The sequence below is a fragment of the Leyella stercorea genome, from assembly GCF_019052365.1.
Classification (GTDB): domain Bacteria; phylum Bacteroidota; class Bacteroidia; order Bacteroidales; family Bacteroidaceae; genus Prevotella.
Genome location: NZ_JAHQUY010000024.1, coordinates 1 through 41,962, shown reverse-complemented (window position 1 = coordinate 41,962; position 41,962 = coordinate 1). Strand labels below are relative to the sequence as shown.

The following is a 41,962-nucleotide window of genomic DNA, read 5'->3' as shown; positions in this document are numbered from 1 at the left end:
TAAATGGAAACAAAAAAATATCGCTCAAGAATAAAAACTTGAGCGATATTTTTTTGACGTGTATATACTAGCATCGCGGATACGCTTACTTTGATACATGGGCGGAAGAACTACTACTTCGGCTCAATATCGGCGATTTATACGGTTTTGACAGAGGATGAGGTGGGTATAAAGAAAAGCTCGCTGCTACACGCCGGACTGGCTGACGGAGGCGTAATACTCAATAAAAAGGCGATGATCCGGCAGGGAGAGTTGATAAGAGGACCCAGAGCGGACAAAGAGCAGGAATAAGGATGGCTTAAACGGCTAAAACGTTGATATAAAGGCATTTGAACGGCTTGAACACTGATTTGAACAGTGGTCAAGCCGTTTTTGTGTTTTGGAGGCTATTGAGATTGGTGAAAATGGGCGTTTTTCGGGTTTGGGGTGACACTTGGGGTGACGTTTGGTGTGACAAGGAAAAACGAAATGTTATACTTGGTGTGACATTTGGAGTGACAGTTTTAACATTGAAAACAAGTGATTGACCCCCTATATAACTCCGAATAAATTGTGATTGATGTCATTTTCGGGCGTTTAGTGGGTGGGGATAATCCCACGTTTTGACATGTTATAAACCTTTACGGAATGTCGGGAACGCCCTGTTTATTGGGGTTTTGGCTGCTTTGCTACCCTATTATACCTATGTATGTGCGTGCGCGACACGTTTTGCGGTGTGGAGCGTGTGCGTGATGCGTGTGGTGTGTGTCTCAAAAGATGGGGCACCACTCCAAACGGGGGGCTAATGGCATTGGAGGGGTATACGTATGGTGTTACGGCTTACCACCTATGATAACATGAAATGGGTTTACCCTGCACTTGCAATATTTGAAGTGTCGGCATCCGATACATGCTTTTCTTTTTCGATAGACAGTTGCTTTATGGTTTCTTTGAGACGTCCAATTTCCTCTGCTTGTTGTATGATTTTAGCATCTTTGCTTTGTATGTATGGTTCTAATTGACCAAAGAATGTGGCAATGCTTGTCTCTGTCGTTGCAAGAATAGGATTTCCTGGTTCAGAATTAGGTAAGGTGTCACTCCCTAAGCCAGTGAGAAGCCACATTGCGTTTACATCGTAAGAAATCACGATTTTTTCTAAAACGTCAGCTTTGGGTATGACTCCCTTTATATAACCTCTTATATTAGCTTCACTAACGCCTAATTTCTGGGCGAATACTGTATTTTTTCCACCTGCTTTAATATCAACGAGGTGCTTGATTCTTTCGTGAATTGTCCCGTTATGTGCCATAATTCTAAATTTAATCGAAATAAATCCCGATTTTTCTTTTGTAATTCGTGAGAAATCACTATCTTTGCAGCGTGTTTAAGATTAAACGCGCGGCCAAAGATAGTGAAAAAGGCCGAGAATTACAAATTTTAGCAATTAAAGAATATGAACGATAAGGAATTTGCATTGAATGCGGCGATGAACAGAATGCGCAAGAAGTTGAACCACCTGACGGGTGACATTGAAAGTTGGAAAGAGGACATGGTGAATGACTATGCAGAGTTTTTCCGCTGGCATGCGGACGATCTGTATGAAGCAATGGCCGCAAAGGCGATACTGGAGCCTGTGTATGAGACGGCCAAGGAGCTTGGTCTTGCGGCACTTGAGGAGTCTTTGCGCCACAATATAGAACACCTGACAGACGACCTGGTGTATGGTGATTTAGAGCGTCAGAGCACAGGCAAGATGAGCAACATGGCATACGGACTGGAGCTGAAGGCGAAACAGAAGATGATACAGTTCTTCAGTGCAGTTCAGACGGTAATAGCCGAGGGTAAGAAGATTGAAGGATAACACGGAAGTCCCAAAGGCTGCACTGGATAGTCAGCCGCCGCACTGGATAGTCGGCAGGGGCGGCCTCGGATGACGGCGGGAAAGACCGCGGGAGTGGCAGGTTTGCCATGCGCTGGATAGCCATGTGGGGTTCGACTCCCCTACACTCCACGAACAAAAGTAATAACGAACTAAAAACAGAGGACAATGAAAAGAGTGATAACAGTAACCCGCTCCCAGCGGGAGTTTTTGGCAAAGGCCTTCGGCGTGACGAAGGAGATGGTGAGCTACGCATTGAACTTTCACCCGGTGAAGGGTCAGAGCGACCTGGCAAAGAAGATACGCTGCCTTGCCATTCAGCGTGGCGGTTTTGAGCTTGTTACGGCTCCTGCGAGCGAGGTGGTGCATGACGCAGACAACATGATGCGCCAGCACTTCGAGAACGGCTGGATGTGGGAAGGCGACAAGAACACGGGCGTACTGGAGTTGAAGGACGAGAAAGGCGACGTGGTGGAACGCATCGAGCACGCCCTGCTGACAGACATCAAGACCGTGCAGGAGAAGGTGGAAGCCATGTGCTGCGCCACTATGTAAGGAGAGAACCGCAAGAAGGAAAACAAAGATAAAAGGAAATGGAGTACTACAACAAGATATTGTGCGTGACGTTTGCCGAGCTGACCGGTGGTGTTGAGCCGGTGATGAAGGCGAGCACCTTGCGTCAGAACGTATGCAGGAGCAACATTGCTTGTGCGAGGCGTGGCGGCGGCGAGGGGACTCAGGCACTGTATGTGTGGAGCAGTATTCCGGAGAAGTACAGACGGCGGTTTGTGGCGACATACGGCGACCCAGAAGAAAAGATGCGAGAGGCTATGACGAAGGCAAGCATAAAGATAGATGCGAAGGCGCGTGAGTATTACGAATCCTACACCTATATGGACAAGGACGGGCAGGAACGCCACCTGACGGAGAAGATGATAGAGGAATATACCATCAACGCCTCGGTGCTTGGCGAGTTGGAGAAGATGGCGGCAAGACGCCAGGCCATCCGCAGCAGTCTGAATGCTCCGATGTCGGGTGCGTGGGACTTGATACTTGACAGTTCGGAACGTATGCGCGAGAGCTACGGCCACACGCTCCCTGGCACATTGGCGCGACTGAAGACGCGACTGAAGGCTTGGAAGTCCGATGGCTACCAGAGCGTGGTGAGCGGCAAGCTGGGCAACTCTTCGGCACTGAAGATAACCGGTGACTTTCTGAAACTGATTGTGGCTTTGAAGCGCAGCAAGGTGCCGGTGTACACCGACGCGCAGCTGTTTGAGAAGGCAAACGAGATAGCCGAGGAAAGAGGCTGGAAGCCGATAAGAAGCCTAAGCGGTATGAAGAAATGGCTGAACAGCCCGTCGGTTGAGCCTTTATGGTATGATGCCGTATATGGCGAGCAGGCAGCCCGTCAGCGTTACGGCAGAAAGCACAAGACGGCACTTCCGACACGCAGGGACACGCTATGGTATGGTGACGGCACGAAGCTGAACCTTTACTATAGGGACGAGCAGGGCAAGGTGCGGACGACCCAGGTGTATGAAGTGATCGACGCAATGAGCGAGGTGCTTCTGGGCTACTGCATCAGCGACACAGAGGACTATGAGGCCCAATACCACGCCTACCGCATGGCAATCCAGAAGAGCGGACACAAGCCTTATGAGATTGTTTATGACAACCAGGGCGGCCACAAGAAGCTGGACTCGGACGGCTTTATCGGGAAGATCTGCCGCGTACACAGACCGACACAGCCCTACAACGGCGAGTCGAAGACGATAGAGAGCGTGTTCGGACGGTTTCAGGCTCAGGTGCTGCACAAGGACTGGCGTTTCACGGGTCAGAACGTGACGGCGAAGAAGGCGTCGAGCCGCCCGAACGTGGAGTTTATCGAAGCCAACAAGGACAGTCTGTACACTCTGGAGGAGCTGAAAGATGCCTATGCCGCAGCCCGTAAGGAATGGAACGAGGGTGTGCACCCTGCCACCGGCGAGCGTAGGATAGACATGTATGAGAAGAGCGTGAACGAGGAAACCCAGGAAGTGACGCTGCACGACATGGTGGACATGTTCTGGGTGTTTACGAAACGCATGGCGACGTTCACGGACCAGGGCCTGCAGGTGACGGTGAAGGGCGAGAAGCGGCAGTACGAAGTGTGCTCATCGCCTGGCGTACCCGACCACGAGTGGCGAAGGAAGCACACCTACGAGCGTTTCATCGTGGCTTACGACCCTTACGACTTTGCAAGCATCAGACTCTATACAAAAGGAACAGACGGCTCGCTGCGCTTTGAGCGGACGGCAGAACCCTACATACTGATACACCGCGCCCTGCAAGACCAGCAGGGGACGGACGATGCGAAGTTTATCCGCCAGGAGCAGGAAGCCAACCTTCAGGACCGCATAGAGCGGACGGTAGCCGGCCGGACGATAGCCGCCGAGCATGGCACGGACGCGGAGCAGCAGGGTCTGCACAGTCCGAAGCTGAAGGGCACGACGGCAGCCGTGCAGCGGCAGATAGACCACCGCATGGAGCGTTACTCGCAGCCGCCTGAGCAGTACCAGCTCGGAAGACACACGAAATCGCTGAGCCTTGATGACTGGCTGGACGTGATGGAGGGCGGTGATGATGGCGACACGCCGAGAATACCGCTTCCGATGGAGAAGAAGATAGCATCAAAACTGTAGAATCAATAAAAACAAACGATATGAACGAGAAACAGAAAGAACAGATACGCGAGGCCCTGCGCCTCTATGTGATGAAATATCCGAGCCAAAACAAGGCAGCAGCCAGTCTGGACGGTACGAGTGCGGGCACGGTAAGCTCGGTGCTGAGCGGCAAGTGGGAGAACATCAGCGACGACATGTGGCGAAAGATAGCCTCTCAGGTGGGAACCGCCACCCCAGGTGCCTGGCAGATGGTGGAGACCACGGCAGCAAAGGAGATGGCCTATGCGATGACTGACGCCCAGGAATGGAAGAACGTGACCTGGGTGGTGGGCGAAGCCGGATGCGGCAAGACCACGGCAGCGCGGCTTTACGAGCGTGAGCACAGCGGTGCCTACTACGTTCTGTGCTCGGAAGACATGAAGCGCAGCGACTTTATCCGCGACATTGCGAAGAAGATAGGCTTGAGGACTGACGGCATGACGATAAGAGACATGCTTGACGCGATCATCGGCGCGCTGATACAGACGGCGCACCCGGTGCTGCTGTTCGATGAAGCTGACAAGCTGACGGAAAGGGTGTTCCACTACTTCATAGACCTGTATAACAGGCTTGAGGACAAATGCGGCATCGTGTTTTTCTCGACCTCTTATATCAAGCGCAGGATGAAGATGGGACTGCGTTATGACAAGAAAGGCTATAACGAGATACACTCCAGGATAGGACGCAAGTTCTTCGAGCTGGAGCAGACAAGTCCGAACGACGTTTATGCGATCTGCGTGGCGAACGGACTGACCGACCGCAAGAAGATAGCTGAGGTGGTGAAGGACGCTGAGCAGTATGACTTCGACCTGCGGAGGGTGAAGAAAGGTGTACACAGAGTGAAGCAGATGGACGCTTGAACGGTGTTCAAATAACATTCAAACGATATGAAAAGAGCGATAAGCGTGAGCGAGCTGCTTGCGATGAAGAAGCAGACCTACAAACTGAGCGACGAGTGGCGCGAGGCGTTTGGCGAGCCTGAGCGGAACGGTGTGTGGTTCGTGTGGGGTCGAAGCGGAAGCGGCAAGACGAGTTTCGTGCTGAAGCTGTGCAAGGAACTATGCCGATTCGGGAGAGTGGCTTATGACAGTCTGGAGGAAGGTTCGAGCCTGACGATGAAGAATGCCTTTATACGAGCCGGGATGCAGGACGTGGCACGCCGAATGGTGCTGTTGGATGCCGAGAGCATGGAGGACCTTGACAAGCGGCTGTCGAAAAGGAAAAGCCCCAACACGGTGGTGATAGACTCCTACCAATATACGGGCATGAGCTTTGAGGACTATCGGGCTTTCAAGGCTCGGCATCCCAACAAGCTGCTCGTCATCATCAGCCAGGCCGAGGGCACACGCCCGAAGGGGCGTACAGCGTCGAGCGTGATGTTTGATGCCTCGCTGAAGATATGGGTGGAGGGATATAGAGCCATATCGAAGGGGCGATATTTCGGGGACAAGGGCTACTACACCATCTGGGCGGAGCGAGCTGAAGAATATTGGACCAATAACGACAAGAAGCAATGAGTAAGGACATGAACGACTACCGGCAGGGTGACACGATATATATCCTGCTGAAGAAGAGCCAGGCGGAGAGCGTGATGGACGAATGGCTGGAGGGTAACTGGCAATGTGACCTGACGGCACACCGCAGCCAAAAGAACAAAGGGTGTGTGGTGCTGGAAACTACCGACCTGATGTTTGCGACACGGATTATCCAGTGGCACACTTATGAGAGAGTAACATATAAACGCGAGAAACAATGAGCAGTAAGCATCGAATGATATGGCTGACGCCACCAGTTTACGGCAGCAAGGAAGAACGGATCGAGAGCCGAGGATATACTTGCGAATACTGTCATGGCAACGGAGGCTTTGCTGGTGACCGGAGCAGCCCGAACGACAGCGAATGGAAGATTTGCCCCGTATGTGAGGGCAGCGGCAAGATGGACGCCGAAGTGACCATCAAGTGGAAACCCAACAAACGAGAAAATGACAAACAAAGAACCCATAAATATTGACACAATGAAAGTTTTAGATGAGTTGAAAGCGTGGCTGAATGCAGAGCGCAAGGCCCGCAACGAGAAAAAGGCTGCGAAGAAAGCAGCAGCTTTGGTTAGAGAGAGCGAAGCGATAGTTCAGGCTCGCGAGTTCAGCGGTGAGGTGTACGTGTGTTTCAACAACGTGCCTATACTGCCAGCCGACGGGCTGACCTGGGACGTGCCGACGACACTTGCCGTGGCGAGGGAGGCGTGGCTGAAATGGAAAGAAAAGGAGGCAGAGCATGAACCACATCGATAACTACGGGAAGTTCTACAAGCTGCTGAAGCTGCTTCCCGGCGCAGACAAGGAGACCTTGGTGCGTCAGTTTACCAACGAGAGAACCGAGCACCTGCGGCAGATGACCCAGACGGAGTATGAACTGATGTGCAAGGAAATGGAACGTGTGGCGGGCTACGACGAACGGCGTGCCGCCCAGCTGAAGGAGAAGCGCAAGGCGCGTAGCGGCGTGCTGCACCAGATGCAGCTGTGGGGTGTGAACACGGCAGACTGGAAAGCCGTGGACCGCTTCTGCAAGGACAAACGGATAGCGGGCAAGGCTTTCCGCTTCCTGGACAGCGTGGAACTGTCAGACCTGAACACGAAACTGCGTGCCATGAACCGCAAGAAGAAAGAAAACGAGTAATGAACCCATAAAAAGAAAAGACAATGGAAACAAAGAACGAGACAGTGGACCCCTTGAAGGGTATGACAAAGGAGCAGCGTGCCGAACTGTTAGCACGGCTGCAGACCGAGGCCAAGAACGACCGCATGGCGAAGCGCGAGAGCTACGAGGCGCTGCGTGGGCAGTTTATGCATGACGTTCTGGGCAGAGTGGAGAACTTGGAGAGCGAGGTTTCGGGCTTCAAGAAATGGCTTGACGACGAGGTGACGGCTTTCACGAAACTCATGCGCGAGTATGGCGCTGTGAAGAACGAGAGCCAGCAGAGCTACACGATCACTGACGGAGACTTCAAACTTGAGGTGAAGTTTAACAAGGTGAAGGGCTTTGACGAGCGTGCAGACCTTGCAGCCGAGCGCCTTGTAGACTACCTGAAACGCTACATGGAGGCGAGCGAGAAGGGCGTGGAGGACCCGATGTATCAGATGGCGATGACGCTTCTGGAGCGCAACAAGACGGGCGACCTGGACTACAAGAGCATCTCGAAGCTTTATGAGCTGGAGGACCGCTTTGACGAGGAGTATGCAGAAATCATGCGTCTGTTCAAGGAAGCCAATGTGGTGCAGGCCACGGCGACGAACTACTACTTCTCTAAGCGCAATCCGGAGAACGGTGTGTGGAGCCGCATAGAGCCGAGCTTCTGCCGATTGTGATGATGTGCTGGGTCTTTTTGAGCCTTTCTGAGCCTTTGGAGGGCGCAAGATGAATAAAGCCACCTAAATATGAGCGATTTAGGTGGCTTTTTGCTTGCGGTTTAAGGGAAAATGTTTATTTTTGCAGACTATGAAAAAAGGAAGGAATAAAGAGCTGATAAAGCTGAGGGACGAGGCTCTGTACCGCCGTTACTATTACTGGACGGAGGTGCAGCGCCTACGTTTTGATGATGCCCTGAAGCTTCTTTCAGAACGTGAGTTCTTTATTTCGGAAGAGCGCATCATGAGCATCATCAGACGCAAATGCAGGGAGGGCAGTATGGTAAACGTGAAACCCCTGCCGAAGGTGAAAGTTCCTCGGCTTACCGCGAGCCAGCTGGAGCTATTCCCGACGCTGTGAGAGAAGAGCAGACTCGTCGTGGATGGTGAACGAAAAGATGTACTCATAGACCTTTATGCCACCGGGCATAGAATAGAAACGCGACTTGGTGCGTATCATCGGCGACATATATCCGAATGGGCGGAAACACTGCAATGCGGTGTAGAGGCTGTTTGCCATTTGCAAACGCTCTGCCACCTTTGACTCGGTTCCCGATCCGTAGTGCGTGTCGTCATAGCAATCGACGGCGAGACGTACAGAGAACTGCACCTGCCCCTTCTGGGCTCCCATGCCGACATTAGTCCAATCGGCTTCGAGATTGCCTATGAGGACGCACGGAAAGGTGACCGGGTAGGCATCTTCCTCAATGCCAGCCTCCAACTGACCACAGTCTTCGTCAACGAGTGAGAGACCGGTCATTTTGTTAGTGATGAGTTCGATAATGAGTTTGAACAATTCTTCCATAATGATTTTATTTTTCTGAGTTTAATATCTTGATAATTTCCTGTTTTGTGCGTTCGTGTATCATGTCCTGCAGCTCGCGGCTATCTCCGAGGAACTGTCGCTGTGGGATATGTACGGAGAGTTTCTTCTTTTTTGTGAGAGCGAGGGCACGCCACTTCTGTGCACGTGGATTTGCAGCAGCCTCGTCGGTACGCTTCTTTTTGCTTTTCTTGGAGGCGTTTCGCTTGATGCCCGCCTCGCGATAGAACATGGCCCATGCAAAGCGTCGCATCTTAGGTGTGACAGAGGGGTGGAGTGTTCCTCCCCAGTTGTGTATGGGAGCATATAGCAGGTCGTTTGCCACCCTAACGCGATAGTCTGACGGCGTATACTTTATGGATGCGAACAGATGGTTGCGTGAGGAAAGGAGCGGTCCATAGCGCGACGCTGCCGTCTTGCCCCCTGCGAGCTGTCTCCCGGTAGTTTGCCAATGGTGCACCCCACCATTGACAAAGGCACTGATGCGGAAACTGTTCTGAAAGAAGTCCTTTGCCATGCGCCCTGCAATGACGGGCAAGCGCCTACGCATAAGATGGTCGATTTGCTTGCTATGCGATTTTAGTTGTTTTGAGAAATCCTTTAGTTCCATACCATTGGGAATAAGACGTAAAACATGAGTGCTGCGATGCTGCCGCCGAGAACGGTGCAGAGCCAGTCTGTCCAGTCCCAGAGGTTGCCATTTAGGCGGTCTTTTAGCTCAAGGCACGATGCAGCGACGGCTGCGGCATATATGGCAGCATAGAAAGAACCGGCAAGTGTGGCGACGATGAAGCCGCCGATGAGATGCTTGTATCGGTTTGACGCTGCGAAAAAAGAGAAAAATTTGTTCATAACGCTTGTTTATTAAATTATTATTGTTATCTTTGCGGTGACTTAGAAATAAGTTATGTGTGTTTCGGCACGCATCCAGCGCCGGGGTGTTCCTTGAGAGACCCGGCTTTTTTCATATTTCATAGTGAAGCAACTCGTTTCTACCCTTTATGACACAATAGATATGCTTCAAATCCTTATCAAGCAGATTCCCGTCAAAATTCCGATAGAACTTGAAATAGTTGATGGATTTTTTCATTTTTGTCTCATCAAACAGGTTTGGATCATGGAAATACAGACAAAGAGCATCCGCTTTCTCCTCGACGTCGCTTCTGCTGTTGTATCGGCGTAACTGATCATTCTTTTTAACAAATATATTTGAGTACCATCCACGTCCAGTAACCGAGCGTATGTCCATATATTTGTCATCCATAACCATATCGAGAGCCGCTAATTGCTGTCCATTTTTCTTTTTTGTCTCATTACAGAAGATAGCTTTGTGTCCCATTGAGAACAGTTGATTTTGACATTCATTTTCCAGGTCGGAAGAAGTAAGTCCGCCAAAGAACCTTTGTGCGTGTTCGCCCTCATGAGTTATATGACCAATATGTGCGGCTTTGAGTCCACCAGTACGTTTGTCGAAAACAACATCTTTGTATTCTGGGTCGTGAAGCAAGCGTTTGTATTCAACCCTATTAGCTTTTAATTTCTCCTTATCTGGCTTATCTGATTTGCATAACGAGTCTAAACAGTTGTTGATGTACGGGCAGTTGTAGCAGTCTTTAGCCTTGTTGTTGAACAAATGGCTCAGCTTGTCCCTGAAGCCCGGTTTATAGAAACTGCATGAGCTGCATGACTTGGGGAAATACGGATGCGACTGTGCGAACACAGCCCCGTCAGTTCCTGAATTGGAATCGAGTCCTGGTTGCGGATTGCTCAGCGCGTCGTTTAGTGGCGTGGCTGTACATGGTTCGTCGGTGGATGTAAGCGAGCATTTGCAGTTCCATCGGTCGCCCGGTCGGTGTTCGTTCCAGAACGGGTCGTTGATGGGTCGGACCGTGTTCCAAAAGAGCTGATGGTCGGCGCCCGGATTGGGCGATGTGGATGGTATCCATTTGAGGTTGGGCAGTACGTCTGCCTCCCGTAGGAACTGTTGCCAGTCGGCTGCCTGGTGTGCCCGAATAACCGCCGTGTCGTATTCGGTGCGCAGCCATGCCCCACACTGATGCGAGGCGATGGGCAGAACATCGTTTGCCCACTGATTGAACGGCTTTAAATCGCCGTTTGAATCGGTGAGAAGTCTTGCCATATCAGACTGCATACGGTGGACCTTGAAGGCAGAGAAGACCTCGTTGGAATGGCGGAGCGCCTGTCGGAAGTCGTCATCCAGGTCGGGTACATCGGCTGCAGCCATGCCCTGGGCTGTAGCCTGATTGAAACTGCGTAGGATGGCACGGAACAGTTCGGGCGAAAGGTCGGTGGGAGACTGCGCCTTGCCCCGACGGTAAATGTCGTGGAGAATCTGCGCGATGAAGTCGTCTGAGAATTCCATGGACGCAGCCACATCATCGGCCTTGACCTGGTAGAGATTGTTGACTACCACTCTAAATCCGCCCCGCCCGGTTGCGGGGCTTTTGCGAAAAAAGAGCGCAGCCAGTTTTTGAAAGACTTTTTTTGTTTGGGCGACGGTTCGGAGTTCTTTTTGTCGTCGCTGTTTTCGGGTTCGTCATCATCATCGGCAGGCAACTGCTGATTGGCAATGGAGGCAAGCGCCTCCTTTTTTTGTTGCTGTTCGGCTTTCAGTTTGTCGTAATCGGCAGGTTTTTCGACACCGAACTCCTCATAGAGATAGTCGTCGGAGACAGGCAGCTGAAAGTTGGTGCGCAGCTGCGTGAGTATGTTCATCTTTGTGGAAGGGTCGATGTCCTTCTGCTCGGGGAAACAGAACTCTCCGCCAAAGGTGTTGATGCCCATGCGCTGGAATATGTCCGTCATGTCGTAATTGAGCACATCGAGGATGTATCGTCGGTCGGCCTGCGCCACTCGGTCCTCCACCTTCTTATGTACCGTGCCGAGCGCCTGCGTTCCGTTTTCTGAGGACTCGGTGGTGAGCGTGTTTCCGAGTATGAGCTTTGAAATCTCGTTGTTGCAGCGCTCGCAGAATCTCTCGTAGACATCTGCCGACCCCGTCTTGTTGCCCGCCTCAACGAGGTTTAGCGTGGTGTCCTTGCCATGCACGAAAACTGCGAGCGAGCCGGCATTGTATGCATCGTCGATGGCTCGCTGTCGTGAGTCCTCGTCATCGGTCTCGTAAGTGTACTCCTGAATGGGCATGCCAAAGACCTCGGAGAACTGTGACCAGTCGCCCGTGGTGTTGCGCTTGTATATGACCCATGGTGCAGCCTTGGCGAGGAGTCCGAGGTCAGAAGGCGATCCGATGAAAAGCAGGTCGGGGTATTCGTCCCATGAGGTGCCGGTGATGTCGGTCTGGTGTCGCAGTATGAGTCGGCGCACAGGGTCGGCGTGCTTTCTTGGGATGAGGTCGTAATCGACCCATTCGCCCTGGCGATAGAACTGGCAGAGGGAAAAGCCCCACATCTTGGCATCTATAATGTCGGTGACGAGTCGTGAGAACCATGGTGACTTAATCTGCTCGTTGACCGCCTCGTCGGGCTTGCCGTCTCTCCAGAACTCGATGTCGGCACATAGTACGGCATTGCGTCGCTTCTCGATGACGCAGGAGAGGTGTGTGTCCATGAGTATGTCAGAGTAAAGGTCGTAGAGTTTGTATCGTCGCGAGAAATCGACATCCTCTGCCGCCCGGACAGCCGAAGTGAAGTCGGCTATGTCGATGCCGAAGCGCTTTGGCTGCGTGAGCACAATGACATTGGGGCGCTGCTGTCCCTGCTGCGGAATGTTTCCGCCAATGGTGATTTTGCCCTTTGGGGCTTTGCTATACTTTCGTTTTGTCATAATCAGAATTTTTAATTGTCAGTTACCAGTGATTGACCCGTTTGGGGTTGCTTTTCAAGCGGAATGGCGCATGTGCAGCACGCACCTCCTCGGGCAGTAGCGGTGCCCCCTGGATGGAGATGTCCTCTGCGGCGACCGCCTTCATCCACTCGACTGCCCGGTCGTAGCGGTCCTTGCGCAACTGTGAGAGTTTCTGCGGGTTGTGAATACAGAAGATGTGGTATACGGCGATGTCTATGACCATCATGAGTACGAGCTGGAGTCGATCGGCCCCAGTGGCCGCGAAGATACTGTCGCAGTCGTATCGTTTGGAGAGATAGCACCTCATTTCGGCGATGGCCCGATCCTCACAAATCTCGATGACCGATTCGTCGGCTCTGGTGAGCGCATCGAGAATCTCTCGGTGAATGGAGGCATCGTAGTCGGAAAGTTGTACGAATTGGCTCATATATACATTGTTTAGAATTTATAATCTTCGTTTGTTGCGTGTGCGTATGTCGGCACGCGAGCGTGTGACCGGTGGTTCTGCCCTGTGCTGAATTTCGTCGATGATGCGATTGCCGCCCTCAACGGCATCAGGACCGTCGGCCGGATAGCGTAGGGAGAGAGTGAAGAGCGTGAACTGGTCGAGGAGTTCCTTCATGTGTGGATTGTCGCGTTCCGCCTCGTTGAGTATGAGATTGCCGGCACGATTCATGGGCTCCAGATTGGCCTCGATGCGTGTTGCCTTGTCGGTTTTCTTCTCCTCGTCTCCTCGAATGTAGAGCTGTACGCCCTGCTCGCGTCGCACCTTGGCGACGAGCGGCTTAAATACCTGCTGAAAGAACGGGTCCTGAAGTTTGTTGTTCTCCATGTAGCAATAGACCGGAGCACGACCTCCGACAAATGCGAGCAGCTGCACATACCAGTCGATGAACTCGGCATTGAGCGCCTGAGCCAAAAACGTCTTTATGACGTACAGCTTGCCGGAGAGCTTGCCGAGGAGTGAGACCGTCTTGAACGACTTGCCTTTTTTGCCCTTGCCTTCGCCCGGAGCGGGGTCGCCGTAAGCCACGAGGAACTTGAACTTGGAGAGCGGCGGCACCTTTCCGAAAGCCATCTCGGAGAATATCTCGCCCTCTGAGATGGGGTTGTTGAAGTACTCGCCCTGCGCTGACTTCTTGGAAATCTTGGCGAGAACACGGTCGATGTGCTCCTCAGAGTTTTTCTCGGGCCATGTGGAGTGTCCGTCCTTGTCGCGGATATTAACGATGTCCCAATGGTCGGCCATTGCTCCTGCGCGGACGACACAGCAGTCCTTGGCGATGATGTTGCCGCAGAAGAGCACCAGTGTAGGCTCAGAGACAGAGCGCGTTGGGTAAAGCGCCTTCTCCCACCAGTCCCATCGTTTCTGTATGATGTCGGGATTGAGCGTGTCCTGGTCTGTGTCGAAGTCATCGACAATCAACACATCCGGGCGTACGGCATCCTTTCGGGAGCCACGTGGCGACTGTCCTGCACCGAGTGCCCGGAATGCCACGCCCTGCTTGGTGATGAACTCGTCCTCCGTCCATGAGCCGAGCGACTGCTGCTTTCCGTAGTAGGCGATGATGCGCCCGTTGGCCTCGAGGTTGGCCCGGAACGGGTCGAGCAGGCGGACGGCATTGTCGAATGAATTGGATGTGAGTATGACATTTCGTTTAAGCCCTGTGAGTGTGAGGTACATGATGCAGAACATGGCACAAGTGGACTTGGCGAGCTCTCGGCTCCATGAGATTACCTCGAACCACTCGGGATTGGAGAGAATGCGTCGTATGGCCCTTTTCTGAAAAGGTGCGAACTCATACTGTGCGAAGTTCGGGAAAAAGAATTTTATCCATTCGAGCGGGCGTGCTTCAAGCCATGCACGGTGCTTCTGTATTTCGGCCTGTGACATGGAGCGATCGACGGGCGTTGCGCGCGCGATGTTGTCCTTGAACTTTTCCCAGTTTTGTAGTGCTATACGGTCAGTCTGTTTCATACGCTGTTAGAGTTTGTCCTTGATGTAAGCGTCGAAAAGCGAGGTTAGCTCCTTTGCCTTGTCGAGGTCGGATGGTCGCATCCACTCGATGACATCAGTGAGCACAGCGATGCGGTCGGCGATGCCCACCTCTTGCTCCATGTTTCGTATTGCGGATGTGAGCTTCACGATAGTGTCAGCCTGCTTAGCATCAGGGTATCGTTGTCCCTCTGGTTTGAGCTGTATTGCGTTGTTGACTTCGGCTACCTGACGATAGAGGCTTTGTACCTGCTCACGTCGTGTGAGCGTGAGTCCGACCTTCTGTTCCTCCCATTTGCCGCCGCGGCACCAGTTTGAGACTGTGACGCGTGACACTCCCACACGGTCGGCAATCTCCTGCTGTGTGAGGTTTTCTCGGAGATAAAGCGTGCGAGCCCACTCTTTTTTCTGTGTATTGGTTAAATCTGCCATTGAAAAATCTGTTTATAATGTGAATAAATGCAGTGCAAAATTACCGTGAAAAGGAGTGAATCCGAGCGAGTGAAAAGCATGATGACAAGTTGCGGCGTTATGATGCCGGCATAACGTTTCATGATAAAACAGGGGGTATGGAATGAGGTTGGAAAGCCATTAACTTTGCAACCGCAACATGGGCAAACTGCCCGACAAAGAAGGAGACAATGAGCAAATATTTCAATATCAAGAAAGCGGCGAGCGTGAGCACCATCTACATGTATGGCGACATCGGCTACGAGGTGGCGAGCGGGCAGATAGCCGCCGAGCTGGCAGCCTGCGCCGAGGAGAGTGAGCGTATAGACATCCGCATCAACTCGAACGGCGGCGACGTGTTCAGCGGTATAGCCATCTACAACGCCATCCGCCAGAGCAATGCAGACATACGTCTTTACGTGGACGGTGTGGCGGCGAGCATGGCGAGCGTGATAGCGCTGTGCGGCAAGCCAGTGGAGATGAGCCGGTATGCGCGTCTGATGCTTCACAGCGTGAGCGGTGGCTGCTACGGCAACAAGCAAGAGATGGCGAAGTGCATCGCGGAGATAGAGAGCCTGGAGGACAGTCTGGGCGAGATGTACGCCCAACGCATGGGCATGAGCAAAGAAGAAGTGAAAGCCCAATACTTTGACGGGACAGACCACTGGCTGACGGCGCAGGAGGCCCTGCAGATGGGTCTGATAGACGGCATTTATGATGCGGACCCCGTGGCTGAGGACAGCACTCCAGAGGAGATATACACAACATTCAACAACCGGCTCAGGAACGAGCCACAAAAAGCGAACGATATGACATTAGAAGAACTGAAGAAACAGGCGCAGTTTAAGGACTGCAAGAGTGATGAAGAAGTGGTGGCGAGGGCTCAGCACTATGCGACCCTTGCCGGCAAGGCACAGACCTTGGAGGACGAGAACAAAGCGCTGAAGACGAAGCTGAAGGGCTTTGAGGACAAAGCCGAGGCAGACGCAGAGGCTGAGCGCAAGGAACTGTTGGACGCAGCTGAGCAGGACGGCCGCATCAACGCTGAAAGCCGCCCGACCTTCGAGAACATTCTGAAGGGAAACATGGCCGAGGGCAAGAAGGTGCTTTCCGCACTGACCCCGAAGCGCAAGGTGATGAACGACCTGCATGTGCAGCCCGGCGTGAGCGACGGCCCATGGGAGCAGCGCCAGAAGCAGATCAGAGAAGCGCGCATGAAGCGCCAGTTCCAGTAAAGGACGAGAGACAGAAGAACCATAAAAAGGAAAACAAATGGCAATAGTAGTAAAGAACACGAACTACAACGGCGAGGTGCTGGAGCGCATCCTGACCGTTGCGACCACGGGCAACGAGCTTGTGGACAAGGGACTCATCATGGTGATTCCCGGTGTGGAAAAGAAAATCAGCGTGCCACGCCTAAAGGCGGGCAAGATGCTGCAGAAGCGCAAGGAAGACCCTCAGAAGAGCGATGCCCAGGGCGACTTCAATTACAGCGAGCAGACCTTGGAGCCCCACGACTTTATGGCATTCACGGTGTTTAACCCACGAGCTTTTGAGCAGATATGGAGAAAGTGGCAGCCTAAGGGCAACCTGGTGTTTGCGGAACTTCCTCCCGAGGCCCAGAACGCCCTTCTGGAGGCGCTGTCGAAGCAGGTGCAGTTTGAGCTTGGCAACCTGTTTGTGAACGGCGAGTATGTGAGCGGCGGCACCGACGACCAGCTGATGGACGGTATATTGACGCAAGCAGCCAAGGCAAGCGATGTAATTGTGGTGAACCCTGAGGGCCCCACCTCGATGATAGACCGCTTGTATGCTGTGCGCAACGCCATCCCCAAGGCGATGCGCGAGAACCCGAACCTGCGCATTCTGATGAGCGTTGACGATTTTGACCAGTACGACAAGGAACTGACAGAGCGCGAGCACAAGAACTCTAACGAGAGCGAGGTGAACAGCAAGCGCTTCAAGGGCATCGCCATCGAGACTGTGGCCGCCTGGCCTGACTCGCTCATCATGGCGACGCTGTGCTCGCCCGATGCGGACGGCAACTTCTTCGCTGCGGTGAACCTTCAGGACGACGAGAACGTGATCCAGATAGACAAGCTGAGCAACCCATCGGAGCTGTACTTCTTCAAGCTGCTGATGAAGGCCGACACGAACGTTGGCTTCGGCGAGGAGATTGTGGTGATGGACTGGAGAAAGACCAAGAAGTTCAATTACGTGCCCGAGGGATAGAAACTGGGAACGGCGGAGTGCGTGGAACCGCCTCCGCCCAGGTAACAAATACAACTAAAATAAAAAAAAGATTATGGCAGAGAAAAAGACAGTGAGTGTGAAGGTCGTGGCAAAGTTTCGCGACAAGGAAGACCTGAGCGTGGTGCACGAGGCAGGTGAGGTGCTTGAATTTGAGCTGGATCGTGCCCATGACGTTGTGGAACGCGGTTTGGCAGAGTATGCTGACCCCATCGGCTAGGCTATGGCAAGGATGAAATATCTGGTGCTGCACTGCACAGCCACGCCAGAAGGCCGTGAGGTAAGCTCTAAAGAGATACGCCACTGGCACACTGACCCGGTGAAGAAGGGCGGCAGGGGCTGGAAGCAGGTGGGGTACACCGATTTGTTCCATCTGGACGGAACAGTGGAGCGCCTGGTGAAGAACAACGAGGATGCGGAGGTGGACCCCTGGGAGGTGACGAACGGTGCTGCGGGCTATAACTCGGTGAGCCGCCATGTGGTGTATGCCGGCGGTCTGGCAAAGGACGGCAAGACGGCTAAGGACACGCGCACAGCGGCACAGCTGAAGGCTATGACTGACTACGTGAGGAACTTTCATGAAAGGTTTCCACAGATCAAGATTGTGGGTCACCGTGACCTGCCAGGCGTGACTAAAGCCTGCCCGAGTTTTGACGTGAAGGCATGGTTGGAGAGCATCGGCATCAGGCAGTAAGGAGAGTGTGAAAACAGAGTAAATAACGAATAAAGAGAAAACAAGGATGGCGGACACAGTAATCATGCAAATCCTGCAGTGGGCTATACCCTCGGGCGGCATAGGTGCCGCCATCGCTTGGGTTGCGAACCGCAAGGTGAAGGAGGCCGAGACGGCGAAGAGCGTGCATGACACCTACAAGGTGATGTACGAAGACGTATCGACGCTGCTTGTTGAAACGCAGAAGAAATATGAAGAGACGACAAAGATCACAGAGAAACTGGTGGCTGAGAACAACCTCACGCGACGTGCTGTCAACCGTCTGTCGCGTGCCATTGAGGCTATTCAGCTATGTCCTCACAGGGCTGCTTGTCCTGTCAGCAGCGAGCTGCAGCTCGACGAGACAGACGGTGAGGTCGGAAAACAAAGTGTCGGCAAGCGCAGTGCGAAAGGACAGCGCAAGCGCCGCGACGAGCGTGATGAAGGCGTGGTGGACGGCACCGGTGAAGGCGGACACGGCATTGCTGGAGATAGCGCTTGACTCCGGTCTGTGGCGACTGCCTGAAGGAGCGAGCTATGCTGCGAGCTCGGGCCGTGCGCACGTGAAGGCGAGTGTGAAGCAGAACACGGGCGGCAAACCTCCTACCCTGGTGATAGAGAGCGGCTGCGACAGTTTGGCGCGTCTGTGTGCGTATTATGAGGCGGAGAACGAGCGCCTGAGCGTGAAGAACGCTCATCTTCAGGACAGTGCTCAAACGGCGGTTGAAGAACGTTCGAAAGAGCGAGGGTTGTGGTGGGTGGACTGGTGTGTATTTATTGCAGGCGGAATAGTCTGCACGGTAATAACAATTTTAACAATGAAGATTTATGAACGATTTTATGTACGGCCTGGCGGTCGTTAAGGTAGGCGAAAAAAAGCTTGGCTACATCGAGGAAAACAGCTTCAAGCTGAACGGTGCGAAGGGCGAGGTGACGAAGATCAACGCTGCCCAGAAGCATGGCGGCCCTGTGCTTGTGATTCCGAAGTCGAACGGCACGATTGCCCCGAGCTTTGACTTGATCCAGATGGACTACGAGAACATGGCAGCCCTGATGGGCGGTGAGGTAGTGAAGACGGGTGATTCTGCTGCTACTGGCTGGAAGGCTCCATCGAAGCTTGTTCAGATTACGAGCCCGCTGTCGATTCAGACGGACTCGTCGCACGAGGTGAAGATCAAGAAGGCTTTTGTGTCGGCTTACATTGACGGCGACCTGAACTTGGACAGTGTGTCGAAGGTGAAGGTTGAGGTTGAGGTGATGATTCCGGACGACGGTAGCGAGCCTTACAGCATTGAGGATGTGGCGGGCTAAGCGTTGATGGCTTATGAGCATGAATATTGAGAAGGAGGCAGCGGAGGCACTATTGGACGTTGGTGTCTCCGTTCCTTTTAAGGAGTTGAAGCTGCCGTGGCGCAAGGAGGCGATACGTCTGCGTTTCAGGATGGGCCGTCCGCGTCTTGGCGGTCAGATACGTATAGCTCGTCTGTTTGCCGGCATGAACGTGACTCACGCGGAGCTGGAGGCGATGACAGAGGCTGAGCGTCTGGCTTGGCTTGGGGAGCACGGTCGCACTGTGAGCCGGATTGTCGCGCTGACGATATGCAGGGGGAAGTGGAGCGGTCTGCTGCTGTCGGGCGTGGTGGCTTGGTTGCTACGCTGGTGGGTGGATGACGTTTGGCTTGAGGCTGCTTTCCGACGCTGGACGCTTCTGCTGGGCACGCGGGGTTTCGAGAGTATTATCGCATTGTCGGCGGCGACGAATCCGCTGAAGCCGACGATAGCGAGCCATTAAAGGAAGGGGAGTTAAGAACTAAGTATGAGAGTTCACATAGCCTCTTCGGTATGCTTTGGCAGGTGGCTCAGGCGACAGGCTGGAGTGTGGACTATATGCTGTGGGGTGTGAACTGGGAGACTCTGGTGCTGATGCTTGCGGATGCTCCGCGTTATGTGAAGGTGAAGGGCAAGGAAGATTCTGGGCCGTCGCGTAAAGTGAAAGGGAAGCGTACCGCGCAGGAGATCCTGGAGTGTTTTCAAACAAGACTGAAGAAATGAAAAAGCCCCACTCTACCAAAGTAAAGCGAGGCTGTAATGAAAAGAGTTATAAAGATAGACCGCACAAGTCTTTAAGCAAGGCACGAAGCAAAGAAAGCATGATATAAATGTTATTACTGTCACTATCTGAAACTATAAAATTGCCTTTGTATAGACTTTCGGTGTAATGTTGAATAGAATCGATTAAAGCCGATGGAAGTTCGTTTGAATCAAGAGTTTCGAGCAGCTGTAATGTTGCTTCGAATTGTTTTTGCTTTATCATTTTTCGCCCCCTTTCATGTTATCGGGTGCGAACGGAATGAGAAGCTGCCTGTACTGCTCTGCGGATACACGCTGCGGAGCTTCGAAAACTATGCCTTGCTGACGATTGGAAAAGGCGATGTCGCGAAGGTGCTGAAAAATGGCGAAGGAACGGGAATGGCCAGAAGCAACATTCTGAACGTGGCCGACGGACACCCCGAAAGCTTTTGCTACCTCTCTATAATCAGCCGGAGCGATAAAACGCTTCATAGCAGCAAAGAGCTCCTTGTCTTGGGAAACTGGCTTTTTGATATAGGCACCGCTACGCCTTATGGATGGCAAGACCTCAGATGTGACCCAACGGCGGAAGGCTTTAGCCTGCGGCTTGCGGGAGATGAAGATGAGATGATAGAGTCCGGACTCGGAGATGAAAAGCATCTTCTGCTTGCCTCCAAGGGTGTAAGCATTGTTTATACCCTTTTCGTCCTCGTCGAGCGCTTTAAGAGCCATTGCAGTGTTTTTCATCCCCAAGATGGTGCAAACCTGCTTTGCGTTGAAGACCAGCCCGTCTTTCTGCTGACGGACGGAGAGGAGATTTCCGTTGAAGGAAAAATCGAAAATCTGTTTGTTAGACATATTGTTTTGAATTTGAACATGCGGCACAAAAAGAAAGCGGTGCGCCACTTCCCGCTGTTCAGGTTTCAAAACAAACCTTCTGCAGCCATTACAACTACAGAACGGGGTTGGCGCACCGCTAAGGTCAAAACTGACGCAGCTAGCGTCTATATTTTGCCATTAGATTGGCGTCGCTTGTGCTATGCACGATGTTTTGAATTTGAACACTGCAAAGATACGAAAAAACACCGAGCTGTGCAAGAAAAAGGCTACCAAAGTTTGTCGATATCCTCTGGTAGTGTGAGATTATCGCCTTTGTTGGACAGGACGCGCCAGTGCCCAGGGCGCTCTATCATGTGCCAAACGAGATATACCCGATGTATGAGCCTATCACCAAAGACATAGATGTCGTTCTCGTTGATGTACTTGTGACGAACCTCGAAGAGCCAAGGGCATCGGGGGGGTAAATAGAGCTTTAAGTTCCTTGTAATCCATAGTTATAAAAATGCTTAATGATAAATAATGGCGAAAGGTACGAAAAATAAATTATAAATAAAGGCTTATGGACAAATATTCTCAGAGAAACTGCCGCAAGAACGGCATGACACTTTTGAAAACGAGCGGCAAACGCCTTCTTGTGAAGCGTTATGGCTACAGCCGCTGGAAGGAACTGAAAACTTATGCTAACGCTCTTTACTGCTACCGAGCAGCTATAGAGCTAACAAGAACTAACCCAAAATATGTGAAGCTATGAGAGGGAGCGTGAAGATAGAAGACCTTAAAACGATAGACGATTATGCTGATCGCCTATCAAAACAGAGCACCAAGATAGATGCTGCCAAGGTGCGCATCGTGAAAGCCTTTGAAACACTAAGGCTTGCAACAGACCGCACTACGGAAAGCCTGAATGAGCTGGACTTCAGCCAGATGATGGACACGCTGACGAAACTGGACCTTTCGAGGCCTATAGACGAGCTGGAAAACATGAGCGATGCACTTGATGACCTGGCGGAAAAGCTTGTGGCTTCAGAAGCGATGAGCCAATACTTTGGCACGAGCGACTGGAACTTCTACCGCCAATGGCTGCAGGAGAACGACTTTGCCGACGGCATCGACCCTATTCAGACTCTGAAAACGATGACAGAGAGCTATGAGAGCGTGAAGGACATGGTGGCTATGCTTGAGTTTGCGCTACGAAACTGGAACGACGACATTCTGAAGGACGGGAAGCTGAGCAGCGACCGCTCTGTGATGAACCGCTATATGCGTGATAACGACGGACATCTCGCTGAGAACATTGAAGGAGAGCGTGTTGAGGAGCTGCTGAAAGACTTGAAACGCTGGCAGGAGCGCAGGAACTGGCTTGGCGCTATCATCGGTGTGGATGATGAGCGAAGCAATGTGCAGGTGCAGATAAACAAGAGCCGCCGATACCTGGACAAGGTGAGCGGTGAGGCTGACTTGAAAGAGCAAGCGAAGGTGTACGAGAATTTGCTCGCCAAGTACCAAGACTACGAGGAGCAGCGCAAGAGCATCAGCGAGAAGTTTGCTAAGGATCGTGCTCAGATAGAGAAGGCTGTGGACTCAGACGGGCGTCCTATAGGGGAGGATGTGAAGGATCGTGCGTTGGCAGAGCTGGCGAAGCAGGAGCGTGCTGCGCTGAAGTCTGTGGACGAGGCTCAGCTGACGGAGCTTGGCAAGGAGAACAAGGTGCTTGTGGACTTGTTTGCTGACACTTCGGAGAAGAGTGTGGCTGAGGTGCAGAAGATAATAGACCGTATAAAGGTGCTGATGGACTATCTGCGTGGGACAAAGGACGCTGAGGGCACGGCTGTGATAAAGGACGGGAACGGAAAGACGGAGCGGAGGATCACGCAGAAGGATATGGCGGGGCTTGGTTTTTCGCCGGCTGAGCTGAAGGCTCTGGAGAAGAGTCCTGAGAAGCTGAAGGCTCTGACGGAGCAGTATGAGAAGCTGAAGAAGGAGGTGCTCGGTAAGAATCCGTTCAGGGCTTTGGCAGATGCGGTTGGGGAGCTGTTCAAGCACGGCGAGGATGGTGAGGAGAAGGGCCTTGAGGCCAAGCTGAAGCGCCTTGGTGAGTCTGCTGCAGCTTCTGCTGAGATGGTGGGCGACCTGGCCGGGAGGTTGAGCGAGATGTTTGAGGCGGCGGGTAACGATGGCATGGCTGAGGCAATGGATGCTGTGCAGGGTGTGATGACGAGTGTGAGCAACATAGGCCGTGGCTTTGCTGAGGGCGGCGTCGTTGGCGGCATAGCTGCTGCCGCGGGCGAGGCTATCGGCTGGGTGACGAAGGCTTTTCAGGCGAGTGCTCGTCATAAGGCTGCTTTGGAGAAGATCATGGAGGAGGTGACGGCTCAGCAGCGTGAGTATAACATGCTGCTGATGGAGCAGAACCTGGAGCTGGAGAAGGCTCAGACGATATTCGGCACGGACACTTACGGGAAGGCTGCGAACGCTGTGAGGGTGATGAAGGATGCCTACGCTGGTCTGAAGGCGGAGATTGCGGGCACGGCTGAGCAGCAGAAGAAGTTCGGATACCTTGATACTGGGAATGCCTTCTGGAACAAGATTGTGAACAAGGGCTACTCGGAGCTGAAGGATGCTTACTCGGGACTGGCTGACATTGAGATAAAGACGGGCCATAAGAAGACGGGTCTGTTCGGCTGGGGCAAGGGCAAGGATACGTACAGCAGCATACTGGACGTTTATCCTGAGCTGATAGACAGTGCGGGGAACTTTAACCGCGAGCTGGCTGAAAGCATCATGAACAGCCGTGAATTTGCGAAGAATGACAAGGAGGCCCTGCAGTATATCATAGACCTATATGACCAGGCTGAGGAGGCTTGGGAGTCTGTGAAGGACTACTTTGAGGGTGTGTTCGGCGACCTTGGTCAGACGCTGACGGACGCTCTGGTGGATGCCTTCAAGAACGGTACTGATGCGGGGAAGGCTTTTGCGGACTCGCTGACGGGTATGCTGGAGAAGCTGGCGGAGCAGATGATATATACGGTGACTATAGCCCCACTGCTGGAGAAGGCTCAGGAGGAGATGCTGGACGTGATGAAGCGCGAGGACCTGACAGACGAGGAGAAGTTTGGCAACTATGTGCGGATTCTGGACGACATGACGGACAATGCTCTGAGCCAGCAGGGAACCTTCAACGCGCTGCTGGAGAAGTATCGTCAGATGGCGAAGGAGAAGGGGTTGGACTTGTGGCAGGGGGACAGCACGACGCAGACGGGAAAGAGCGGTGCATACACGACGGCCTCGCAGGAGAGCATAACGAAGCTGGAGGGTCTGTACACGGCGATGCTGGTGCACGAGACGAACATAGACACGAACGTGGAGAATGTGGCGGGATGCATGCAAACGGCTCTGGGACACCTGAAACGAATAGATACGAACACGGGCGAGTGCAGCGAGACGCTGAAACTGATGCGCAAGGATATGCGTGACATGAAGGATGACCTGACCACGCTGCGTAGGGACGGCATTAAAACAAGGTAAGAAAAAAGGAGGAAAGAGCATGGAGATAACGAAAGGTCTGCTGTACATAAACGACAAGGACGCAGCCCAGGAATGGGGCGTGTTCCTGACGGAGAAGAAGGATGGAGAATGGACTAACTATGAGGCTCTGCTGAAGCCGAGCACGACGAAGGAGCTGACGGTGGTGGACAACCCTGACGCGGACGGAGAGGAGCTGCCGGAAGAAATAGAGCTGCACCTTCAGGCGCGTGACGTGGAGCTGTACTTCTGCCTATGGGCTGAGTCGGCGCAGGCGTACTTCGTGAACTACGGCAGGTTCTTCACGATGCTGCGGACGGGCAAGGACGGATGGCTGGAGGTGAGGCTGCCGGAGATAGACCGCACGTTCAGACTGCGGTATCTGGGGGCAACGGAGACGGAGCAACTGACCCCGATAGGCGAAGGCGGCGTGTGCAGCAGGATGCGGCTGAAATTCAGGGAGCCGAAGCCTCTGTACTGAAACGGCGTTTGCAAGGTATTCAAACAACGATAAAACAACGATAAAAAAGACATCAAAGGACATGGAGCTGAAGATATATGACAAACGGAACCGGCTGAGGACAACGCTGGTGCCCGACAGTAGCAGCACTCACCACGAGGAGGTGGGCGGTGACGACTACCTGAGCGTGTCGCTGGACAGCCAGGAGTGCGTGACACTGGAGCTGAACGACTGGACGGTGTGGGAAGGGCGGAAGTTCTGGTGTGTGGAGACGTACACGCCGAAGCAGACGGGTCGCAGGAAATGGACGTACTCGGTGAAACTGTACGGTGCGGCGAGCCTTATCAAACAGGCGCTGATGCTGAACACGGAGGACTCGCCAGTATTCAGCTACACGGCGACGGCGCGTGAGCATGTGGCACTGGTGGTGAAGAACCTGAACCGCTGGATGGGCGGCATAACGGACTGGAAGGTGGGCAAGGTGGAGGCCACGGGCAACATCGTGGTGGACTACTCGGAGGGTCTGTACGGGAACGACGCTCTGAAGAAGATAGCCGACGAGGCCGGGACGGAATGGTGGATAGAGGGCATGACGGTGAACGTGTGCCGCTGCGAGAGGGGCGACGAGGTGACGCTGGGCTACGGCAACGGCTTGTTGAGCATAGAGCGTGACTCGGCTGACAACGTGAAGTTCTTCACCCGACTGTTCCCGATAGGCAGCAGCCGCAACATAGACGCTGAGAAATACGGCAGCAGCCGACTGCTGCTTCCGAGCCGTGCGACGTATGTGGAACGGAACACGGAGCTGGGCATTGTGGAGCACTTCGAGCAGACGGCGTTCCAGGAGATATACCCGCGGCGCACGGGCAAGGTGAGCTCGGTGAGGAAGGAGACGAAAAAGGGCGATGACGGCAAGCCATTCGACATATACTACTTCACGGACGGCGAGATGAACTTCGATCCGAACGAATATGAGATAGGAGGCTTGGTGAAGCGTGTGACGTTCCAGACGGGGCAGTTGGCCGGTCTGGGCAACGACGAGGACGGGGAGCACTACTTTGAGGTGAACTATAACAGTGCGACGCGGGAGTTTGAGCTGATAACGATATGGCCATACGATGACGACACGCAGGTGCCGGGCGGAGTGCTGGAGCCGAAAGCGGAGGACACCTATATACTGTGGAACGTGAGGATGCCGGACGAGTATTACCCGATAGCGGAGGAGGAGTATGCGACGGCGGTGGAAAAATACATGGACGAGCACTGCCTGGACAGAAGCGTGTACAAATGCTCGACGGACTATGTGGCGCTGAAGAAGCGCGGCGTTGTGCCGTGCATGGGGCAAAGGGTGCGGCTGGAGAGTGACCGCTTTTTTGCGAGCGGCTACCGTGAGAGCCGCATAACGGTGGTGGACCAGAAACTGGAGCGCCCGACGGAGGCTGACATCGAGATAAGTGACGTGCTGTCGCAAACGACGCAGAGCCGCATGGCGGACGAGATAGAGAACGTGCGGAGCGAGGTGAAGGCGAACACTGTGGAACTGCCTGACGTGATACGCTCTTGGGACACGACTCTGCCTACGGACAACAATCTGTTTTCGGCAAGAAGGAGCGAGCAGGAATTTCTGAGCAGGAAACGCAACGACCGGACGAAGGGGCGGATAACCTTTGAGCAGGGTGTGGTGTTCGGCGAGGAGGAGAACGGCTTTGTTGACGGCAAGGGCAACGCGGAGCTGCTGACGGCTGTGGTGAAGGAGTTGCTCAGCAGCGGGGACTATAGCGGCGGGGGCTTGACGGACAGGGGCTGGAAACTGGGTATGGATGAGGACCGATTGTCGCACCTGATTGTGGACAAACTGACGGTGCGTCAGGTGATGAACGTGTTTGAGCTGCTGATAAACAAGGTGCGGAGCGTGGGCGGCCAGATATGCGTGAGCGCTGCGAACGGGAAGATAAAGGCTGTGGAGGAACAAGGCGACTACTACCTCATCAGCTTCGAGCAGGAGAACATGTTCGTGCGACACGACCTGGTGCGCTGCCAGACGTTCACTGGCACGTCGCAGAAAGCCTACTGGGTGGAAGTGGCCGGCATCGCGAATAGCGGCATACTTGTGGAGAAATCCGAGTTTGAGACCGCACAGCCCGAAGAGGGCGACGAGTGTGTGCTTATGGGCAACACCGAGACGGCGAACCGCCAGAACCTCGTCCTCATCTCCGCCTCGGAGGACGGTCACCCGAGAGTGGACGTGCTGGACGGAATGAACGCCAAGAACTTTGACCACGCCCTGCGTGCAAGGCTCGGCAACCTTAACGACATCAAGGACGACCGCTTTCCACTGGATAACCAGCCGAAGGGCAACGGCCTGTATGCCGACAACGTGTATCTGCGCGGCACGTTCCTGCTTTCCACCGGCGAGGACATCAAGACCAAGCTGGAGATAACGGAGGGGAAGGTGCAGAGCGCGATAGACAGCGTGCGGAACGACTTCCTGAGCGAGAAAGGCTACCTGAACAACCCCACGTTCACATCGGGGCTGGAGAAATGGAACTCCGAGAACGAGACCGTGTTCTTCCTTGTCGGCAACAAGTGGATATGGGCCAACGGCAACGTGCTCTCCAAGAAAGGCGACGGCGCAAGCGTGGTCACGGACATGGGGCGCACGGTGGTGCGCATACGCAACAAGTACATACTGCAGAAACACGGGAACCTGCGCTATGTGCCCACGTTCCCGACCAATGACGAGGGGCAGAAAGAGGCCCTGCCTGTGTATCTGACATTCTTCTACCGCTGTGCCAAGGTCGGCACGCTGAAGGTCCGCTTCGAGAATGTGGACAAGACAGGCTTCGCCAACTTCAACAGCATGGAGATAAGCGAGGAGATTGCGGAGACCGAAGGCTATGTGCAATATACCGGAAACGGCCTGTGGAACGGAACGGGCGACTTCCGTCTGGAGTTTGACGGTGACATCTACATGTATATGCTGGTGCTCAGCACCGACAAGTACGAGGCGCTGACGCACCGCTACCGCACGTTGTTCGAGCAGAGCGAGCGTCTTGTGAAAATCTCCGCTGCCGTGTTCGACAAGGACGAGAACATGCTGGAGGAGACAGGGCTTATCACCACTTCCAAGGTGTCGGGTCTGTACGCCATCGACGGGGACGGTAATCTGAAATCATTTGTCGGAGCGGGTCAGGACGGTGTGAAGATAAAGGCCGCCAACATACAATTGGAGGGAATCGTCACGGCCAACGGCAACTTCAAGATATTGGAAGATGGCAGCATCGAGGCAAAGAACGGCAAGTTCACGGGAGAAATAAACGCATCGAATGGAAATATTGGAAATTTGGTAATATCATCAGACAATCTACACTATGGTAACATTGATGATTGGACAACCGAAGAACAAAAGACATTGATCAGTGCAAGTCAAATAAGATTGCAAAACTACTTGTATGATGAGAACACTGCTAAATGGACTTTCCATCAGTTGTTTTTAGGAATTAACGCTGACCCAAACGATGATGATGCAGCAACATTTATGTACTTGAACAAAAATATGCAACAAGGAAAAGACATCGCATCTTTGTTCCGTCCTGCTTTTAGGATAGAATCTAAAGTCGCATCCTCACCACGTGTTTCTATATTATCGTCTGGTAGCATCGTAGTTAATGAGGGTGGCGTTCTTCAAGCAGGCAAAATCAAAGATGTATCAGCGGAACTTCCTTTAGTCCAGATATACAGCATAGATTGGATGGACGGACCTTTGCAACTTCTCAAAAACACAAGTGGCTCCAATAGGACAGTATTTTTGGATATAAAAAACGATCTTCTGTATTGGATGTTCGGAAGTAGTACATACGATTACGCCTTTGTACTCACGCTTGTAGGCCATAAATCTAACAATGCAGATATAGATATTGCATCCGGAGGAATCGCACTTATTGGGGCTTCAAAAATTACAATAAAAGCCAATTCCGTTGTAAAGTTACTAATTGTACGCAATGGTAATAGTGCGCCTTATGAGGATAATTTTTACTGTTTATATAATAATAATCTATAACAACGATATGAGCAAGATAGACTTTCAGCATTTCAAAATTTACGCATCCATCAGCCACAAGGCATCGCATACGGTGGACGCAAGAGAGAACTTTGCCGACATGATTTACAACAACGTGAATGGCATCAAGGCTCACGCACTCGCCCTGAAGATATACAATGGCGAGGGTAGTGTCGAATATACCGACGAGGAGGTAAGCCTTATGGGCACGGTGGCAGCACGTCTGTGTGTGCCCGGCTTTATCGACGGGCTTAGAGAACAGTTGAACAATAATCAAAACAACGGATGATATGACAGAAGAAGAGAAAAAGGAACTGGTCCAGGATGTGGTGAATCAGATAAAGACTGACAGCCAGAGTGTGGACGAGCTGGAAGCTGTGAGCACACTGGAGGGTGTGGTGAGCCTCCCTGCCATGAGAGGCGAGACGGTGGTGAGCGCCCCGTTGAAACTGCTGTCGAAACCTGCGGAGGATGCAGCAGCTGTCGCCAAGGCTTCTGCTGCTGTGGCTGACGCATCGGCAAAGAAAGCAGATACGGCAACAGCAACAGCGAAGGCTGCGGCCCAAACCGCCAACGATGCAGCGAGCAAGGCCACTGATGCCGCCCAGAAGACCAACGCCGCTGTGGCAAAGGCAGAGAACGTGGAAGCGGAGTACAAGGGCACGGCACTGGCTGCAAGGAACGGCGCGACAGCGCGGTTTGACGGGCTGGTGGAAGGCGTGGAGATACGACTTGTATCATGCCCCCAGATAGACGGTGTGTACTATGACACGGTGAACAAATCCTTCTGCGGGAAGAATGGTAACATATACTGCAATAACTGGTTTGGCGCAGACATGTACATGAACGATGTGCGCACAGAAGTACTGAAGGACAAGGCGTATGTGTGCGGTGGCGTGGTGTATGTGTGGAGCGATGAGGAAGAGAACCTGGTGGAGATAAGCGGAAGCGGCGGTGGCAACACCTATAACGTGACGGAGCAAGTTCCGCTGGAGAGCGGATACTATACGCTTGAGACTGCCATAGCAGCCGTGGAAGGAAAGGCACGTGCGAAGGGACGCTGCATCACCTACGAGACGGCACAGGGCAAATGGGAGACCAAGCAGTTCAAGGGCACGAACATCGAGAGCTGGGAGCAGGCGGCGAGCTGGGAGGACTTTGGCGGCGACGGCACGGTGAAGAGCGTGACGCTGAACGGCAAGAAGCTGGAGCCAGGCGAGGACGGCAACGTTGCTATCACCATCAGCGAGACTGAGGTGGACGAGAGCCTGAACGTAAGTTCGACGAACCCGGTGCAGAACGCGGCGGTGGCGGCGAAGCTGATGGAGATAGAGGCGAGCACCGTCTTGGGCATGAACGCCGAACTGAGTGACGACGGCAGCAGCGTGCGCCTGGCACTGACCAACAAGAGCGGTGCGGAGATAGCGTCTGCGGACATTCCGGCAGGAAGCGGCGGTGGAGGCGGTGACGCTTCGACCACGAAAATCGTGCTGGATGCAGCCGTCAGCAAGACCATCATCAAGGAAGGTGACAGCGCGATGCTGACATGGACGTATGACCACCAGTACAGCAGCGGTGAGGAGAAAGGCACATCCACGGGTCAGAAGGCAACGGTCAGCATTGAGATGAAGAGGGGCGCGACCGTGATGTATGCAGACACGCAGCATGATGTGAGCAAGGGAACCTATACCCTGGATCTGACGAAATACCTGCTGCTCGGCACGACAGACATATATGTGAGGGCTACCACAACCGACCCGACCACCGGCAAGACACAGACGAGGCAGAGCTATGTGAGCGTGAAGGCTGTGACCCTTGCGCTGAGCAGCAGCTTCAACATAGCCGAGTGTGTCGCCAAGGGCGGCTACGGTGTGAGCGAGGCGGTGAGCATCCCCTTTGCGGTGAGCGGAAGCGGCGACAAAACCGTGACGCTGTATCTGGACGGACACCAGTGGGACTCGCAGACGGTGAAGAGAAGCGGCACGACGAACGGCAGTTTCTCCTTGTCGATGTCGGGAGTGAGCATCGGCCGGCACACGGTGCAGATCGTCGCCGAGATGGAGGCAAGTGCGGAGCTGACGCTGAAGAGTGAGAGCATCTACTTTGACATTCTGAAGGCCGGACATAACGCCCCGTATATCGGCACGAAGCTGACCTTCGGTGACGGACGCATTTTTGCGGACGACCATCTGACCCCGACTATTGAAACCGGCCAGTATGAGCAGGTGAGATTTGACTTTGTGGCGTATGACCCGACAACGACCCCGGCGACGGTGGGTGTGTGGCGAGACGGCATACGGACGCAGACGGTGAGCGTTCCGAGGACTACGCAGGTATATACAAACCGTTTCCTGGAGCAGGGCGACGTGGCGATGGTGCTGAAGTGCGGCACAACGGAATACAAGCTGAACGTGAAGGTGACGGAGAGCGGCATTGACCTGAGCGAGGCGACTGCCGGACTTGTGCTGAAACTGACGGCAGCCGGCAGAAGCAATGCCGAGAGCGAGCCTGCTGAATGGCGTTATAACGACGTTCAAACGGCGTTTGAAGGCTTTGACTGGCAGAGCAACGGCTGGACGGGAGATGCCTTGAAGCTGACGAACGGCGCGAATGTAGAAATCGGGTACAAGCCTTTCGGCAACGACGCGACGACCACGGGCGCAACCTACGAGATGGAGCTGACATGCACGAACGTGACCGACCGCAGGGGTACGGTTGTGGACTGCATGACCGGCGGCGTGGGCTTCAGACTGACGACGCAGGAGGCTCTGATGCGGACGGGCGCAGGTTCGGAAGTAGGCACTAAGTTCGCAAGCGGTATGACACTGAAGATAGCCTTCGTGGTGCAGGAGAAAAAGGCGAGCCGACTGATGACGCTGTATGTGAACGGCATCCTATGCGGTGCGAAGCAGTATGCCTCGACGGATTCGCTGCTCCAGGCAGAACCGACGAACATCAGGATCACGAGCGAGAGCGCGGACGTGGAGGTGCGTAACATGCGTGTTTACAGCCGTGCTTTGGGTGATGACGAGGAGCTTGCCAACTATATGGTGGACCGCCCGACAAGCGACGAGATGGTGGTGCTGTTCGAAAAGAACCAGGTGATGGACGACGAGGGCACAGACGTTGACATCGACAAGCTGAGGGCAATGGGCAAGAGCGTGATGAGAATCGTGGGCGACGTGAACCTGGTGAACCAGACGAACAACAAGAAGTTTGAGGTTCCGGTGGACATCTACTTCTACTCTGCCTACGGTAAGGAGTATGACTTCATCATCTACCAGTGCGGACTGAGAATACAAGGCACCTCATCGACGACATACCCGAGAAAGAACTACCGCATCTACTTCAGCCGCTCGACGAAGTACGGCACGAAGCTGTATGTGAACGGTGTGGAGGTAGCGGACTTCAAATATTCGTTCAAACCAGGTGCAAGACCGATAGACATATTCTGTCTGAAGGCGGACTTTTCAGATTCTTCATCTACGCATAATACGGGCGCGGTGAGAGTGGTGAACGACATCTGGAAGAGATGCGGCTGGCTGACTCCGCCACAAATGGCCTACAAGGGCAACTATGATGTGAGAATCGGCGTGGACGGGTTCCCGATAGATTTGTTCTACGACAACAACGGCACGGGTGAGAACGTGTATCTTGGCAAGTACAACTTCAACAACGAGAAGAGCGGCAGCGGCATCATCTACGGCTTTGAGGGTATCGAGGGCTTCAATGACGAGGCTGCACTGAAGGGCGGGCGCAACAAGTGTATCTGCCTGGAGTTCCTGAACAACTCGGAGACATTGTGCCTGTTCGGTACGAGCAACATGGACACGTTTGACGACGCTCTGGAGTTCCGCTTCAAGGCCGACGACACATGGGCGACGGCGCATGAGGACGACAAGGCGGCAGTGAAGCGCCTTTGGGAGTGGATATACTCTTGCAAGGGCAACCCGACGAAATTCCTGAACGAATATGCGGAATACTTCGGCAACGACTCGCCATTTGCATGGTATCTGATAACGGACTACTTCATGGCTGTGGACAACCGCGCGAAGAACATGATGCTCGTGACGTGGGACGGCAAGATATGGTATTTCATCCCATACGACATGGACACGGTGTTCGGTGAGCGCAACGACTCGGTTCTGAAATACGACTACACGATAACGTGGGAGACGATGGACGAGAGCATCGGCTCGTATGCGTTTGCAGGACACGACTCCGTGCTGTGGGAACTTGTGAGAGGCTGCCCGGACAAACTGAGGGAGGTGGCAGACAAGCTGCGAAGCACGATGTCGCTGGAGTATGTGCTGAAGGTGTTCAATGAGGAGATGATGGGCAACTGGTGTGAGCGCATCTACAACAAGGACGGCATCTACAAGTACATCAAGCCGCTGACGGAGGGTGTGACGACAGCAGACGGCACTACGAGTTACTATGACTATCTCTATGCACTCCAGGGCAGCCGATATGCCCACCGCACCTATACCATCCAGAACCGGTTTGCATTGCTGGACAGCCAGTATGTATGCGGTACATACAGAAAGGACAGTTTCGCGGCCTACTTCGGCTATAAGTTCGGAAGTGACAACCGGAAGATAAGAATCACGGCGAGCGAGCGGTATTTCTTCGGGTACGGCTACACGAGCGGTACTCCGCACGAAAGCGCAGTGCTTGCGGAGGATACGGGAAGTCAGGTGGAACTGACGCTTGACACGGACCTCATCGTGAATGACCCGCAATACATCTACGGTGCGAGCCGCATCATGGGGCTTGACCTGACGGACGTGAGCCATGCCATACTCCAGACTCTGAACTTGAACAACTGTTCCGCCCTGCGGACGCTTGACGTGAGCTGCGGCCAGACACAGACAACGCTGAACGCATTGCTGGTGAACGGTTGCCGAAATTTGCGTACTCTGAATATGACCGGCTTGAAGTCAGGCAGCTTCACTGGCATAGACTTGAGCAACAACACGAAGCTGGAGACACTGAAGGCAGGCAAGACAGCCCTGACCGGCGTGAACTTCGCACAGGGTGCTCCGCTGACGAGCGTAACGCTCCCGGCAACGTTGCAGACACTGGAACTACGCTACCTGAGCAAACTGACGACCGGCGGTCTGACGCTGGAGGGCACAAGCAACATCAACAGGCTTGTGGTTGACAATTGCCCTGGTGTGGACTGGCAGACGCTGCACGCAAGGTGCGGAAACGTGAAGTATCTGCGTGTGACCGGCATCGACATGGAAGGCGACGGCAGCCTGCTGGCCTCACTGATGCAGACGGGCGGTGTGGACGAGAATGGCGGCAATGTGGAGAGCTGCCGACTGGTGGGTACATACCGGCTGACTCGTTACGTTGATGATGAGACCTATGCTACATACATCGAGCACTACCCAGAGTTGAACATCGAGCAGCCTGAATATACAATGCTGGAGAGCGACGAGAGCGTGGCAGACGATGCAAATCTCTCGAACTTGGATAACGGCACGGGCTATAAGTACGGCAACGACTACAAGCCAAGCGGCCATGTGGCTGCGATACTGAAGAACCGCCACAGAGTGCTGGCGAAGGTGACAAAGAAGGCGACCACGAGGAACGTGAACATGGCGAATGTCGATACCGTGGTGAACAATCTGGACGGCGAGATGACTTACTTGGAGCTTGACGATACGGACAGCACGAAGTATGCCGACGGAACCCCTGCCAAACTTGACGGCAGCGAGGGTGACCTGATGATGCACGAGCCTTTCTTCTGGAGCAAGGGTATCAATGACTTCTTGAACAGCAAGGACTACAGCTGCTACAGTTCGAAGGACAAGGATCACATGCCGGCTGTGCCGAATGTGGACGTGTTGACGCTTGATGACATCAAGGCGGTGCAGGGCGGTTACACTAAAGGCAGGAAAGTGATGAGTGGCAGGGACACCATAACAAATGCCATGAGTACGGACAGCTCTTATTCGGTGTGCGTGGTGGATGTGTCGAAGCACAAGCGTGTCCGTTGGCCGAGTGTGCCAGGCACGAACCTTGTGGGCAGCGCATTTGCCGATGTGAACGGCAATGTGGTAAAGAGCGTCGTGGTGCCAACGCTGGGAAACAGATTTGAGGCTGGCATGTATCTTATCAGCGATGTGCCTGAGGGAGCCAAGACTTTGTACTTCTCTATATTGAACACAGCCGAGTTTGACAAGGTTGTACTATCCAACAGCAGCAAGATAGAGGATATGGAGCCTGAATGGTTTGCCAACGAGGAGCATCTGTGTGCTGTTGTGGGCAGTTCTGTAGTGGGCAGCAAGCTGCGTGCCTGCATAACGGGCGGCAGCACTACAGCAAGCATGACATGGACGGACTTCCACTATTACAGCGTGCAGAGGGGTATGCAGCAGATTGACGCTCTGATGCACTTCCGCATTGCGAACCTTGCATACGCGAAGTATGGCAGGAGGAACATGCAGGAGCAGTGCGGCGCTGGCTCGCATACGAATATGCGCACGACTGGCGGCACGATGTCGAGAGGCATGCAGGACACTATAGGCTATGAGGGCGCAAAGGCAATCAACCCGAATGTGACAAACAGTCTGGTGGACGAGAACAGAGTGCACCAATATGCCTGGTATGTGGACAAGGACGAGTATGGTGCTGCAAAGGTGACGCAGGTGAACAATATCTGCTGCCTGGGCTATGAGGACATCTACGGACACAAATATGACATGATGGACGGTGTGGACTTGCCGAACACGAGCGGCAATGAGGGCAAGTGGCGCATTTGGATGCCTGACGGCAGCACGATCATGATAAAGGGTACGACAACCAGCGGTAACTGGATAACGGCAGTGGCTCATGGAAGGCTGATGGCGGTAGTGCCAGTAGGCTCGATGAATGGCTCGTCGAGCACATACTATTCAGACTTGTACTGGATAAGCACAGCCACGGGCCGTGTGGTCTATCGCGGGTGCGACGTTGCGTATGCGTATGGCGGTGTGTCGAGTGCGCATGCGTATAACGGTGCTTCGTATGCGTATACGTATGTCGGCTCGCGTCTGGCCTTCCGCGGCAAACTCGTGAGGGCGCAAAGCGTGGCTGCGTATAAGGCGTTGAGCGAGGCTGCGTAACGCGAAGCGCGCAAAGCGGGAGCGAAGCGACAAAACGAAAGACGTGGTATCACCGGCGTAAGCCGGTCGAAAAATTTTAGAATTTTCGCTGGAACCTGGTGGTGCTGCGGTTTTCGTTGAAATATTGTCGCTTTGCAACTGATTTAGAGTATAATCGCTTGAGTTGGCGGGAATATGAGTAACTTTGCATCTTGGTAGAGTTTCCTAATGGGCCGTGTGGTCTATCGCGGGTACAACAATGCGAATGCGAATGGCGGTGTGTCGAATGCGAATGCGAATAACGATGCTTCGAATGCGAATACGAATGTCGGCTCGCGTCTGGAAATCAAAATATATCGGCGTACAACGATGAGGACGCGCTCCTCGATGTGGTGCCGAGGGAAACGAGCCACAGCAACAGCGTCCATGAAAGGACGGAAAGCTGAAACATCAAGTGTCGGGCAATAGAGTTTGGTAGGCCGGTAACGGTTCGAAGAAGTTTGGCCCGGGGATAGGAAGGCCCATATCTTCCGTAAACGAGAAACAGAGAACCCTATGCGCAGAGAAGGCTACATCATGGAGGAGGTGACGGACTACGGCAACATGTCGGAGGCGTTTGACGCTGTGTTGCGGGGCAAGAAGCGAAAGACGTGCAGGCAAGGTCGCTATCTGCTGGAGCACCGTGACGAGGTGATAGCGGAACTGACGGCAAAGCTGAAGAATGGTACGTTCAAGCTCGGTGGCTATCATGAGCGCATCATCTGTGAATATGGTAAAGAACGGCATCTGCAGATATTGTCGATGAAAGACCGCATAGCGGTGTATGCTGTGATGAATGTGGTGGACGCACATCTGCACAAGCGTTTCATACGAACTACGGGGGCGAGCATCAAGGGACGTGGCACGCACGACTTGATGAAGTGCATACAACGAGATCTGAATGCAGACCCAGAGGGAACGACATACTGCTATAAGTTTGACGTGAGGCGGTTCTATGACAACGTGAAGCCGGATTTTGTAATGTGGTGTTACCGCAGGGTGTTCAAGGACGAGGTGCTGTTAGGACTGCTGGAGCACTTTCTGCACCTTCTGCCTGAGGGCATCAGTTTCGGGCTGCGCAGCTCTCAAGGGTCGGGGAATCTGTTATTGTCTGTTTTCTTAGACCATTATCTGAAGGACAAGTACGGCGTACGTTATTTTTACAGATATTGTGATGACGGCGTGGAACTCGGTAAAACGAAAGCGGAACTATGGATGATTCGTGACATCATACATGAACAGCTGCAGAAAATAGATTTGGTGGTAAAGCCCAATGAGAGGGTGTTCCCGACTGCTGAGGGAATAGACTTTCTGGGCTATGTGATACGGCCAAACAATGTGCGTTTAAGGAAGCGCATCAAGCAGAAGTTCGCAAGAAAGATGTGCGAGGTAAAATCGAGAAAAAGAAGGCGAGAGCTGACAGCATCCTTTTATGGGATGACAAAGCACGCCGACTGTAACAATTTGTTTAATAAATTAACAGGCAAAACAATGAAAAGTTTTAAGGACTTAAATGTGGCTTACAAGCCAGAAGACGGCAAAAAGCGCTTCGCGGGTACAGTAGTAAGTATCCGCGAGTTGGTAAACATTCCTATCATCGTGAAGGACTTTGAGACGGGCATCAAGACGGAGCAGGGTGAAGACCGCTGCATCGTATCGATCGAGATGAACGGCGAAGCCAGGAAATTCTTTACCAACAGTGAGGAAATGAAAAATATCCTCGCCCAGATTAAAGAAGTGCCGGATGGCTTCCCATTTGAGACAACGATCAAGACGGAAGTGTTCGGCAAAGGTCGAACCAAATACGTTTTTAGTTGATGAAAAGAGCACAAGGAAGTTTGGAGGTGAAACTGCTTGAATGCGTGAACCCCATCAAAAACAAGTGGCGCGTTCGTTGGGACGTGCAAGAACATGATGACGGAACTGCTGACTACATGGAGGCAGAACTGACACACAAGCCGACTGACGAGGAAATAAAAGACCTCGTAAGAAAATGGTACAACCAACAAACGGATGCAGCAATATTGTCGGGCTTCAGCTATGAAGGAGCCCCTGTGTGGCTCTCGCAAGAGAACCAGTACAACTATAAGGCTGCATACGATTTGGCCGTCCAGACGGACGGAAAAACGCTACCAGTGACATTTAAGTTCGGCACTGATGAAAGTCCAGTGTATCGTACGTTTGAAACACTGGATGAACTTGCAGACTTCTATACGAAAGCCGTTAAGCATATACAAGAGATGCTGGAAAATGGCTGGAAGAATAAAGATGCAATAGATTTGAGCAAGTACAACGCTTAAAAAAATCCCTTCGGGGGAGGATGTAAAAAAGCCCCCGGCCGTTAATATAGACGCCAATCATTTATTAACACAACACCACGAGAGTGCACAACCGGGGGCTGTATGCCTCCTGCTGCACTCTCGTGGTTTTTTGTGTTATAAATGATTGGCGATACAAAGGTACATAATTTAGTTGAAAATGAAAGTATTTGAGATATTGAATTTTAACCGAGAGCCGTTAAAAAGGCTACAACAGGCAGGGATACGCATCGAAGATGTGGAATATATAGACTTGTACAACGACTATCGCGTGATGCTCGGTGGTGGCGAAAAGGTCTCATACATTGTGGCGACACTTGCAGATCGCTATCATGTGAGCGAGCGCAAGGTGTACACGCTCATCAAGCGATATGGTCGAGAGTGTAGCACTCAGGTGCTCGAGGGATAAAGAACAAGGCTTTTGAAAACGTGCTGCAAAAGGCTTGCAGTGTGATTTGCTCGTGGTGTTACTTTTTGATGCGGAAGCGTGGTAACTTTGCCGTATCGAAAGTAAAATACGATGAACAAATACTATTTATTATTGGGTAAGGTGCTTGCTGAAGGCAAGACCCAACAGAACAAAAAAGGCAAGATAAAATACTTGCTCAACGAGCAGCTGATGCTCACACCGGCTGACCTGCTCGACATATTTGAGAGCCACGGCATAGCGAGAAAGAAACTGAAAGAAGAGCTGAAACTGTTTATGCAAGGAGAGCGCAATGTGGATCGATACCGTGAGGCAGGCATAGCATGGTGGGACTACTGCGGCCAGACATTGGTAAACAGCTACCCGACCTACATGGAGAAACTGCCACCACTTATTGAGCGCATCAACAAGGAGAAACGCAACAGCAAAAACTATGTACTGTTTCTCGGAGCAACGGATGCAGAGAGCAACCAGACACCGTGCCTGAGCCTTGTGCAGTTTCAAATAGAGGACGGTGCATTGGTTGTGTCGGCATATCAGCGCAGCTCCGATGCAAACCTCGGACTTCCTTCAGACATTTACCACCTTTATCTGATGGCTCGACAGATAGACTTGCCACTAAAGTCTATCACGCTGAACCTGGCGAATGTACACATCTATGAAAACAACATAAAGCCCACTGAACGACTTCTCGCTGGTGAGGATAATATAAAATTTGAACTGAACGTATGAGAGGGAAAATGCACATGGCAGCACCTCTGCCTTTTGTCGGACAGAAGCGCATGTTTGCAAAGGAGTATATCAAGATTCTGCCCCAGTTCAACGACAAAACAGTGTTTGTGGATTTGTTCGGTGGCAGCGGTTTGCTGTCCCATATAACGAAGCATTTGCGTCCAGAGGCAACTGTGGTATATAACGACTACGACAACTACCGCGAGCGATTGGCACATATACCTCAGACAAATGCGCTGCTCGCTGATTTGCGAGCGATTGTAGGCAATACGCCAAAGCACAAGCGAATAGATGGTGTGATGCGTGAGAAGATGTTTGAACGCTTGAGGCATGAGGAGCAAACGGTGGGTTATATTGATTTTATAACCATCTCGGCATCGGTGATGTTCTCGATGAAATACGAACTGAGCATCGAGGAGATGGAGAAGCAGACATTGTACAACAATATCCGAAAGAACGACTACCCGACAGGTGAGGATTATCTGGAAGGCTTGACGATTGAATCATGTGACTATCGTGAACTATACGAAAAATATAAAGACGAGCCGAATGTGGTGTTTATAGTGGACCCTCCTTATTTGTCCACAGAGGTTGGAACATACAAAATGTACTGGCATTTGTCTGACTATCTCGATGTGTTGAATGTGCTCAAAGGAAAGCCGTTTGTTTATTTCACATCAGATAAGTCATCTATCATTGAGCTTTGTGAATGGTTAGGCAAGAATAAAACACTCGGCAATCCGTTTGAAGGTTGTAAGCGTTTCGAGTTCAATGCGCATGTGAACTATGATGCAGGTTACAAAGATATGATGCTCGTGAAGTCTAATGCCGCATAATTTGAACCTCGTTTGAACGCCGTTTGTTCGCCGTTCAAAAACTATAAAAGCAGCCCGTTTTGGACTGCTTTTTTGTTGTTTTAAAGTGTCGTGTGTGCGAAATTTTTAGAACGTTTCGTTTTTCCCGATTTTTGCACGTTTCGTTTTTCAAATCGAGCACATTTCGTTTTGCCGGATTAATCACTTAATTTAGTGTTGCAAAAATAATCAAACAAAACCTCATCAGGCATGGCAAAAATACAAATTAAATCTGAGAAACTCACTCCTTTTGGAGGAATATTTTCAATCATGGAGCAATTTGACTCCACATTGTCTTCCGTAATCGACTCTACCCTCGGTCTAAGGTGTAGATCGTTCGGTTATCGGTACAGCGAAATCATCCGTTCTCTCATGAGTATCTACTTCTGTGGTGGCTCATGTATTGAGGACATCACTACTCATTTGATGAACCATCTCTCGCTTCATCCGACACTTCGCACTTGTAGCTCTGACACTATCCTCAGAGCAATAAAGGAACTGACGCAAGAAAACGTCTTATACACATCAGATACAGGTAATAACTACGATTCCAACACGGCTGACACTCTCAATACTTTACTGCTCAATTGTATGTTTGCATCTGGTCAACTGAAAGAGGGTGAGATGTATGATGTTGATTTCGACCATCAGTTCATAGAGACCGAGAAGTATGATGCAAAGCCTACATACAAGTGGAAGTCTCAAGGAATGCAAGAATACTCGCCCTAATGAACCATACTGCATAAGCAATGAACTTAAAACCTCGCTGTGGATCAAACCTTCTTGCGGCAAGTTCAAGTCCCTTGTTACCTGCCTCAATAAGCTCTTCCATCGACTTGCCTCTATTCTGATATTGCTTTGCAACACTTACAACAAAACGAAGGTTAGCTTCATAGAGACGCTTCATTGCATCTTCATCTCCTTGCTGAACACGCTTGGCAAGCATAACTTCTTCCTCGATGGTAAGAAGAGGATGCTTGGAAGCGTCCTGAAGAAATGAATCTACTGACTGGCTCTTGCGGATTGTAATGTTCTTGTTCATATATCGTATAAATTTTAGATGTCTCTATATTATTATACGAATGAAAACGTGTGAAATCGGGTGTTTTAGGGGAGATTTATGCAAAATCTCCGCAGAACGCCATTATATTTCTTTGTTTTTTTTCATATATCTGTCAAGAGAGGCACTTATTTGAGACATTATCTCTTCGCGATATTCCGCAGGTTCCAGCACTTCAACGTTCGAACCAAGTGCTAGTATCTTTGACTTTAGCTCAGGAGTCAAGCATACTCTATAAGTGAACTCTGCAAACTCACCGTATCGTGACTTAACCTCACACTGTGACTTATGGAGTGGCAACATTCTCATGTATTCCATCTGTATACCATACACTCTTATCTTCAAATTAACCACAGGGAGGTTTTCATTCACGTAAATTCCTACTACATTGTCATAGTATTTTTGTGGATTGAAGTCCTTTGGGTACTCAAATTTCTGACTTGTTGTTTGCATGTCAAGAAATC

At 52.3% G+C, this 41,962-nt stretch carries 42 protein-coding genes and 2 pseudogenes; 32 read left to right on the top strand and 12 right to left on the bottom strand.

Going from position 1 to position 41,962, the window contains the following annotated elements:
* Positions 1 to 72 precede the first annotated feature (72 nt).
* On the top strand, positions 73 to 291 hold the full coding sequence (locus KTQ90_RS13715) for a hypothetical protein (protein ID WP_369680849.1): 219 nt from the start codon (positions 73 to 75) through the stop codon (positions 289 to 291).
* Positions 292 to 847: 556 nt separating this feature from the next.
* Here the strand turns inward: KTQ90_RS13715 and KTQ90_RS06175 are convergent.
* Entirely contained in the window at positions 848 to 1,288 is a 441-nt protein-coding gene (locus KTQ90_RS06175; RefSeq protein WP_217317622.1) for a hypothetical protein, read from the bottom strand.
* A 144-nt stretch (positions 1,289 to 1,432) separates the two neighbouring features.
* Between KTQ90_RS06175 and KTQ90_RS06170 the strand changes: the two genes are divergently transcribed.
* The 11 genes from KTQ90_RS06170 (at position 1,433) to KTQ90_RS06120 (ending at position 8,327) form a co-directional block, all read left to right on the top strand.
* The gene (locus KTQ90_RS06170; protein WP_217317621.1) at positions 1,433 to 1,840 is read left to right on the top strand and encodes a hypothetical protein; all 408 of its coding nucleotides are present in this window, start codon (positions 1,433 to 1,435) and stop codon (positions 1,838 to 1,840) included.
* 186 nt (positions 1,841 to 2,026) lie between these two features.
* Positions 2,027 to 2,413, top strand: coding sequence for a hypothetical protein (locus KTQ90_RS06165; protein WP_177900809.1), 387 nt, complete (start codon positions 2,027 to 2,029; stop codon positions 2,411 to 2,413).
* 38 nt (positions 2,414 to 2,451) lie between these two features.
* Positions 2,452 to 4,542: a kinase gene (locus tag KTQ90_RS06160; protein WP_254359301.1), complete on the top strand. Its 2,091-nt coding sequence runs from the start codon at positions 2,452 to 2,454 to the stop codon at positions 4,540 to 4,542.
* A 20-nt stretch (positions 4,543 to 4,562) separates the two neighbouring features.
* Positions 4,563 to 5,423: an AAA family ATPase gene (locus KTQ90_RS06155; protein ID WP_217317620.1), complete on the top strand. Its 861-nt coding sequence runs from the start codon at positions 4,563 to 4,565 to the stop codon at positions 5,421 to 5,423.
* 27 nt (positions 5,424 to 5,450) lie between these two features.
* Positions 5,451 to 6,080, top strand: a complete 630-nt coding sequence (locus KTQ90_RS06150) for an ATP-dependent serine protease (RefSeq protein ID WP_217317619.1) — start codon at positions 5,451 to 5,453, stop codon at positions 6,078 to 6,080.
* Positions 6,077 to 6,319 (top strand): hypothetical protein, encoded by a 243-nt coding sequence (locus KTQ90_RS06145; protein WP_217317618.1) that lies wholly within the window; start codon positions 6,077 to 6,079, stop codon positions 6,317 to 6,319. The genes KTQ90_RS06150 and KTQ90_RS06145 overlap by 4 nt, the downstream gene beginning before the upstream one ends.
* Positions 6,316 to 6,573: a hypothetical protein gene (locus KTQ90_RS06140; protein WP_217317617.1), complete on the top strand. Its 258-nt coding sequence runs from the start codon at positions 6,316 to 6,318 to the stop codon at positions 6,571 to 6,573. Before KTQ90_RS06145 ends, KTQ90_RS06140 begins: the two co-directional genes overlap by 4 nt.
* A 4-nt stretch (positions 6,574 to 6,577) precedes the next feature.
* Positions 6,578 to 6,853 (top strand): hypothetical protein, encoded by a 276-nt coding sequence (locus KTQ90_RS06135; protein ID WP_217317616.1) that lies wholly within the window; start codon positions 6,578 to 6,580, stop codon positions 6,851 to 6,853.
* A complete protein-coding gene (locus KTQ90_RS06130) occupies positions 6,837 to 7,238 on the top strand; it encodes a hypothetical protein (protein WP_217317615.1) in 402 nt (133 codons plus the stop codon). The genes KTQ90_RS06135 and KTQ90_RS06130 overlap by 17 nt, the downstream gene beginning before the upstream one ends.
* Positions 7,239 to 7,261: 23 nt before the next feature.
* Positions 7,262 to 7,927, top strand: coding sequence for a DUF3164 family protein (locus KTQ90_RS06125; RefSeq protein ID WP_217317614.1), 666 nt, complete (start codon positions 7,262 to 7,264; stop codon positions 7,925 to 7,927).
* Between the two features lie 130 nt (positions 7,928 to 8,057).
* Positions 8,058 to 8,327, top strand: coding sequence for a transposase (locus tag KTQ90_RS06120; protein ID WP_217317613.1), 270 nt, complete (start codon positions 8,058 to 8,060; stop codon positions 8,325 to 8,327).
* Here the strand turns inward: KTQ90_RS06120 and KTQ90_RS06115 are convergent.
* The 8 genes from KTQ90_RS06115 to KTQ90_RS06080 form a co-directional block, all read right to left on the bottom strand.
* Positions 8,310 to 8,771, bottom strand: a complete 462-nt coding sequence (locus KTQ90_RS06115; RefSeq protein WP_071122747.1) for a hypothetical protein — start codon at positions 8,769 to 8,771, stop codon at positions 8,310 to 8,312. The two genes, KTQ90_RS06120 and KTQ90_RS06115, sit on opposite strands and share 18 nt — an antisense overlap.
* Positions 8,772 to 8,778: 7 nt before the next feature.
* Complete coding sequence (locus tag KTQ90_RS06110) at positions 8,779 to 9,399, bottom strand: phage virion morphogenesis family protein (protein ID WP_217317612.1); 621 nt, start codon at positions 9,397 to 9,399, stop codon at positions 8,779 to 8,781.
* A complete protein-coding gene (locus KTQ90_RS06105; RefSeq protein ID WP_217317611.1) occupies positions 9,390 to 9,641 on the bottom strand; it encodes a hypothetical protein in 252 nt (83 codons plus the stop codon). Before KTQ90_RS06105 ends, KTQ90_RS06110 begins: the two co-directional genes overlap by 10 nt.
* 112 nt (positions 9,642 to 9,753) lie before the next feature.
* Positions 9,754 to 11,223, bottom strand: coding sequence for a phage head morphogenesis protein (locus KTQ90_RS06100; protein WP_369680848.1), 1,470 nt, complete (start codon positions 11,221 to 11,223; stop codon positions 9,754 to 9,756).
* Positions 11,217 to 12,593, bottom strand: a complete 1,377-nt coding sequence (locus KTQ90_RS06095) for a phage portal protein family protein (RefSeq protein ID WP_217317610.1) — start codon at positions 12,591 to 12,593, stop codon at positions 11,217 to 11,219. The genes KTQ90_RS06100 and KTQ90_RS06095 overlap by 7 nt, the downstream gene beginning before the upstream one ends.
* Positions 12,594 to 12,615: 22 nt before the next feature.
* The gene (locus tag KTQ90_RS06090; RefSeq protein ID WP_217317609.1) at positions 12,616 to 13,041 is read right to left on the bottom strand and encodes a phage protein Gp36 family protein; all 426 of its coding nucleotides are present in this window, start codon (positions 13,039 to 13,041) and stop codon (positions 12,616 to 12,618) included.
* 18 nt (positions 13,042 to 13,059) lie between these two features.
* The gene (locus KTQ90_RS06085) at positions 13,060 to 14,592 is read right to left on the bottom strand and encodes a hypothetical protein (RefSeq protein ID WP_071122752.1); all 1,533 of its coding nucleotides are present in this window, start codon (positions 14,590 to 14,592) and stop codon (positions 13,060 to 13,062) included.
* A gap of 6 nt (positions 14,593 to 14,598) precedes the next feature.
* Complete coding sequence (locus KTQ90_RS06080; RefSeq protein WP_071122753.1) at positions 14,599 to 15,042, bottom strand: helix-turn-helix domain-containing protein; 444 nt, start codon at positions 15,040 to 15,042, stop codon at positions 14,599 to 14,601.
* A 209-nt stretch (positions 15,043 to 15,251) separates the two neighbouring features.
* Here KTQ90_RS06080 and KTQ90_RS06075 point away from each other — a divergent pair, with 209 nt between their 5' ends.
* The 8 genes and pseudogenes from KTQ90_RS06075 to KTQ90_RS06035 all read left to right on the top strand — a co-directional run bounded on the left by KTQ90_RS06075 (position 15,252) and on the right by KTQ90_RS06035 (position 20,074).
* On the top strand, positions 15,252 to 16,295 hold the full coding sequence (locus tag KTQ90_RS06075) for a head maturation protease, ClpP-related (RefSeq protein WP_217317608.1): 1,044 nt from the start codon (positions 15,252 to 15,254) through the stop codon (positions 16,293 to 16,295).
* Positions 16,296 to 16,332: 37 nt separating this feature from the next.
* Positions 16,333 to 17,280: pseudogene (locus tag KTQ90_RS06070) on the top strand (hypothetical protein); the annotation flags it as partial.
* Between the two features lie 85 nt (positions 17,281 to 17,365).
* A complete protein-coding gene (locus tag KTQ90_RS06065; protein WP_182435846.1) occupies positions 17,366 to 17,530 on the top strand; it encodes a hypothetical protein in 165 nt (54 codons plus the stop codon).
* A gap of 3 nt (positions 17,531 to 17,533) precedes the next feature.
* Positions 17,534 to 18,004, top strand: a complete 471-nt coding sequence (locus KTQ90_RS06060; protein ID WP_071122756.1) for an N-acetylmuramoyl-L-alanine amidase — start codon at positions 17,534 to 17,536, stop codon at positions 18,002 to 18,004.
* 46 nt (positions 18,005 to 18,050) lie between these two features.
* Complete coding sequence (locus KTQ90_RS06055; protein WP_254359299.1) at positions 18,051 to 18,524, top strand: hypothetical protein; 474 nt, start codon at positions 18,051 to 18,053, stop codon at positions 18,522 to 18,524.
* Positions 18,525 to 18,850: 326 nt separating this feature from the next.
* Positions 18,851 to 19,333 (top strand): hypothetical protein, encoded by a 483-nt coding sequence (locus KTQ90_RS06045; protein WP_217317606.1) that lies wholly within the window; start codon positions 18,851 to 18,853, stop codon positions 19,331 to 19,333.
* Positions 19,334 to 19,346: 13 nt separating this feature from the next.
* Positions 19,347 to 19,814, top strand: a complete 468-nt coding sequence (locus KTQ90_RS06040; protein WP_217317605.1) for a hypothetical protein — start codon at positions 19,347 to 19,349, stop codon at positions 19,812 to 19,814.
* A 50-nt stretch (positions 19,815 to 19,864) separates the two neighbouring features.
* Positions 19,865 to 20,074, top strand: coding sequence for a hypothetical protein (locus tag KTQ90_RS06035; protein WP_071122759.1), 210 nt, complete (start codon positions 19,865 to 19,867; stop codon positions 20,072 to 20,074).
* 258 nt (positions 20,075 to 20,332) lie between these two features.
* Here KTQ90_RS06035 and KTQ90_RS06030 read toward each other — a convergent pair whose 3' ends face one another.
* Positions 20,333 to 21,019 (bottom strand): BRO-N domain-containing protein, encoded by a 687-nt coding sequence (locus KTQ90_RS06030; RefSeq protein ID WP_254359297.1) that lies wholly within the window; start codon positions 21,017 to 21,019, stop codon positions 20,333 to 20,335.
* Between the two features lie 472 nt (positions 21,020 to 21,491).
* Between KTQ90_RS06030 and KTQ90_RS06025 the strand changes: the two genes are divergently transcribed.
* The 12 genes and pseudogenes from KTQ90_RS06025 to KTQ90_RS05970 form a co-directional block, all read left to right on the top strand.
* Complete coding sequence (locus KTQ90_RS06025; protein ID WP_217317604.1) at positions 21,492 to 21,683, top strand: hypothetical protein; 192 nt, start codon at positions 21,492 to 21,494, stop codon at positions 21,681 to 21,683.
* On the top strand, positions 21,680 to 24,457 hold the full coding sequence (locus KTQ90_RS06020; protein WP_217317603.1) for a hypothetical protein: 2,778 nt from the start codon (positions 21,680 to 21,682) through the stop codon (positions 24,455 to 24,457). Before KTQ90_RS06025 ends, KTQ90_RS06020 begins: the two co-directional genes overlap by 4 nt.
* Before the next feature lie 19 nt (positions 24,458 to 24,476).
* Entirely contained in the window at positions 24,477 to 24,935 is a 459-nt protein-coding gene (locus KTQ90_RS06015; protein ID WP_217317602.1) for a hypothetical protein, read from the top strand.
* A 61-nt stretch (positions 24,936 to 24,996) separates the two neighbouring features.
* Positions 24,997 to 28,974, top strand: coding sequence for a hypothetical protein (locus KTQ90_RS06010; RefSeq protein ID WP_217317601.1), 3,978 nt, complete (start codon positions 24,997 to 24,999; stop codon positions 28,972 to 28,974).
* Positions 28,975 to 28,981: 7 nt separating this feature from the next.
* Positions 28,982 to 29,263 (top strand): hypothetical protein, encoded by a 282-nt coding sequence (locus tag KTQ90_RS06005; protein ID WP_217317600.1) that lies wholly within the window; start codon positions 28,982 to 28,984, stop codon positions 29,261 to 29,263.
* Position 29,264: 1 nt separating this feature from the next.
* Positions 29,265 to 36,089 carry a CotH kinase family protein gene (locus KTQ90_RS06000; protein ID WP_217317599.1) on the top strand — a complete coding sequence of 2,275 codons (6,825 nt, stop codon included), beginning with the start codon at positions 29,265 to 29,267 and terminating at the stop codon, positions 36,087 to 36,089.
* 534 nt (positions 36,090 to 36,623) lie between these two features.
* Positions 36,624 to 37,925 (top strand): reverse transcriptase domain-containing protein, encoded by a 1,302-nt coding sequence (locus tag KTQ90_RS05995; RefSeq protein WP_217317598.1) that lies wholly within the window; start codon positions 36,624 to 36,626, stop codon positions 37,923 to 37,925.
* A complete protein-coding gene (locus KTQ90_RS05990; RefSeq protein WP_217317597.1) occupies positions 37,925 to 38,407 on the top strand; it encodes a DUF4376 domain-containing protein in 483 nt (160 codons plus the stop codon). The genes KTQ90_RS05995 and KTQ90_RS05990 overlap by 1 nt, the downstream gene beginning before the upstream one ends.
* Before the next feature lie 178 nt (positions 38,408 to 38,585).
* A complete protein-coding gene (locus KTQ90_RS05985) occupies positions 38,586 to 38,834 on the top strand; it encodes a hypothetical protein (RefSeq protein ID WP_071122765.1) in 249 nt (82 codons plus the stop codon).
* A 111-nt stretch (positions 38,835 to 38,945) separates the two neighbouring features.
* Positions 38,946 to 39,584 carry a thymidylate synthase gene (locus KTQ90_RS05980; RefSeq protein WP_217317596.1) on the top strand — a complete coding sequence of 213 codons (639 nt, stop codon included), beginning with the start codon at positions 38,946 to 38,948 and terminating at the stop codon, positions 39,582 to 39,584.
* Positions 39,581 to 40,420 carry a DNA adenine methylase gene (locus tag KTQ90_RS05975; RefSeq protein WP_217317595.1) on the top strand — a complete coding sequence of 280 codons (840 nt, stop codon included), beginning with the start codon at positions 39,581 to 39,583 and terminating at the stop codon, positions 40,418 to 40,420. Before KTQ90_RS05980 ends, KTQ90_RS05975 begins: the two co-directional genes overlap by 4 nt.
* 228 nt (positions 40,421 to 40,648) lie before the next feature.
* A pseudogene (locus KTQ90_RS05970) lies at positions 40,649 to 41,131 on the top strand (IS1380 family transposase); the annotation flags it as partial.
* On the opposite strand, the gene KTQ90_RS05965 reads toward KTQ90_RS05970, so the two are convergent.
* Positions 41,121 to 41,480 carry a sigma-70 family RNA polymerase sigma factor gene (locus KTQ90_RS05965; protein ID WP_217317594.1) on the bottom strand — a complete coding sequence of 120 codons (360 nt, stop codon included), beginning with the start codon at positions 41,478 to 41,480 and terminating at the stop codon, positions 41,121 to 41,123. The pseudogene KTQ90_RS05970 and the gene KTQ90_RS05965 sit on opposite strands and share 11 nt — an antisense overlap.
* Positions 41,481 to 41,582: 102 nt before the next feature.
* Positions 41,583 to 41,962, bottom strand: a 380-nt coding sequence (locus KTQ90_RS05960) for a helix-turn-helix transcriptional regulator (RefSeq protein WP_217317593.1), incomplete at its 5' end; no start/stop codon positions are given.

Excerpts from the sequence above, each read along its gene's own strand:
- KTQ90_RS06065 (WP_182435846.1), top strand. The coding sequence starts at position 17,366 with ATGGCAGAGAAAAAGACAGTGAGTGTGAAGGTCGTGGCAAAGTTTCGC.
- KTQ90_RS06095 (WP_217317610.1), bottom strand. The coding sequence starts at position 12,593 with ATGACAAAACGAAAGTATAGCAAAGCCCCAAAGGGCAAAATCACCATT.
- KTQ90_RS06035 (WP_071122759.1), top strand. The coding sequence starts at position 19,865 with ATGCTTTGGCAGGTGGCTCAGGCGACAGGCTGGAGTGTGGACTATATG.
- KTQ90_RS06085 (WP_071122752.1), bottom strand. The coding sequence starts at position 14,592 with ATGAAACAGACTGACCGTATAGCACTACAAAACTGGGAAAAGTTCAAG.
- KTQ90_RS06140 (WP_217317617.1), top strand. The coding sequence starts at position 6,316 with ATGAGCAGTAAGCATCGAATGATATGGCTGACGCCACCAGTTTACGGC.
- KTQ90_RS06000 (WP_217317599.1), top strand. The coding sequence starts at position 29,265 with ATGACAGAAGAAGAGAAAAAGGAACTGGTCCAGGATGTGGTGAATCAG.
- KTQ90_RS05990 (WP_217317597.1), top strand. The coding sequence starts at position 37,925 with ATGAAAAGAGCACAAGGAAGTTTGGAGGTGAAACTGCTTGAATGCGTG.
- KTQ90_RS05980 (WP_217317596.1), top strand. The coding sequence starts at position 38,946 with ATGAACAAATACTATTTATTATTGGGTAAGGTGCTTGCTGAAGGCAAG.
- KTQ90_RS06090 (WP_217317609.1), bottom strand. The coding sequence starts at position 13,041 with ATGAGCCAATTCGTACAACTTTCCGACTACGATGCCTCCATTCACCGA.
- KTQ90_RS06155 (WP_217317620.1), top strand. The coding sequence starts at position 4,563 with ATGAACGAGAAACAGAAAGAACAGATACGCGAGGCCCTGCGCCTCTAT.
- KTQ90_RS06150 (WP_217317619.1), top strand. The coding sequence starts at position 5,451 with ATGAAAAGAGCGATAAGCGTGAGCGAGCTGCTTGCGATGAAGAAGCAG.
- KTQ90_RS05985 (WP_071122765.1), top strand. The coding sequence starts at position 38,586 with ATGAAAGTATTTGAGATATTGAATTTTAACCGAGAGCCGTTAAAAAGG.
- KTQ90_RS06110 (WP_217317612.1), bottom strand. The coding sequence starts at position 9,399 with ATGGAACTAAAGGATTTCTCAAAACAACTAAAATCGCATAGCAAGCAA.
- KTQ90_RS06075 (WP_217317608.1), top strand. The coding sequence starts at position 15,252 with ATGAGCAAATATTTCAATATCAAGAAAGCGGCGAGCGTGAGCACCATC.
- KTQ90_RS06055 (WP_254359299.1), top strand. The coding sequence starts at position 18,051 with ATGGCGGACACAGTAATCATGCAAATCCTGCAGTGGGCTATACCCTCG.
- KTQ90_RS06105 (WP_217317611.1), bottom strand. The coding sequence starts at position 9,641 with ATGAACAAATTTTTCTCTTTTTTCGCAGCGTCAAACCGATACAAGCAT.
- KTQ90_RS06125 (WP_217317614.1), top strand. The coding sequence starts at position 7,262 with ATGGAAACAAAGAACGAGACAGTGGACCCCTTGAAGGGTATGACAAAG.
- KTQ90_RS06080 (WP_071122753.1), bottom strand. The coding sequence starts at position 15,042 with ATGGCAGATTTAACCAATACACAGAAAAAAGAGTGGGCTCGCACGCTT.
- KTQ90_RS06175 (WP_217317622.1), bottom strand. The coding sequence starts at position 1,288 with ATGGCACATAACGGGACAATTCACGAAAGAATCAAGCACCTCGTTGAT.
- KTQ90_RS06145 (WP_217317618.1), top strand. The coding sequence starts at position 6,077 with ATGAGTAAGGACATGAACGACTACCGGCAGGGTGACACGATATATATC.
- KTQ90_RS06120 (WP_217317613.1), top strand. The coding sequence starts at position 8,058 with ATGAAAAAAGGAAGGAATAAAGAGCTGATAAAGCTGAGGGACGAGGCT.
- KTQ90_RS06165 (WP_177900809.1), top strand. The coding sequence starts at position 2,027 with ATGAAAAGAGTGATAACAGTAACCCGCTCCCAGCGGGAGTTTTTGGCA.
- KTQ90_RS06010 (WP_217317601.1), top strand. The coding sequence starts at position 24,997 with ATGGAGCTGAAGATATATGACAAACGGAACCGGCTGAGGACAACGCTG.
- KTQ90_RS06170 (WP_217317621.1), top strand. The coding sequence starts at position 1,433 with ATGAACGATAAGGAATTTGCATTGAATGCGGCGATGAACAGAATGCGC.
- KTQ90_RS06005 (WP_217317600.1), top strand. The coding sequence starts at position 28,982 with ATGAGCAAGATAGACTTTCAGCATTTCAAAATTTACGCATCCATCAGC.
- KTQ90_RS06130 (WP_217317615.1), top strand. The coding sequence starts at position 6,837 with ATGAACCACATCGATAACTACGGGAAGTTCTACAAGCTGCTGAAGCTG.
- KTQ90_RS06015 (WP_217317602.1), top strand. The coding sequence starts at position 24,477 with ATGGAGATAACGAAAGGTCTGCTGTACATAAACGACAAGGACGCAGCC.
- KTQ90_RS06115 (WP_071122747.1), bottom strand. The coding sequence starts at position 8,771 with ATGGAAGAATTGTTCAAACTCATTATCGAACTCATCACTAACAAAATG.
- KTQ90_RS05965 (WP_217317594.1), bottom strand. The coding sequence starts at position 41,480 with ATGAACAAGAACATTACAATCCGCAAGAGCCAGTCAGTAGATTCATTT.
- KTQ90_RS06040 (WP_217317605.1), top strand. The coding sequence starts at position 19,347 with ATGAGCATGAATATTGAGAAGGAGGCAGCGGAGGCACTATTGGACGTT.
- KTQ90_RS06020 (WP_217317603.1), top strand. The coding sequence starts at position 21,680 with ATGAGAGGGAGCGTGAAGATAGAAGACCTTAAAACGATAGACGATTAT.
- KTQ90_RS06160 (WP_254359301.1), top strand. The coding sequence starts at position 2,452 with ATGGAGTACTACAACAAGATATTGTGCGTGACGTTTGCCGAGCTGACC.
- KTQ90_RS06135 (WP_217317616.1), top strand. The coding sequence starts at position 6,578 with ATGAAAGTTTTAGATGAGTTGAAAGCGTGGCTGAATGCAGAGCGCAAG.
- KTQ90_RS05975 (WP_217317595.1), top strand. The coding sequence starts at position 39,581 with ATGAGAGGGAAAATGCACATGGCAGCACCTCTGCCTTTTGTCGGACAG.
- KTQ90_RS06045 (WP_217317606.1), top strand. The coding sequence starts at position 18,851 with ATGAACGATTTTATGTACGGCCTGGCGGTCGTTAAGGTAGGCGAAAAA.
- KTQ90_RS06060 (WP_071122756.1), top strand. The coding sequence starts at position 17,534 with ATGGCAAGGATGAAATATCTGGTGCTGCACTGCACAGCCACGCCAGAA.
- KTQ90_RS05995 (WP_217317598.1), top strand. The coding sequence starts at position 36,624 with ATGCGCAGAGAAGGCTACATCATGGAGGAGGTGACGGACTACGGCAAC.
- KTQ90_RS06025 (WP_217317604.1), top strand. The coding sequence starts at position 21,492 with ATGGACAAATATTCTCAGAGAAACTGCCGCAAGAACGGCATGACACTT.